59 protein-coding genes (2 of these 59 cut by a window edge) are annotated in these 55,331 nt (G+C 66.4%); 19 read left to right on the top strand and 40 right to left on the bottom strand.

The features are described 5' to 3' along the window. Both JI664_RS08750 and JI664_RS08745 read right to left on the bottom strand, forming a co-directional pair. On the bottom strand, positions 1–634 hold the 5' portion of the coding sequence (locus JI664_RS08750) for an extracellular solute-binding protein (RefSeq protein ID WP_207013326.1). Its footprint begins 1,310 nt before the window's first position; only the first 634 of its 1,944 coding nucleotides appear in the window; it begins with the start codon at positions 632–634; the stop codon falls past the left edge of the window. 235 nt (positions 635–869) lie between these two features. Beyond that, entirely contained in the window at positions 870–1,388 is a 519-nt protein-coding gene (locus tag JI664_RS08745) for a c-type cytochrome (RefSeq protein WP_207013325.1), read from the bottom strand. A gap of 119 nt (positions 1,389–1,507) precedes the next feature. Here JI664_RS08745 and JI664_RS08740 point away from each other — a divergent pair, with 119 nt between their 5' ends. From JI664_RS08740 to JI664_RS08730, 3 genes are all read left to right on the top strand, one after another. Further along, entirely contained in the window at positions 1,508–2,341 is an 834-nt protein-coding gene (locus JI664_RS08740) for a prephenate dehydratase (protein WP_207013324.1), read from the top strand. A gap of 80 nt (positions 2,342–2,421) precedes the next feature. Continuing rightward, a complete protein-coding gene (locus JI664_RS08735) occupies positions 2,422–3,186 on the top strand; it encodes an SDR family NAD(P)-dependent oxidoreductase (protein ID WP_207013323.1) in 765 nt (254 codons plus the stop codon). A 30-nt stretch (positions 3,187–3,216) separates the two neighbouring features. Continuing rightward, the gene (locus tag JI664_RS08730) at positions 3,217–4,293 is read left to right on the top strand and encodes an AbrB family transcriptional regulator (protein WP_207013322.1); all 1,077 of its coding nucleotides are present in this window, start codon (positions 3,217–3,219) and stop codon (positions 4,291–4,293) included. 2 nt (positions 4,294–4,295) lie between these two features. On the opposite strand, the gene hemP is transcribed toward JI664_RS08730, so the two are convergent. Then, positions 4,296–4,490: a hemin uptake protein HemP gene (gene hemP / locus JI664_RS08725; RefSeq protein WP_286173971.1), complete on the bottom strand. Its 195-nt coding sequence runs from the start codon at positions 4,488–4,490 to the stop codon at positions 4,296–4,298. Between the two features lie 195 nt (positions 4,491–4,685). Here hemP and JI664_RS08720 point away from each other — a divergent pair, with 195 nt between their 5' ends. The 3 genes from JI664_RS08720 to JI664_RS08710 all read left to right on the top strand — a co-directional run bounded on the left by JI664_RS08720 (position 4,686) and on the right by JI664_RS08710 (position 8,013). Next, complete coding sequence (locus JI664_RS08720) at positions 4,686–5,669, top strand: type I glyceraldehyde-3-phosphate dehydrogenase (protein WP_207013321.1); 984 nt, start codon at positions 4,686–4,688, stop codon at positions 5,667–5,669. After that, entirely contained in the window at positions 5,666–6,433 is a 768-nt protein-coding gene (locus tag JI664_RS08715) for a 2-keto-4-pentenoate hydratase (RefSeq protein ID WP_207013320.1), read from the top strand. The genes JI664_RS08720 and JI664_RS08715 overlap by 4 nt, the downstream gene beginning before the upstream one ends. Positions 6,434–6,555: 122 nt before the next feature. Continuing rightward, positions 6,556–8,013 (top strand): cobyric acid synthase, encoded by a 1,458-nt coding sequence (locus JI664_RS08710; RefSeq protein ID WP_207013319.1) that lies wholly within the window; start codon positions 6,556–6,558, stop codon positions 8,011–8,013. Positions 8,014–8,064: 51 nt separating this feature from the next. On the opposite strand, the gene lpxK is transcribed toward JI664_RS08710, so the two are convergent. The 15 genes from lpxK to JI664_RS08635 all read right to left on the bottom strand — a co-directional run bounded on the left by lpxK (position 8,065) and on the right by JI664_RS08635 (position 23,552). Continuing rightward, positions 8,065–9,048, bottom strand: coding sequence for a tetraacyldisaccharide 4'-kinase (gene lpxK, locus JI664_RS08705; protein ID WP_207013318.1), 984 nt, complete (start codon positions 9,046–9,048; stop codon positions 8,065–8,067). After that, positions 9,045–10,154 carry a hypothetical protein gene (locus tag JI664_RS08700; RefSeq protein ID WP_207013317.1) on the bottom strand — a complete coding sequence of 370 codons (1,110 nt, stop codon included), beginning with the start codon at positions 10,152–10,154 and terminating at the stop codon, positions 9,045–9,047. Before JI664_RS08700 ends, lpxK begins: the two co-directional genes overlap by 4 nt. Beyond that, the gene (locus tag JI664_RS08695) at positions 10,144–10,965 is read right to left on the bottom strand and encodes an inositol monophosphatase family protein (protein ID WP_286173969.1); all 822 of its coding nucleotides are present in this window, start codon (positions 10,963–10,965) and stop codon (positions 10,144–10,146) included. The genes JI664_RS08700 and JI664_RS08695 overlap by 11 nt, the downstream gene beginning before the upstream one ends. Then, entirely contained in the window at positions 10,952–12,289 is a 1,338-nt protein-coding gene (locus tag JI664_RS08690) for a TldD/PmbA family protein (RefSeq protein WP_207013315.1), read from the bottom strand. Before JI664_RS08690 ends, JI664_RS08695 begins: the two co-directional genes overlap by 14 nt. Before the next feature lie 101 nt (positions 12,290–12,390). After that, the gene (locus JI664_RS08685; protein WP_211201646.1) at positions 12,391–13,587 is read right to left on the bottom strand and encodes a thiolase family protein; all 1,197 of its coding nucleotides are present in this window, start codon (positions 13,585–13,587) and stop codon (positions 12,391–12,393) included. Between the two features lie 3 nt (positions 13,588–13,590). Then, positions 13,591–15,390 carry a feruloyl-CoA synthase gene (locus tag JI664_RS08680; RefSeq protein ID WP_207013314.1) on the bottom strand — a complete coding sequence of 600 codons (1,800 nt, stop codon included), beginning with the start codon at positions 15,388–15,390 and terminating at the stop codon, positions 13,591–13,593. Continuing rightward, positions 15,350–15,886 (bottom strand): MarR family winged helix-turn-helix transcriptional regulator, encoded by a 537-nt coding sequence (locus tag JI664_RS08675; protein WP_207013313.1) that lies wholly within the window; start codon positions 15,884–15,886, stop codon positions 15,350–15,352. Before JI664_RS08675 ends, JI664_RS08680 begins: the two co-directional genes overlap by 41 nt. 4 nt (positions 15,887–15,890) lie before the next feature. Beyond that, entirely contained in the window at positions 15,891–16,655 is a 765-nt protein-coding gene (locus tag JI664_RS08670) for an SDR family NAD(P)-dependent oxidoreductase (protein ID WP_207013312.1), read from the bottom strand. Between the two features lie 130 nt (positions 16,656–16,785). After that, complete coding sequence (locus tag JI664_RS08665; protein ID WP_207013311.1) at positions 16,786–18,099, bottom strand: TRAP transporter large permease; 1,314 nt, start codon at positions 18,097–18,099, stop codon at positions 16,786–16,788. Then, positions 18,096–18,689, bottom strand: a complete 594-nt coding sequence (locus JI664_RS08660) for a TRAP transporter small permease (protein WP_211201645.1) — start codon at positions 18,687–18,689, stop codon at positions 18,096–18,098. The genes JI664_RS08665 and JI664_RS08660 overlap by 4 nt, the downstream gene beginning before the upstream one ends. A 90-nt stretch (positions 18,690–18,779) precedes the next feature. Further along, a complete protein-coding gene (locus JI664_RS08655; protein WP_414707728.1) occupies positions 18,780–19,820 on the bottom strand; it encodes a TRAP transporter substrate-binding protein in 1,041 nt (346 codons plus the stop codon). Positions 19,821–19,912: 92 nt separating this feature from the next. After that, complete coding sequence (locus tag JI664_RS08650) at positions 19,913–20,950, bottom strand: TRAP transporter substrate-binding protein (protein WP_207013310.1); 1,038 nt, start codon at positions 20,948–20,950, stop codon at positions 19,913–19,915. A 237-nt stretch (positions 20,951–21,187) separates the two neighbouring features. Continuing rightward, on the bottom strand, positions 21,188–21,832 hold the full coding sequence (maiA, locus tag JI664_RS08645; protein ID WP_207013309.1) for a maleylacetoacetate isomerase: 645 nt from the start codon (positions 21,830–21,832) through the stop codon (positions 21,188–21,190). Beyond that, entirely contained in the window at positions 21,829–22,524 is a 696-nt protein-coding gene (locus JI664_RS08640; protein WP_207013308.1) for a fumarylacetoacetate hydrolase family protein, read from the bottom strand. The genes maiA and JI664_RS08640 overlap by 4 nt, the downstream gene beginning before the upstream one ends. Further along, a complete protein-coding gene (locus JI664_RS08635; protein WP_207013307.1) occupies positions 22,521–23,552 on the bottom strand; it encodes a cupin domain-containing protein in 1,032 nt (343 codons plus the stop codon). Before JI664_RS08635 ends, JI664_RS08640 begins: the two co-directional genes overlap by 4 nt. A gap of 88 nt (positions 23,553–23,640) precedes the next feature. Between JI664_RS08635 and JI664_RS08630 the strand changes: the two genes are divergently transcribed. After that, on the top strand, positions 23,641–24,102 hold the full coding sequence (locus tag JI664_RS08630; RefSeq protein WP_207013306.1) for a MarR family winged helix-turn-helix transcriptional regulator: 462 nt from the start codon (positions 23,641–23,643) through the stop codon (positions 24,100–24,102). On the opposite strand, the gene JI664_RS08625 is transcribed toward JI664_RS08630, so the two are convergent. Beyond that, the gene (locus tag JI664_RS08625; protein ID WP_207013305.1) at positions 24,099–25,673 is read right to left on the bottom strand and encodes an ABC-F family ATP-binding cassette domain-containing protein; all 1,575 of its coding nucleotides are present in this window, start codon (positions 25,671–25,673) and stop codon (positions 24,099–24,101) included. The genes JI664_RS08630 and JI664_RS08625 overlap by 4 nt on opposite strands. A gap of 271 nt (positions 25,674–25,944) precedes the next feature. On the opposite strand from JI664_RS08625, the gene JI664_RS08620 reads away from it, so the two are divergent. From JI664_RS08620 to JI664_RS08595, 6 genes are all read left to right on the top strand, one after another. Beyond that, the gene (locus JI664_RS08620) at positions 25,945–27,120 is read left to right on the top strand and encodes a substrate-binding domain-containing protein (RefSeq protein ID WP_207013304.1); all 1,176 of its coding nucleotides are present in this window, start codon (positions 25,945–25,947) and stop codon (positions 27,118–27,120) included. Positions 27,121–27,274: 154 nt separating this feature from the next. Then, complete coding sequence (locus JI664_RS08615; protein WP_207013303.1) at positions 27,275–28,039, top strand: ABC transporter ATP-binding protein; 765 nt, start codon at positions 27,275–27,277, stop codon at positions 28,037–28,039. 70 nt (positions 28,040–28,109) lie between these two features. Next, positions 28,110–28,811: an ABC transporter ATP-binding protein gene (locus JI664_RS08610; protein WP_414707727.1), complete on the top strand. Its 702-nt coding sequence runs from the start codon at positions 28,110–28,112 to the stop codon at positions 28,809–28,811. Continuing rightward, positions 28,808–29,842 carry a branched-chain amino acid ABC transporter permease gene (locus JI664_RS08605; protein ID WP_207013301.1) on the top strand — a complete coding sequence of 345 codons (1,035 nt, stop codon included), beginning with the start codon at positions 28,808–28,810 and terminating at the stop codon, positions 29,840–29,842. Before JI664_RS08610 ends, JI664_RS08605 begins: the two co-directional genes overlap by 4 nt. Before the next feature lie 15 nt (positions 29,843–29,857). Further along, positions 29,858–30,907 (top strand): branched-chain amino acid ABC transporter permease, encoded by a 1,050-nt coding sequence (locus tag JI664_RS08600; RefSeq protein WP_207013300.1) that lies wholly within the window; start codon positions 29,858–29,860, stop codon positions 30,905–30,907. Further along, positions 30,904–31,683, top strand: coding sequence for an alpha/beta fold hydrolase (locus tag JI664_RS08595; protein WP_207013299.1), 780 nt, complete (start codon positions 30,904–30,906; stop codon positions 31,681–31,683). The genes JI664_RS08600 and JI664_RS08595 overlap by 4 nt, the downstream gene beginning before the upstream one ends. A gap of 82 nt (positions 31,684–31,765) precedes the next feature. Here the strand turns inward: JI664_RS08595 and JI664_RS08590 are convergent, their stop codons facing one another. The 9 genes from JI664_RS08590 to JI664_RS08550 all read right to left on the bottom strand — a co-directional run bounded on the left by JI664_RS08590 (position 31,766) and on the right by JI664_RS08550 (position 43,357). After that, positions 31,766–32,914, bottom strand: a complete 1,149-nt coding sequence (locus tag JI664_RS08590; protein WP_207013298.1) for a DNA recombination protein RmuC — start codon at positions 32,912–32,914, stop codon at positions 31,766–31,768. Beyond that, positions 32,911–34,809, bottom strand: coding sequence for a DNA mismatch repair endonuclease MutL (gene mutL / locus JI664_RS08585; RefSeq protein ID WP_207013383.1), 1,899 nt, complete (start codon positions 34,807–34,809; stop codon positions 32,911–32,913). Before mutL ends, JI664_RS08590 begins: the two co-directional genes overlap by 4 nt. A gap of 61 nt (positions 34,810–34,870) precedes the next feature. After that, positions 34,871–36,196 carry a M16 family metallopeptidase gene (locus JI664_RS08580; protein ID WP_207013297.1) on the bottom strand — a complete coding sequence of 442 codons (1,326 nt, stop codon included), beginning with the start codon at positions 36,194–36,196 and terminating at the stop codon, positions 34,871–34,873. Beyond that, positions 36,193–37,524, bottom strand: a complete 1,332-nt coding sequence (locus JI664_RS08575; RefSeq protein WP_207013296.1) for a M16 family metallopeptidase — start codon at positions 37,522–37,524, stop codon at positions 36,193–36,195. The genes JI664_RS08580 and JI664_RS08575 overlap by 4 nt, the downstream gene beginning before the upstream one ends. A 129-nt stretch (positions 37,525–37,653) precedes the next feature. Next, the gene (locus JI664_RS08570; RefSeq protein ID WP_207013295.1) at positions 37,654–38,184 is read right to left on the bottom strand and encodes a DUF3035 domain-containing protein; all 531 of its coding nucleotides are present in this window, start codon (positions 38,182–38,184) and stop codon (positions 37,654–37,656) included. Between the two features lie 56 nt (positions 38,185–38,240). Beyond that, a complete protein-coding gene (gene lspA, locus JI664_RS08565) occupies positions 38,241–38,720 on the bottom strand; it encodes a signal peptidase II (RefSeq protein ID WP_207013294.1) in 480 nt (159 codons plus the stop codon). Between the two features lie 4 nt (positions 38,721–38,724). Next, positions 38,725–40,308: a bifunctional phosphoribosylaminoimidazolecarboxamide formyltransferase/IMP cyclohydrolase gene (gene purH, locus JI664_RS08560; protein ID WP_207013293.1), complete on the bottom strand. Its 1,584-nt coding sequence runs from the start codon at positions 40,306–40,308 to the stop codon at positions 38,725–38,727. Positions 40,309–40,322: 14 nt separating this feature from the next. Continuing rightward, positions 40,323–42,077, bottom strand: coding sequence for a heparinase II/III family protein (locus JI664_RS08555; protein WP_207013292.1), 1,755 nt, complete (start codon positions 42,075–42,077; stop codon positions 40,323–40,325). 56 nt (positions 42,078–42,133) lie between these two features. After that, complete coding sequence (locus JI664_RS08550; RefSeq protein ID WP_207013291.1) at positions 42,134–43,357, bottom strand: RsmB/NOP family class I SAM-dependent RNA methyltransferase; 1,224 nt, start codon at positions 43,355–43,357, stop codon at positions 42,134–42,136. Between the two features lie 76 nt (positions 43,358–43,433). On the opposite strand from JI664_RS08550, the gene JI664_RS08545 reads away from it, so the two are divergent. After that, on the top strand, positions 43,434–43,622 hold the full coding sequence (locus JI664_RS08545) for a DUF1674 domain-containing protein (protein WP_207013290.1): 189 nt from the start codon (positions 43,434–43,436) through the stop codon (positions 43,620–43,622). Positions 43,623–43,670: 48 nt separating this feature from the next. Here JI664_RS08545 and JI664_RS08540 read toward each other — a convergent pair whose 3' ends face one another. Then, positions 43,671–44,015 carry a dihydrodipicolinate reductase gene (locus JI664_RS08540; protein WP_207013289.1) on the bottom strand — a complete coding sequence of 115 codons (345 nt, stop codon included), beginning with the start codon at positions 44,013–44,015 and terminating at the stop codon, positions 43,671–43,673. Between the two features lie 189 nt (positions 44,016–44,204). Here JI664_RS08540 and JI664_RS08535 point away from each other — a divergent pair, with 189 nt between their 5' ends. Beyond that, on the top strand, positions 44,205–44,561 hold the full coding sequence (locus JI664_RS08535) for a hypothetical protein (protein ID WP_207013288.1): 357 nt from the start codon (positions 44,205–44,207) through the stop codon (positions 44,559–44,561). On the opposite strand, the gene JI664_RS08530 is transcribed toward JI664_RS08535, so the two are convergent. From JI664_RS08530 to rbfA, 3 genes are read right to left on the bottom strand one after another with little or no spacing between them, the layout of a single operon-like run. Continuing rightward, positions 44,542–45,975 (bottom strand): protein adenylyltransferase SelO, encoded by a 1,434-nt coding sequence (locus JI664_RS08530; protein ID WP_207013382.1) that lies wholly within the window; start codon positions 45,973–45,975, stop codon positions 44,542–44,544. The genes JI664_RS08535 and JI664_RS08530 overlap by 20 nt on opposite strands. Before the next feature lie 54 nt (positions 45,976–46,029). Further along, a complete protein-coding gene (locus JI664_RS08525) occupies positions 46,030–46,803 on the bottom strand; it encodes a phosphodiester glycosidase family protein (protein ID WP_207013287.1) in 774 nt (257 codons plus the stop codon). Beyond that, the gene (gene rbfA / locus JI664_RS08520; RefSeq protein ID WP_207013286.1) at positions 46,793–47,269 is read right to left on the bottom strand and encodes a 30S ribosome-binding factor RbfA; all 477 of its coding nucleotides are present in this window, start codon (positions 47,267–47,269) and stop codon (positions 46,793–46,795) included. Before rbfA ends, JI664_RS08525 begins: the two co-directional genes overlap by 11 nt. Before the next feature lie 90 nt (positions 47,270–47,359). Here rbfA and dapB point away from each other — a divergent pair, with 90 nt between their 5' ends. After that, positions 47,360–48,169, top strand: coding sequence for a 4-hydroxy-tetrahydrodipicolinate reductase (gene dapB, locus JI664_RS08515; protein WP_207013285.1), 810 nt, complete (start codon positions 47,360–47,362; stop codon positions 48,167–48,169). 119 nt (positions 48,170–48,288) lie between these two features. On the opposite strand, the gene smpB is transcribed toward dapB, so the two are convergent. Further along, a complete protein-coding gene (gene smpB / locus JI664_RS08510) occupies positions 48,289–48,765 on the bottom strand; it encodes an SsrA-binding protein SmpB (RefSeq protein WP_207013381.1) in 477 nt (158 codons plus the stop codon). A 79-nt stretch (positions 48,766–48,844) separates the two neighbouring features. Here smpB and JI664_RS08505 point away from each other — a divergent pair, with 79 nt between their 5' ends. The 3 genes from JI664_RS08505 (at position 48,845) to JI664_RS08495 (ending at position 50,567) form a co-directional block, all read left to right on the top strand. After that, entirely contained in the window at positions 48,845–49,243 is a 399-nt protein-coding gene (locus tag JI664_RS08505) for an I78 family peptidase inhibitor (protein ID WP_207013284.1), read from the top strand. A 305-nt stretch (positions 49,244–49,548) separates the two neighbouring features. Continuing rightward, on the top strand, positions 49,549–49,890 hold the full coding sequence (locus JI664_RS08500; protein WP_207013283.1) for a DUF2794 domain-containing protein: 342 nt from the start codon (positions 49,549–49,551) through the stop codon (positions 49,888–49,890). A gap of 26 nt (positions 49,891–49,916) precedes the next feature. Next, positions 49,917–50,567: an RluA family pseudouridine synthase gene (locus tag JI664_RS08495; RefSeq protein WP_207013282.1), complete on the top strand. Its 651-nt coding sequence runs from the start codon at positions 49,917–49,919 to the stop codon at positions 50,565–50,567. Positions 50,568–50,614: 47 nt separating this feature from the next. On the opposite strand, the gene JI664_RS08490 is transcribed toward JI664_RS08495, so the two are convergent. The 7 genes from JI664_RS08490 to JI664_RS08460 all read right to left on the bottom strand — a co-directional run. Then, positions 50,615–51,079, bottom strand: coding sequence for a PTS sugar transporter subunit IIA (locus JI664_RS08490; protein WP_207013281.1), 465 nt, complete (start codon positions 51,077–51,079; stop codon positions 50,615–50,617). A 66-nt stretch (positions 51,080–51,145) separates the two neighbouring features. Continuing rightward, positions 51,146–51,712 (bottom strand): ribosome hibernation-promoting factor, HPF/YfiA family, encoded by a 567-nt coding sequence (gene hpf / locus JI664_RS08485; protein ID WP_207013280.1) that lies wholly within the window; start codon positions 51,710–51,712, stop codon positions 51,146–51,148. 81 nt (positions 51,713–51,793) lie between these two features. Continuing rightward, a complete protein-coding gene (locus tag JI664_RS08480) occupies positions 51,794–53,074 on the bottom strand; it encodes a hypothetical protein (protein WP_207013279.1) in 1,281 nt (426 codons plus the stop codon). Between the two features lie 18 nt (positions 53,075–53,092). Continuing rightward, a complete protein-coding gene (gene lptB / locus JI664_RS08475) occupies positions 53,093–53,833 on the bottom strand; it encodes an LPS export ABC transporter ATP-binding protein (RefSeq protein WP_207013278.1) in 741 nt (246 codons plus the stop codon). Positions 53,834–53,840: 7 nt separating this feature from the next. Beyond that, a complete protein-coding gene (locus JI664_RS08470) occupies positions 53,841–54,362 on the bottom strand; it encodes an LptA/OstA family protein (RefSeq protein ID WP_207013277.1) in 522 nt (173 codons plus the stop codon). 10 nt (positions 54,363–54,372) lie between these two features. Beyond that, on the bottom strand, positions 54,373–54,999 hold the full coding sequence (lptC, locus tag JI664_RS08465; protein ID WP_207013276.1) for an LPS export ABC transporter periplasmic protein LptC: 627 nt from the start codon (positions 54,997–54,999) through the stop codon (positions 54,373–54,375). 1 nt (position 55,000) lies between these two features. Next, positions 55,001–55,331: the 3' portion of a ribonuclease D gene (locus tag JI664_RS08460; protein WP_207013275.1), read on the bottom strand. The gene runs 281 nt beyond the window's last position; only the last 331 of its 612 coding nucleotides appear in the window; the start codon falls outside the window, past its right edge — the gene reads right to left on this strand; its stop codon occupies positions 55,001–55,003.

The following is a 55,331-nucleotide window of genomic DNA, read 5'->3' as shown; positions in this document are numbered from 1 at the left end:
AGATCCCTTCGGCGAAGTCGAACCGCACGGTGTACTCGTCGATCACCTCGGCCGAGACGACGCGCTGGCGCACAGCTTCGGCGTAAGAGGGCAGCCCCTGTTCGAGAAACAGGTTATGCGTGAAGACCACGTCTTCGGCCGTGACCGGCGTGCCGTCGGAAAACCGCGCCTCGGGTCGCAGATGGAAGATCACCCAATCCATCGTCTCGGGATATTCGAGGCTTTCGCACAGCAGGCAGTAATACTCGCCATAGGCATCTGCCGGCGCGCCATCGCCGAACGGGCCGCCGGTTTCCAGCAGGCTTTCGTAGATCGACTGGCTATAGCGCCCCGCCCGACCCCGGCGGCTATAGGGATTCATCGAATCAAACGTGCCCGAGGCGTGTTCGGAATACTCGCCGCCCACCGGCGCATCGGGGTTCACGTAAGAGAAATGCGGGAAATCCGCCGGATAGCTGAGATCGCCGTAAAACGAATAAGCATAGGTCTGGATAAGGTCGGGCTGCCGCGCCTCTTGCCCCCCGGCTTGCCCTGCGACCACCATCCCCCCGAGGGCGAGAACCGCGCCGCCGATCAGGCTGCGGATCAGGGGCATAGGATCAAGATTCCGGGCGCGGGCGGCGGGTCGGGTCATGCGGCTCTCCTGCTTGCGTCTGACTTCTCGTGGGTCAGATAGGCTCTCCCCAGCTAAATCCAGCCAGGGCAGCGGTTGCAAGTGGCGATTGCGTGAGTATCGCGTCGCGGGCCTGCAAAACATCGTGTGCAACCCCCCGCAGGGTCAGAGAAATGCGCAAGGGAAAGGGCCGCGCGCGAATGCGGCGGCCCTGTTGTCCTGGCGCGGTCGGCGCCCCGTCCGGGATCGGCGTGGATCAGGCGGGGTGCTCTTCCAGATACTTGATCAGGTTCACGCGGTCTTCCGGGTCCGGCAGACCACGGAACGACATGCGGGTGCCCGGGGCAGCGCCACGCGGATCGGCGAGGAAGGTGAACAGGGTCTCGACATCCCAGGTCGTGCCCAGCTGTTCCAGAGCGCCCGAATAGTTGAAGCCTTCGACCGCGTCGATCTGGCGACCGACGACGCCGTCCAGATGCGGACCGGTGCCGTTGGCGCCTTCCAGCGAGTGGCAAGAGCGGCAGTTGCGCCACAGGCCTTCACCAGCGCTGGCATCAGCCTCGGCGTAAAGCGCCATGACGTCGATTTCTTCGGCCGGTTCTTCGGTGGCCGGTTCTGCGCCCTCTTCGGGAGGCAGCGGGTAAACCGCATGCGCATGGGCTTCGTCATGGCCCGGCATGTAAACAGTTTCGGCAATCCATTTGCCGACAAGGAAGAACAGGAACGTGGCGCAGATCGCCCCGACCGCCTTCGTAAGAACCATGGTATCGAACATGTCGCATCCCGTTCCTGCAGAGAAGTCGCGCCCTTCTACCCGCTTCCCATCGCCCAATTCAAGCGCTACTTACCGCGACAATTCACTGCAGGGGCCGTATTTTTCGGCAGGAGGCCACGATGACCAAACGTATCGCTTTTCAGGGCGAACCGGGCGCCTATTCGCACGAGGCCTGCGCGGCCTCGCGTCCCGATTTCGAGGCCGTTCCCTGCCGCACCTTCGAAGAGGTCATTGACTCTGTCCGCGACGGCCGCGCCGATCTGGCGATGGTCCCGGTCGAGAACTCGACCTATGGGCGGGTGGCCGATATCCACCGCCTGCTGCCCGAGAGCGGGCTGCATATCGTCGATGAGGCTTTCGTGCGTGTGCGCATCGCGCTGATGGGCCTGCCGGGCACCAAGCTGGAAGACATCCGCCATGTCCGCGCCCATCTGGTGCTGATTCCCCAGGCGCGCGGGTTCCTCAAGCGCCACGGCATCAGCGCCGATGCCGCCGCCGACAGCGCTGGCGCGGCTGCGGAACTGGCCAAAGAGCGCAGCCCGCACGAAGGCGTGCTGGCCAGCGAACTTGCCGCGCAGATCTACGGGCTCGATGTGCTCGCCACAGATATCGAGGACAACCACCACAACACGACCCGCTTCCTTGTGATGTCGCCCGAACCCGATCTGACCCGTCGCGGCGATCACGGCATGGTCACGACCTTCGTGTTTCAGGTCCGCAACATCCCCGCGGCGCTGTACAAGGCGATGGGCGGTTTCGCCACGAACGGCGTCAACATGACCAAGCTGGAAAGCTACATGGTCGACGGCTCGTTCACCGCGACGCAGTTCTACGCCGATATCGAGGGCCATCCCGACGACCCCAATGTCCAGCTCGCACTGGATGAGCTGAAATATTTCACAACGCGTTTGCATATTCTGGGCACCTACCCCGCATCGCAACAGCGCGGCTGAAAGCCGTAACGTCAGACGGCGTGGCACTTTTCCTCTTACCGGGCGCAGTCTAGTCTCGCCGCGATCAGAGGGAGGAAACCATGACCACAGATCTCAAGGGCCGCCACGCGCTCGTCACCGGCGGGGGAACCGGCATCGGGCTGGCCATCGCGCAGATGCTGGCCGCGAACGGCGCGCAGGTCACCATCACCGGTCGCCGCAGCGGCGTTCTGGAAGAGGCTGCCGCCGCAACCAGCGGCCTGCATCCGCTGGTCATGGACGTGGCGCAGGAAGAGAGCGTCGTGCAGGGCATCGCCGATGCCATCGCCGCGCGCGGCCCGATTACCATCTGCGTTGCCAATGCGGGCATCGCCGAGGGCAAGTCGATGGCGAAGATGGACATGACCTTCTGGCGCAACATGATGGCGATCAACCTCGACGGCGCCTATGTCACCGTGCGCGAATGCCTGAGCGGGATGCTGTCCGAGGGCTGGGGCCGCACCCTCTTCATCTCGTCCATTGCGGGTCTCAAGGGGCTGAAGGGCGCGCCTGCCTATACCGCGTCGAAACACGGCATGATCGGCCTCATGCGCGGCCTGTCCGAGGATTATCTGGGCTCGGACCTGACCTTCAACGCGATCTGCCCCGGCTATGTCGACACCGATATCGTCGCGCGCAATACCGAGTCCATCGCCGCCCGCGCCGGGATCGACACCGATCAGGCGCGCGCGATGATGGTCAAGACCAACCGCCACAAGCGCCTGATCTCGCCGGTCGAGGTCGCGGCGGCGGCGGAATGGATGGTCGGCCCCAATTCGGGCAGCATCAACGGCCAGACGCTTGAAATCGCGGGGGGACAGATGTGAACCCCCGCCTCTGCACCTGAACAGGACCGAATGCCCAATCTCAGCCGCCTGCTTTCCGGCATCCCGCTACCCACCATCGTTGTCACCTTTGCCCTCAGCGGTATCGGCGGTCTTCTGGCGAAGTCCTTCGGCCTGCCTCTGGCAATGCTGCTGGGGGCGATGGTCGCGGTGACGGGGGCCACGGCGCTGGGGCTTCAGGTGTCCAATCACACGCTGGCGGTGCCTCAGAAATGGCGCACCGCCTTCGTCCCGATCATCGGCGTGTCGATCGGCGCGGGTTTCCCGCCCGATTTCGCCACGCAGGCGCTGCATTGGTGGATTACGCTGGCGGCGCTGGTGGTGTTCATCCCGGTGGTGCAGCTTCTGGGCTATGCCATCTTCGTCAAGCTGGGCGGGCTGACGCCCCCGACGGCTTATTTCGCGGCGATGCCGGGCGGGTTCATCGAATCGCTCGATATGGGCGAGAAATCGGGCGCCGACATGCAGATGCTGATCATGCTGCAATTCCTGCGCCTGATCCTGTGCATCGTGCTGATCCCCATCGCCTTTTCCATCATCGAAGGCCATGCCGTCGGCTCGTCGACCGGCGTCACGCTGGGCGCCCGTGCGCCTCTGGATACGGTGGATGTGGCGGTTTTGTTCGCACTGGGGCTGGGCGGCTGGGGCATTGCGCATGTGCTGCGCTTCCCCGCCGCGATGCTGTCGGGCCCGCTGCTGCTGAGCGGCATTGCCCATGCCATGGAACTGACGCATGCCGCACCGCCGATCTGGGCGGTGCTGGTCACGCAATGGATCATGGGGACATCGCTGGGCGCGCGCCTTGCCGGGTTCACGCGCGGTCAGGTGGGGCTGGCCCTGCGGCTCTCGCTGGTCCATGTCGGCACGATGCTGCTGATCGCCGCCGGCATCGCCGTTTTGGCCGCGGGCTCGGTCGATGAACCGATCTCGGCGGTGATCCTGGCTTTCGCGCCGGGCGGGGTCACCGAGATGGCCCTTGTCGCCCTGTCGCTGCAGGTCAGCGCCGTCTACGTCACCCTGCACCACCTCGCCCGGATCATTCTGGCCGTGCTGATGGCCAGGCTCGGGCAGCGCTGGGTGAAGCTCTGACCTTACTTGGTCAGGATCAGCTTGCCCGCGCGGGTGATGCGCAGATCATAGACCTTGCCATCCAGTTCGATCTGCGCCTGCGTGCCGCCTTGCGTCAGCGCGCGGGCCGAATGCAGCGGCAGATCGTTGCGGGCAACCGGGGTCGAGCGGGTGAAATCGGGCTGTGAATAAAGCGACATATCGGGCTCCTGTTCCATGCCTTCATTTCCTGACAAAATCACTCAGGCGAGTCAATCCCGATTCTTTTGGTCGGCTTTTCTGACAGCACCGTTTTGCAGGTGAAATCCCGCAGCCCCCCGCGAGCGGTTGAGATTTGATCAAAAGAGGCCTAGCACGGGGTCAGACGATCACCGGACCCGGTGCCAAAGGGCTCAATGTCGCAGGGGGCTTTCATGCGCGTGATGATCAACGGTTTCGGACGCATCGGCCGCACAGTGCTGCGCGCCTGGCTCTCGGGGCGCTGGCCCGGGCTCGAGATCGTGGCGATCAACGATATCGCCCCGCCGGAAACCTGCGCCTATCTGCTGGAATTCGACAGCGTTTTCGGCCCGCTGAGTGGGGTCGAGCTGCAAGATGGCGCGCTGAACGTGCAGGGCCATCGCCTTGCGCTGACGCAGCAGACCGACATCTCGACGCTGGACCTGTCGGGGATCGACCTCGTGCTCGAATGCACCGGCAAGGCCGACAACCGCGATTTCGCCGAGCGGGGCCTTGCGGCGGGGGCGCAAAGGGTGCTGATCTCGGGGCCCTCGGACAGCGCGGATGCGACGCTGGTTCTGGGGGCCAATGACGGGCTTCTGACGCCCGGGATGCGTGTCGTCTCGAATGCCTCCTGCACCACCAACGCGCTCGCTCCGCTGGCGCGCGTGCTCAACGAAGCCTTCGGGATCGAGGCGGGCTGGATGACCACCATCCATTGCTATACCGGCTCGCAACCGACGATCGACGCGCCCCGGTCCTCCGACATGGCGCGCAACCGCGCCGCCGCGCTGTCCATGGTCCCCACCACGACCAGCGCGGGCCGGCTGCTGGACCGGGTTCTGCCCGAACTGGCAGGCGTGATCGAATGCGCGGCGGTCCGCGTCCCCACCGCCAGCGTCTCGGCGGTCGATCTGTGCATCGTCCCCGAGCGCCGCGTGGGCGTCGAGGCGGTGAACGAGGTCCTGCGTCATGCGGGCGGCGTGCTGGGCTGGGTCGAGAAACCCCTCGTGTCCTCGGATCTGCGCGCGCGGCCCGAATCCATCGTCATGGCCCTGCCCGAAACCCGCGTCACCGGCGTCGGGCTGATCCGAGTCTTCGGCTGGTACGACAATGAATGGGGCTTCTCGTGCCGGATGCTGGACATGGCCCTGCGAATGGGCGAGCGTCGCGCATGATCACCATCGCCGACGCCATCCTGCACGCGCTCGACCATCGCCAGCCGATGGCCCCCATCACCGACAGCGACCCGGATTTCGACCTGCCCCGCGCCTATGCCGCACAGGCCGAGCTGACGAAAACCCGCCTGCGCCGGGGCGCTCGGGTGGTCGGTATGAAAACGGGCTTCACCAATACCACGATCTGGGACGCCTATAACGTCCATGCACCGATCCATGGCCCGGTTTTCGACACGACTTGGCGGCAGGGGCCCATCGCCGCCGCGGACTTCGTCGAACCCCGGATCGAGCCCGAGATCGTCCTGCGCCTTTCGGCCGCGCCCGCGCCCGACATGGACGACAGCCAGCTCGCCGCCTGCGTGGACGGGGTCGCGCGCGGGTTCGAGATCGTCGACAGCCCCTTTCCCGGCTGGCGCTTTCGCGCCGCCGATACCGTCGCGGCGGGCGCCCTGCACGGCGCGCTGGTCACCGGCGACTTCGTCCCGGCCACCCCCGACGTTCTGGCCGCGCTCGCGCAGATCAACATCCGGCTGATCCGTGACGACCAAGTAGTGGCACAAGGGCGGGGCGCGAACGTGCTGGGCACCGGCCCGCTCGCCGCCCTGCGCTACCTCGTCGCCCAGCTTGGCGACGACCGGCTGGCGCCGGGCTGGATCGTCTCGACCGGAACCCTGACCGACGCGCTGCCTGTCGCGGGCGGCGAGACATGGACGACCCGGATCGACGGGATCAACCTGCCGCCGCTGACCCTGCGCGTCACCTGACCCATCTTTGTTCCGCGAATATCCTGGGGGGGTGAGGCGCGCAGGCGCCGAGGGGGGCTAGCCCCCCTTCTTTGGCCCGGCTAACACGGGCAAAACCACCGCAAAACCACCGGGGTGACGCGATGACCGCAACAGTGATGATCCAGGGCGCGGGCTCGAATGTCGGCAAGTCGCTGCTCGTCGCGGGCTTCTGCCGGGTCTTTGCGCGGCGTGGCCTGACCGTGCGCCCGTTCAAGCCGCAGAACATGTCCAACAACGCCGCCGTGACCCCCGATGGCGCCGAGATCGGCCGCGCGCAGGCGCTTCAGGCGATGGCCTGCGGGGTCCCGCCATCGGTGCATATGAACCCGATCCTGCTGAAACCCGAATCCGAGACCGGCGCGCAGGTCGTGGTGCAGGGCAAGCGCCTGACCACCGCCAAGGCCCGCGATTACGCCGCGCTGAAGCCGCAGCTCATGGGCGCCGTGCTCGACAGTTTCGCGCGCCTGAAAGCTGAGGCCGATCTGGTGATCGTCGAAGGCGCGGGTTCGCCCGCCGAGGTCAATCTGCGTGCGGGCGACATCGCCAATATGGGCTTCGCGCAGGCCGCGCGGGTGCCCGTGGTGCTGGCAGGCGATATCGACCGGGGCGGGGTGATCGCACAGATCGTCGGCACGCAGGCGGTGCTCGATCCCGAAGACAACGCGCTGATCAAGGGCTTCCTGATCAACAAGTTTCGCGGCGATCCCCGGCTTTTCGACGATGGCTACGACCTGATCGCCGCGCGCACCGGCTGGACCGGGCTGGGCGTGCTGCCATGGTTCACCCAAGCCCACCGCCTGCCCGCCGAGGATGCCGCCGACCTGCGCCGCAAGGGAGGTGCGGGCGCGTTCCGCATCGTCGTGCCGCAACTCAACCGGATCGCCAATTTCGACGATCTCGACCCGCTGATGGCCGAGCCCGGCGTCTCGGTCGAGGTCATCGCACCGGGCCATCCCCTGCCGGTCGAGGCCGATCTGATCCTGATCCCCGGCTCGAAATCCACCATCGCCGATCTGGCCCATCTGCGCGCGCAGGGCTGGGATATCGACATCCGCGCCGCCCTGCGCCGGGGCGCGCGGGTGCTGGGGCTATGCGGCGGCTATCAGATGCTGGGCCGCCGGATTTCCGACCCCGACGGGATCGAAGGACCGGCCAGCAGTGTCGAGGGGCTGGGCCTTCTGGAGGTCGAGACGATCATGCGCGGCGACAAGCGCGTGACGCTCACCGACGCTGTGCACGACGCCTCGGGCGAGGCCGCGCAGGGCTACGAGATCCATATCGGCGTGACCGAGGGCGCCGACCGTGCGCGCCCGCTCTTTCGCGTGGCCGGTCAGCCCGAAGGCGCGATCAGCGCCGACGGTCAGGTGATGGGCAGCTATCTGCACGGCCTGTTCACCGCCGACAGCTTTCGCGCCGCCTTTCTGCGCGGGCTGGGCGCGGCATCCGAGGGCCATGCCTATGGCGCCGGGGTCGAATCCGCGCTCGAGGCGCTGGCCGACCATCTGGAAGAACACGCCGATTGTGACGCGCTGCTGCGGATCGCCCGCGCGCCGCTGTAGGGTGCGTGCTTGCACGCACCACTGCGCAAAGCCGGCGTGTCACGCCCGGCCTTACAACTTCAGCGCCGCCACAAGCCCCGTCTCGTCGGCGATCTGCAACCGCACCGGCAGCGTCAGCACCTTGCGCCGCTGCTCCATCGGCAGGCGCACGGCGTCCTTCTCGGTCGTGACCAACTGCGCCTTCTCGCGCCGCGCCTCGGCTTCCAGCCGCAAGAACAGCGCATGCGTCAGCGGCTGGTGATCGCTCAGCGCCTGCGTGCGCACGACATTCGCGCCCACCTGCCGAAGCGTCTCGAAAAACTTGCCCGGCCGTCCGATCCCGGCAAAGGCGAGAACGCGCAGCCCGGTCCAGTGCATCCCCGTTTGCAGGGGTTCGATCGTCGCGCTGAATAGGGGCGTGCCGGCAAGCTGCGACGCCCAGTCGTGGCGAAACCGCGCGACCGCGCTATCGGAACCGATCGCCAGAACGGCATCGGCGCGGGCCAGCCCCGCCGCGACGGGCTCGCGCAGCGGCCCCGCCGGGATACAGCGCCCGTTGCCGAAGCCCGTCGCCGCATCGACGACGACAAGCGACGCGGTCTTTTCCACCGACGGGTTCTGAAATCCGTCATCGAGCAGGATCACCTCGGCCCCCGCCGCCTGCGCGGCGGCGACGCCAGCGGCGCGGTCCTTGGCCACCCAGACCGGGCCAAAAGCCGCCATCAGGAGAGGCTCGTCCCCGGTCTGCGCCGCGCTGTGCTCGCGCTCGCTGACCCGAACGGGCCCGCTCAGCGTTCCGCCATAGCCGCGCGAGACGATATGCACGTTCTTCCCCTGCGCGCCGAGGCTCTGCATCAGCGCCAGCGTGGTGGGCGTCTTGCCTGTCCCCCCGGCATTGAGGTTGCCGATGCAGATCACCGGAACCGTGGCGCGATGGCCCGGCTGCGTCATGCGCCGGGCCGTGGCATAGGCATAGAGCGCGCCCAGCGGCGCCAGCAGCCGCGCCTGCCAGCCGGGCCGCGCGGGTGGGTTCGACCAGAAGCCCGGAGCCTTCATGCCGTGATCTCCCCTGTCTTGAGACACTCGCAGATCGACGCCACCAGCCGTTCGGTCGCCTCGGCCCCGTCGGTGGCAAGCGACCATGCCCGCAACGCCTGTTCCGCGCCGATATCGGGCGACAAAAGCGCGCTGATCGCGGGGCCCAGATCGGTCATCGCCGGGATCTGCCGCCCGGCTGCAATCGCGCGCAGTTTGCCCAGCAGATCACGTTGCTCGCCCTTGCCCTCCGGGCCGAATACCAGCGCCGATCCCAGCGAGGCGGGCAGCAAAGCGGGCGGGATCGCGGCGTCGCTGCTGAGCGTTCCGCCCAGATAGGTGACCGAGGCCAGCCGCAGGAACAGCCCCGGATCGTCCTCGGCATCGGTGATATAGACCTGCGTCGTCTCGTCGATCTCTTCATCCAGAAGACGCCGCGCGCAGGTGATGCCCACCTCGCCCGCGCGCTGCGCGATGGCCGCTTCGTCGTCGTTGCTGCAGGGCATGACGATCATCAGCAGCCGATGCGCGCGGCGAAGCGCGTGGATCTGCGCCAGAAAGGCACCGTCGAGCTCGGACAGCGGCAGGCCCTGCGCCAGCCAGACGGGACGTGCGCCGATCGTATCGCGCAGCGAATCGAGCTCGGCCATGTTGCAGCCCGGCGTGGCACCGAACCGCGCGGGGCGTCCCGTCGGCAAAACCGTCGAGCGCCCGCGCAGGTCGCGCCCGATCGACGCCGCCGAGGCCGCGTCGCGCGCATGGATCACCTCGAACCGCGCGAGCGTGCTGCGCAACGGCCCGCGCAGCAGCCGCCAGCCGCCTGAGACCATCGGATTGGCCGTATCCACCAGCATCATCCGCACGCCCCGCGCCCGCGCGCGGTCGATGATCGGCATCGGCAGAAGGTCCCCGGCCAGAACCAGTAGCCTCGCGGGGAAATGGTCAAGCACCGCGTCGATGCTGCGAAGATCGTCGCCCGGCCCCGGCGCGCCGGGACCGCCCGTCAGGTGGATACCGTCGCATTCCTTGTGCTCGAGCGTCTGCGCGGCAAGAACCGACAGCGGCTCGAACGACGCGGCTTCGCTGGCGTGGAACCAGACCCCCGATGTCACCGCGCTATCCGCCATCGACCCGGCCTCCTGCGCCCCCGAGACCGGCGATCAGGATGCCGTGCAGCGCCTGACCGGCGGCGACAACGCCCGCGCTGCGGGCTTCGGGCCGGTTGAAGGTCAGCGCGCGGCCATGGCGGTCGGTGACCGTTGCACCCGCCTCGGTCGCGATCAGCGCGGCACCGGCGATGTCCCAGTCCCAGGCATCGCGGATCGTCAGCATCGAATCGAACCGCCCTTCGCCCACCAGCGCCAGCCGCCAGGCCAGCGACGGGCGGAACTGGCGTTTCACCGGCGGCAGACCGCCGGGCCAATGCTCGGGGTCGAGCGCCGGACGCGCGCAAAGGATCGTCGCGCCTTCGGGATCACGCCGGGTGGTGGCGGTGATGGGCTCGCCGTTCAGCGTCGCGCCCGCGCCCTGCGCCGCGCCATAGGTCAGCGACAGCTCGGGCAGATGGACCAGCGCCGCGACGGGCACGCCCGCGCGCACCACGGCCAGTGCATGGGCGAAACCGGGCTGGCCGTCGATAAAGGCGCGGGTGCCGTCGATCGGATCGACGACAAAGGTCGTGTCCCGTTCCAGCCGCGACAGATCGCCCAGCGGATCGCTTTCCTCGCTCAGCCAGCCGTAATCGGGCCGCGCCTTGCGCAGACGGTCGTGCAGATGTGTGTTGACGGCCAGATCGGCCTCGGTCACCGGACCTTGGCCGTCGCCTTTGTCCCAGACCTCGGGCTGCGCGCGGAAATAGCGGTGGGCGATCTCCCCCGCTTCGAGCGCGACCTCGCGCAGAAGTGCCAGATCGGCGAGATCCGCCTCACGCGCCGGCAATCGTGAGCCCTTCGACAAGCAGCGACGGCACCAGAGTGGACAGATGCGGCCGCGCGTCATTGGCGCGGGTCATCCGCATCAGCATGTCGCGCAGGTTGCCCGCGATGGTGCATTCGTTGACCGGATAGGCGATTTCGCCATTCTCGATCCAGAAGCCCGAGGCACCGCGCGAATAATCCCCGGTGGTCGGATTGATGGTCGAGCCGATCAGCGAGGTCACCAGAAGCCCGGTGCCCATATCGCGGATCAGGTCTTCGCGGCTGGCCGTGCCGGGCGTCAGCGCCAGATTCGACAGGCTGGGCGAGGGCGGCGCGGTCGGCCCGCGCGAGGCATTGGCGGTGCTTTCAAGCCCCAGCTTGCGCGCAGTGGCCAGATCCAGCACCCAGCGCTGCAGCACGCCGTCGGTGATCAGCGGGTTGCGCGCGGTCTGCAGTCCCTCGGCATCGAACGGGCGGGTGCCCGGAATGCGCGCGCGCAGCGGGTCCTCGATCAGATCGAAGCCTTCGGGAAGGACCGCCTGCCCCATCGCGTCCATCAGCCAGCTGCTGCCGCGCGTGATGCTGACACCGTTGATCGCGCTGGTCAGATGCCCGATCAGCGACGACGAGACCCGCTCGTCATAAAGCACCGGGAACTGCCCCGAGGGCGGCTTGCGGCTGCCGAAACGCGCGCTGGCGCGGATCCCCGCTTCGGTGCCGATCGTCTCGGCATCGGGCAGATCGGCCTGAAAGATGCGGCTTTCGCTGGCCCAGTCGCGCTCCATCGCCGTGCCTTCGCCGGTGATCGCGACGCAGAACGTGCTGCGCGACGACCGGGCATAGCCGCCTTCGAACCCGTTCGAGGCCGCAAGATGGATCGTACGGCGCGCATAGCTGGCGCCGGCCTGATCGATCTGGCTGATACCCGCGACCGCACGCGCGGCAGCCTCGGCGCGGCAGGCATCGTCGAGCAGGGCTTCGGGATCGGGCTCGGCCGAGGGATCGACAAGCTCCAGCCCCTCGGCATCGCGGCGTGCGCCAAGCTGCGCGGCGTCGGCAAGACCGATATAGGGGTCTTCGGGGGCTTCGCGGGCCATCGCGACGGCGCGCGCGGCCATTTCGGCCAGCGCCTCGGGCTTGGCGTCCGAGGACGACACGCAGGCCTGCCGCTTGCCGATCAGCACGCGCAGGCCCAGATCCAGCCCTTCGGCGCGTTCGGCCTGTTCAAGCCGCCCCTCGCGCACATCGATCGAGACCGCGGTGCCGTCGATCACCATCGCGTCGGCGGCATCGGCACCGGCCTTGCGGGCGGCGTCGAGAAGGGCTTGGGCGATGTCATGCGTCATGGATAAGCCTGTGCAGGAAGAGGTTCGTGCAGGATTACCGTCATGACGGACGAAAGAAAACCCGGCACGCGGTCACAGCGTGCCGAGCCGGGCGGCGGAGCTCAGGAAACCCGGATCACCACCGCCATCGCCGAATCGCCCGCCGCGCAGCCCTGAAACAGGCCGATTCCCCCGCCGCGCATTTCCAGCTCTTCCACCAGTTCCATGATCCCGCGCAGGCCGGTCGGACCCTGCGGATGCCCCCAGATCAGCGACGAGCCGAAATTGTTCATCATCCGCCAGTCCAGCCCGAAAGCCCGCGCGAAGGCGATATCGTTCACGGCAAAGGGGTTATGCGCCTTGATCGCGTCGATATCGCCGATGCTCAGACCCAGCGCATCCAGCGCCCGCTGCGTTGCCTTGATCGGCGCAGCAGGCATAAAGCCCTTGTCCTCGCGCGCCTGAGTGACCGCCAGCACGGCGATGCGCGGACCTCCGGCCTTGCCCAGCTCGGTCGCGCGACCGGCATCGGCGCACAGCACCATGCCCGCATTGCCATCGGCAGGATGCGTCTGCCCGGCAAAGGTGACGCTTCCGCCTTCGCGCACTGGCTTCAGCCGCGCCATCTTTTCGGCATCGACCGGCTGGATGCCCTGATCGCCCGCCGCCATGCCCCGGGTCTTGCGGAAGCTCGCATCGGGGATGTCGAGATCGGCCATGAAGCGCTTCTGGAACGCCCGCTCACCCGCCAGCGCCTGCTGGTACTGGTCGTGACGATAGAGCACCAGCTCATCCTGCTCGGCGGTGTCGATACCGTCGCGCCGGGCGACATTCTCGGCAGTATCGACCATTGCGTTCTTGGCGAAGGGATCATGGTTGAAGCTGTCGAGCACCCAGTCTTCGCTGCTGCCGGTGCCGCCCGGCCCGCCGGGCGCAGGGTAATAGACATGCGCACCGTTCGACAGCCGGTCACCCGCCGCCACCAGCGCCACGCCCGCATTGCCCAAGGCCATCTCGCCCGCCGCCGTGGCGATCAGGCGCGGTCCCGTGGCGCAGGCCTGATTGACGGTCGGTCCGGGCAGGTTTTCGGCGCCGATCAGGGCCGAGAACCACGGCGCGCCGTAGAAGATGTTGGGCTGGATCACGGTGTAGCCATAGGCGCAGTAATCCAGCATGTCCGTCGTCAGCCCGCGCGCGGCCATCGCGTCGCGTGTGACATGGGCCGCGAACTTCACCGAATGCAGATGCGCGAAGGCCCCCTGCCAGCGCGCGAAGGGCGAGCACCAATAGGCGCCATAGGGAATATAGGCGATTGCCATGGTTCAAACCTTGATCGTCGCGGGATCGGAATCGTCGTAAAGCCTGTCGAGCAGCGCCTTGCGGGTCATCAGGATCTTGCGGAAGTTGAGATTGCCCTTCGCCGTGATCTCGCCCTCGGCCATCGAGGGCGGCTCGGCCAGCACCTGCACTCGGCGCACGGCATGGGCCGAACCTTCATTCGGCGCGGGTTTGAGCCGTTCGGCGATCTCGGCGGCCTGCGTGACCGCCAGCGCCCCGTCGTGATCCATGGCACCCGCGCGCAGGGCGTCGGTCGGCACGATCATCACGCCGATCTCGGCCCGGTCGGCGCCCGTCAGCACGACATCGGCGGCCAGCCCCTTGAGCTTGCCCAGAATTTCCAGCCGCAGCCCCGCCGCGCGGACCCATGTACCGGTATTGAGCTTGAACTCTTCAGCGATGCGGCCGTCGAACTTCATGCCCTTGTTCATGTCGGCAGGATCGACGAATTTCATCGCGTCGCCGGTGATGAAATACCCTTCGTCGTCGAAAGCCTCGGCGGTCTTTTCGGGATCGTGCAGATAGCCCGGCGTGATCGTGTCGCCCTTGACGCGGACCTCGAAGCGGTTGTCGTCATCGGCCGGCACCAGCTTGATGGTCACCCCCGGCAACGGCACGCCGATGATGCCCGACTGATCGGTGAATTCGTGCTGGATCAGCGCGGCGGGGGCGGTTTCGGTCAGGCCCCAGCTTGAGTTGAACAGCGGCATGTCGCCCCGGACTTCGTGCGCGATGGCTTCCAGATCGGCCCAGATATCCTGCGGCAGAGAGGCCCCGGCATAGAACAGCATGTCGAGATTGCGGAAATACTGCTGCTTGAGCGCGTCGTCGTTCTTCATCGCATCGCGCAGCACGCCGAAGCCCACGGGCACGTTGAAAGCGATGGTGGGCGAGACCATGCGCAGGTTCTCGATAGTGTGATGCGCCAAGGCGGGCGTGGGCTTGCCGTTGTCGACATACAGCGTGCCGCCATTCGACAGCACCAGATTGAAGTTATGCGAGCCGCCGAAGACATGGTTCCACGGCAGCCAGTCCAGCAGCACAAGCGGCTTCTCGGCCACGAAGGGCAGGCATTCCTTCAGCTGGGCCTGATTCGTGGTCATCATCCGCTGCGTCGTCAGCACCCCCTTGGGATGCGAGGTCGAGCCCGAGGTCAGAAGATATTTCGCCACCGTATCGGGGCCGACCTTGGCGTTGAGCGCGCTCACATCGCCCTGCCCTTTCAGCAACGCGGCGAAATCGGTCATGCCGTCGCCCGCGCTCTGGCTCACCACCTTCTCCACCCCGTCGAAGACCGGCAGCGACAGCGCCTTGCCATAGCGGGCGGCGTCATCGGCAAAGACCATCGCCGGACGGATCATCCCGGCGATGCGCTCGAGTACCGGATGCGCGCCCTCGATCAGCGCATATTGCTCGGCCACCGGGACCGTCGGCACGCCGATATATTGCGCGGCCAGCGTCAGCAGCGCGTGATCCACGCCGTTGCCGCTGACGATCAGGATCGGCGTCTCGGCGTTCAGGCCGCGTTCGGCCAGCGCGGCGGCGATGGCGCGCACCATGTCGAGCGCCTGCGCGTAGCTCACCTCGCGCCAGCCCGGGCCCGAGCGTTCGGCGACAAAGGTGCGCCCGGGCACCCGGGCGGCCCAGTCGACCAGCCAGTCGGTCGCGCAGCGCGCAACCGGGCCAAGGCTCAGGCCGCTGGTCAGCAGGATGGTGCCATCGGCGAGGTCTTCGCGCCGCGCGTTATGGGCGCGGTATTTCCCGCCTTGTGTCTCTTGAGTCATCCGGGCTCCTCCCGTTCGATTCGATCAGACGCAGGGCCTTGTGCAGGGCGGCGCGCTCCTCCGCGCCAAGCCCCCTTGCCATGCGATTGTCATGCTCGGCCACCGCCCTGAAGGCCCGGTCGCACAGGCGCCGCCCCTTCAGCGTGACCGTCAACTCATAGGCGCGCCGGTCATCGGGCGCGCGCGTCCGCGTCACCAGATCGAGCCCCTCAAGCTCGTCAAGGATCAGCACAAGGTTCGGGCGTTCGATCAGCAGGATCTCGGCCAGCCGCGACTGACGCAGGCCGTTATTGTCGCGGATCACCGCCAGCACCGAATAGGTCAGCATCCGCAGCCCGAAAGGCTGCAGCGTGGCGTTCACATCGGCCTGAATCGCGTTGAAGGCGCGCTTCATGTCATAGCCGATATTGTTACGCAGGATCGCATCCGGGCCCGTGCCGCCTTCGTCGTCGGGGGACGAAAGCGGCACGCCCACGGGATCGGCGGGGCCGGTCATCCGCTCAGCGCGGCGGCAGGCGCGTGGCACCGTCCAGACGGATCGTCGTGCCGTTGAGATAGGCGTTCTCGACGATCTGCGCGACCATCAGCCCGTATTCCTCGGGCGCGCCCAGCCGGTCGGGGAACGGGATATTGGCTACGATCTGCCGCGTCGTTTCCTCGGGCAGGCTTTCCATCATCGGCGTGTTGAACAGCCCCGGCGCGATCGCCATCACCCGGATGCCCGAGCGCGCCAGTTCACGTGCGGCCGGCAGGCTCATCGAGGCGATGCCGCCCTTCGAGGCCGAATAGGCCGCCTGACCCACCTGCCCGTCCTGCCACGCCGCCGAAGCGGTGTTGATCACCACGCCCCGCTCGCCGCCGTCCAGCGGATCCTGCGCCTGCATGCCCTTCACGGCATAGGACATCACGATATAGCTGCCGATCAGGTTGACGCGGATCACGCGCTCGAACAGGTCGATGGACATCTTGCCCTCGCGCCCGACGATCCGCGCGGCGACACCGATGCCCGCGCAGTTCACGGCGACCCTCGGCATCGCGCCCAGCCCGTCCTGCACCTTGTCAAAGGCGGCGGCCACGGCGGCCTCGTCGCCGACATCGGCCTGCACGCCCAGCCCGCCGATATCGGCCGCGACCGCATCGGCCTTGGCGCCGTCGTAATCGAGCACCGCAACTTTCGCACCGCGCCTGGCCAGCAGCCGCGCGGTCGCTTCGCCCAGCCCGCTGCCGCCGCCGGTGACAAGGGCGATCTGTCCGTCGATTTGCATGGAAACCCCTCCCAAGATTATCCTGTGTACTGGTTATAGATCATAACGATCTTGGTCAATCCCGCGCAGGGTCCGGCCCATGAAAAACGGGGGCCCGAAGGCCCCCGTCCAAGACTGCATGTCGCCGTGTTCAGGATATGAGGAACAGCGTGATGGCCGGGAAGGCGATCAGGATGCCCACGCGGATCAGGTCCGACAGCACGAACCACGCCACCGCCTTGTAGGTGTGGGTCATCGGCGTCATCCGGTCCATCGCGTTGATGATGAACAGGTTCATCCCCACCGGCGGCGTGATCAGCCCGGTTTCCACGACGATCAGCACAAGGATCCCGAACCAGATCGCCACATGCTCGGACGGCATGCCGAAATCGAGCGCCATGATCATCGGGAAGAAGATCGGGATGGTCAACAGGATCATCGACAGGCTGTCCATGACGCAGCCCAGCAGCAGGTAGATCACAAGGATCAGCACCAGCACCGCGACCGGCGCAAGGCCAAGGCTGACCACCCATTCGCTCAGCGCGTTGGGAACCTGCGTGCGGGCCAGAAAGCCGTTATAGAAGGCCGCGCCGAAGACAATGAAGAAGATCATCGCGGTCGAGCGCGCCGTCGAGGTGAAGCTTTCCAGCAGGGTGCGGAAGTTCAGCCCGCGATTGGCAAGCGCGATCAGACCGGTTCCCAATGCGCCGACAGCCGCGCCTTCGGTGGGCGTGAAGACACCGCCATAGATGCCGCCGACCACGGCGAAAAAGACCAGAAGCACGGGCCACACGCCGAAGAGCCGCTTCATGCGCTCGGCCATCGGCACGCGCTCGGCCGTGCCCGCGCGCTCGGGGTACAGGCGGACATAGATCGAGATGGCGATCATATAGCCGATGGCGGCAAGGATACCCGGCGCGAAGGCGGCCAGAAACAGCTTGGCGATATTCTGTTCCGCAAGGATCGCGTAAATCACCAGCACGACCGAGGGCGGGATCAGGATGCCCAGGGTGCCGCCCGCAGCCAGAAGCGCGGTCGAGATGCCGCCGTCATAGCCGAAGCGCCGCAATTCGGGCAGCGCGACGCGGCCCATCGTCGCCGCCGTGGCCAGCGACGAACCGCAGATCGCGCCGAACCCCGCGCACGAGGCGATGGCGGCGATGCCGACCCCTCCCTTGCGGTGGCCGACAAAGGCCTCGGCCGCCTTGAACAGCGCCTTGGACATGCCGCCGATCGTGGCGAAATACCCCATCAGCAGGAACATCGGCACGATGGCGAGCGATTCGCTGGCAAAGGTCGAATAGGCCGCGTTCTTCAGCTGCGCCAGCGGCACGCGGGTCGAGCCCTCGATCAGCAAATAGCCCCCGAAACCGGTGACGAACATCGACAGACCAATCGGCACGCGCACGAAGATCAGGCCCAGCAGGACAGGGAAGGACAGAAGTCCGATCACGAGGTTGCTCAATGGTCTGCTCCGGCGGTAACGACAAGAGTACGGTTGCCAACGGCTTCGGCAATGCGGACCAGCGCCATGTAGACGGCGATCACGGCCGTGGCGATGGCAGGGGCGAGCGACAGCGCATAGTTCCACCACAGCGGATATTGCAGCAGGAAGGTCGTCGACCGGCGCCGCGCGAGGGTGTTCATGCCGTCGTAGAGCTGGATCGCGATCAGCACCAGCGCGGCAGCGAACAGGATTTCAATCGCCGCCTGAAGCCAGCGACGCGAGCGGTCGCTCAGACCCGAGGTGAAGATATCCACCGTCGCGTGTCCGGCGGTGAGCTGGCACCAGCCAAGGAAACAGAAGATCGAAAACGCCATGCCCGCGACGACCAGTTCGTAATCGCCGTAGATCGGGCCGATACCGGCATCGAGAAGGCTTTGCGCCAGATCGGGCGCGTTGCTCTGCATCCACGCGGAATGCAGGATATCCGATGCCTCGCGACCAAGGATCGACAGGCAAATCATCAGAACCATCAGTGCCAGAACGATGCCGCCGATGACGGCCATCAGCCAGGCGACTGCATGGAAGACCTTGTGTATGGTTGTGAACATCGTTCCGTTCCCGTCAACGGCCGGTTGGTCCGGCGCTTGTCTGGGGCCGCGTCCCGCCCGGACGCACCGGGCGGGACGGGACAGGTGGCGTTACTCGGCCGGCTGGTACGCGTCCATCAGTTCGCGCGCCTCGTCGATCAGCGCCTGACCATCGATGCCCTGGCTTTCCATATCGGCGATCCAGGCTTCATAGACCGGCTGCGCGGCTGCGCGCCACTCGGCGACATCGGCCTCGGGGATCGTGATGATGTTGTTGCCGCGATCGACCGCAAGCTGGCGGGCCGGGATATCCGAATCCGCCTGCGTGCCACCGGCGAAGACCGAGAATTCGAGACCCGAATTCGCGTCGATGATGGCGCGCAGATCCTCGGGCATATCTTCATACACTTCGCGGTTCATCGCCAGCGTGAAGGTCACCGTGTAGGGATACGAGTTTTCGAACTCGGTGTGGTTCTCGACCAGTTCGGGGACGCGCAGCGCCTCGGTCACTTCCCACGGGATCACCGCGCCGTCGATCACGCCGCGCGACAGGCTTTCCGGGATCGCGGTGACCGGCATGCCGATGGGCTCGGCGCCGAGGATCTCCAGCAGCTGACCGACCATCCGCGACGGGGTGCGCAGTTTCAGGCCCTGCATGTCCGAGATCTGCTCGACCGGGGTGTTGGTGTGCAGCACGCCGGGGCCGTGGACCCAGGTGCCGATCAGGTGGACGTCCTGATAATCGGTGTCCGCCATGTGCTCTTCGAACATCTGCCAATAGGCCGCCGAGGCGGCGCGGGCATCCTGCACGAAGAACGGCAGTTCGAACACTTCCGAACGCGGGAAGCGACCCGGCGTGAAGCCGTTCACCGTCCAGGCCAGATCGGTGATGCCGTCAAGCACCTGGTCCATCAGCTCGGGCGGGGTCCCGCCGAGCGCCATGGCCGGGAAGCGTTCGATTTCGATCCGGCCTTCGGATTCTTCCTCGATCCGGTCGGCCCAGACGTCGAGCACAAGCGCGGGGACGTTCGCCTGCGGCGGCAGGAACTGGTGCAGGCGCAGGGTCACTTCCTGCGCCATTGCGCTGCCCGCAACCGTGGTCGACAGCGCAAGGGTAGCCAGAAGGCTAAGAGCGTTGGTCTTCGTGAACATGGGATCCTCTCTCATGTCAGTATGTTTATCCGGGAAATGAGGGCGCGGCTTGCGGCCACGCCCCCGAAAGGAATCGGGCGTCCTGACAGATGTCAGTGCGACGCCTCGTATTCCGCCATCAATTCGCGGGCTTCATCGATCAGCGCCTGACCGTCAATGCCCTGGCTTTCCATGTCGGCAACCCAGTTGGCATAAAGCGGCTCGACCACCTCGCGCCATTCCTGCGCGTCCTCTTCCGAGACGGTGACGATGTTGTTGCCGCGATCGACCGCGATCTGGCGCGCCGGGCCATCGGCATCCGACTGAACGCCGCCCGCGAAGATCGAGAATTCGAGACCCGAATTGTCGTCGATGACCTGCTGCAGGTCCTCGGGCAGCGAATCGTAGACGTCCTGGTTCATCGCGAACGAGAAGGTCAGCACGTACAGCGCCGGGCCCTCGAACTCGGTGTGGTTGTCGACCAGTTCGGACACACGCAGCGCGGTGGTGACTTCCCACGGAATCGTGGTGCCGTCGATGACGCCGCGCGACAGCGCTTCGGGCACGCCCGAGACCGGCAGGCCGACAGCCTCGGCCCCGACCAGCGCCAGCAGGTCGTTCACGCCGCGCGAACCGCCGCGGATCTTCATGCCCTGCAGATCCGAGGGATGCTGAACCGGGGTGTTGGTGTGGAACATGCCGGGGCCGTGGACCCACATGCCCAGCATGTGAACGCCCGCGAAATCGTCGCGCATATGTTCGTCATACATCTGCCACAGGGCCGACGACGCGGCGCGCGCATCTTCGACAAAGAACGGCAGTTCGAACACTTCGGTGCGCGGGAAGCGACCGGGGGTGTAGCCGTTGACGGTCCAGATGATGTCGGCGACGCCGTCCATGGCCTGGTCCATCAGCTCGGGCGGGGTGCCGCCCAGCGCCATCGAGGCGTAGCGTTCGATCTCGATGCGACCGCCCGACGCTTCTTCGACATTGTCCGCCCAGACGTCGAGGACGTCACGCGGCACATTCGCCTGCGGCGGCAGGAACTGGTGCATGCGCAGGGTATATTCCTGCGCCGAGGCGGTCCCGGCGGTCAAAGCCAGAGCCGCCGCCGCACCCAAGAGTCCCAAAGCCGATTTCCGATTGTTCATTGTGTTGCTCCTCCCAAAAAAACACAAAGCTGGCATTATGTTGCAAGTGATGGCACATGTCGCATTATATTGCTAACATTATTTCGTCACAGCCCACACCAACTTTTCGTTGCGGTCGCAAGGTTCCACGCGGGCACTATTTCCGCAAGTAAAATTTATCGACCGTTCGGTCACTCTTTGCCACCACAACCGTTGCGGCGACCACTCATTCGCCACCTAAATTGAAGAACGCGCCCCTCAGGACGCGTCCGGTTGTACCGACGGATGGGCCTGCGCGAAGGCAGCCATCTCTTCGCAGGCCGCATGAATCTCGCAAAGGCGCGGCATGGCCGACAGATCGACCTTGAACCGCTTGGCCGAGAACATCTGCGGCACCAGATAGACCTCGGCCATCCCCGGCTCGTCGCCAAAGGCAAAGCGGGTTTTCGGCCGCTTGGCGAGCAACGCTTCGCAGGTCGAAAGCCCGTCGCCGATCCAGCGCTGGCACCACGCTTCTTTGCCCGCAAGCTGCTGGCCGTAATTCTGCTCAAGGTATTGCAGCGTGCGCAGGTTCTGCAGCGGATGGATCTCGCAGGCGATCACCGCGCAGAAAGCGCGCACCGCCACCCGTTCGGCCGGATCCTGCGGCAAAAGCCGGGGTTCGGGATGGGTCTCGTCCAGCCATTCCAGAATCGCCGGGCTTTGCGTCAGAACCAGGTCGTCCACTTCCAGCGTCGGCACCAGCCCCTGTGGGTTCAGCGCCTTGTAAGCGTCGGACTTCTGTTGACCGCCATCCTTCGTCAGGTGGACCGAGACAAATTCCGTCTCGATCCCCTTGAGGTTAAAGGCAATCCGGCAGCGATAGCTGCTTGAGGACCGGAAATAACCGTGAAAGCGCATCATTCCGGCGCACCAATCGTCAGTTCGATCGGCGCGAGACCGTCGATACCGCCCGTGATGCGATCGCCGGCCACCACCGCGCCGACACCTTCGGGCGTGCCGGTCATGATCACGTCGCCGGGCTGCAGATGGTAGAATTTCGACAGATCCGCCACCACGTCGACACAGCTATGGATCAGCAGGTTCAGCGTCGACGATTGCTTGCTCTCGCCGTTCACTTCCAGATGGATCGCCTGCTCGTCCACGGCGCCGAAATCCTCGGCCTTGGTCAGTTCGGCAAAGACCGCCGATTGCTCGACATCCTTGCCCAGATCCCACGGGCGCTGCTTCGAGCGCGCGACAAGCTGCAGGTCGCGACGCGTCATGTCCAGCGCGCAGCCATAGGCATAGATCGCCGCCGCCGCTTCGTCTTTCGAGGCGCGGAACACCGGCTTGCCGATCACCAGCGCGAGTTCCATTTCGTAATGGTAATTCTCGGTGCTCGGCGGATAGGGAATCGTCTGCCCCGAGGCCAGCGTGTGCAGCGGGTTCTTGGTGAAGTAGAACGGCGCTTCGCGGTCCACCTCGACCCCCATTTCAGCGGCATGGGCGGCATAGTTGCGACCGACGCAGAAGATGCGCATGACGGGATAGCCGGCGGACTCCCCTTTGACCGGAATGGTCGGGAAGTCGGGCGTCGGGAAAAGAGTTGTCATCGGGCGCGTTCCTCGTAGTAACCCAGTTTGTCCTGCAGGGGACGGTCGTGCACGCGAATGAGGAAGGCTTCCTCACCGGCTTCGTGGTCAATCGTGGCAAAGGGCGCCGCGGTGAAGGTATCCTTCGGACCCCAGGCGACTTCCTTTCCGTCGATGACCGACGTCCCGCTGCCTTTCACGACATGGAACGCGGACGAACACGACCGGATCGGCGGATGATCCGCCTGCCCCTTGGCCAGCATCATCGCCGTAAAGCCCATCGTCGGCAACACGTCCATGCCGGTTTCCGGATTGATGAAATCGACCTCGGCCACGCCGCCATCCCCATATTTCGCGATTTCCCGAAGCGCTTCTTCGGTGCGGGCCCAGGGGAAACGGGTCATCGGATATTTGCGGGCGGTGTTGCGCGACCGGCTGGGGACCAGCCCGGCCGAGCGGTATTCGACCAAGGACGCATCGGGCCGGTTGCGCTGTGCCTGAAGCGGGCCTTCTTTGGCGTAGGACCCTTCGAGATAGACGAACAGCGGCAGGTCGAGCGCATCGAGCCAGACCACCGGTTCGGTCCCCTCATGGCCGTGATCGTGCCAGTCGCCGCCCGGCGTCAGCACCAGATCGCCGTCTTCCATCGGCAGTTTCTCACCATCGACAACGGTGTAGCCACCCTTGCCTTCGACAATGATCCGCGTGGCGGAGGGCGTGTGCACATGCGCGGGCGCGGTTTCGCCGGGCAGCAAAAGCTGCATGCCCAGATAGATCGACGCGGTCGCCTGCATTGCGCCGTTGCCCCGGCCCGGATCGGACAGGACCAGAACGCGACGCTCGGCTTTCTCGACCGGCGTCAGCTCACCGGCGCGCAACAGCAACGGGCGAACGTCGTCGTATTTCCAGAAACCCGTCCTCGTCTGAGGCTTGGGCTGTCCATGCGGCAGCACGTTGCGCATCATCGGCCAAAGCGGCGCGACCCCGGCCTCAGCCATGGCATCGCGGTAATCCTGCGGCAATTCCTCCAGCGTCCCCAGTTGGGCCATGCGAGTCGCCTCCCTTTCGCATCGTTAAAGGTAGTATGCTTACAATACGCATACTTGTCAAATCCCGTGTCTCGGATATTCTTTTCCCATGACGATTTTCCACGCGATGCCGGGCCACCTGATCCGGCGGCTCAACCAGATTGCCGTCTCGATCTTCCAGGACCGAATGCAGGGGCTGGGGCTGGATCTGACGCCCGTACAATTCGCGGCGCTCGACGCGCTCAGCGACAATCCCGGCATCGATCAGGCGACGCTGGCGGGGCTGATCGCGCATGACCGCGTGACGATCGGCGGCGTGGTCGATCGCCTGCAATCCAAGGGGCTTGTCACCCGAAGCGTTAACGAAAACGACCGCCGCGCGCGCCGGTTGGTCCTGACCGATGCGGGCGCAGCCCTGCTTGCCCGCATCGTCCCCGTTGTGTCGGACCTGCAGGACGAAATCCTCTGCGGTCTGGCCCCGGACGAGCGCAGCGCCTTCATCGCGCTGGCCTCGAAAGCGACCGAGGCTGCGAATGACCGCAGCCGCGCGCCGCTCAAGGTCAAAGCCTAATCCAGCGCAATCCGCCGTGTCAGGCCCAGCGCATCGAGAAACCGGGCATCGTGGCTGACGACCAGAAGCGCACCGTCGTATCCGGCCAGCGCCGATTCCAGCGCCTGCGTCGCATCGAGATCCAGATGGTTCGTCGGCTCATCGAGGATCAGCAGGCCGGGCGGCGTCGGTCCGCCCAACGTACAGGCCAGCGCCGCGCGCAGCCTTTGTCCGCCGCTCAGCGTGCCGACGAGTTTCAGCGCATCGTCCGCCCGGAACAAAAACCGCGCCAGCGTCGCGCGACATTTCTGGTCATCCGCGCCGGGATTGAGCCGACGAAACGCCTCGACCAGCGTCTCGCCCGGATCGAGCAGGCTGATCGCCTGATCCAGCAAAACCGGCGGCAGGTGTCGTTCGACCCGGCCCGAAAGCGGCGGCAGGGCGCCGGTGATCAGGGCGAGCAGCGTGGATTTGCCGGAACCGTTCGGCCCGGTCAGCGCCACCCTCTCGGGCCCGACAAGGGCAAGGCTGAAATCGCGGATCACCGGATGATCGGAATCATACCCGCCCGTCACGCTCGTCAGTGTCAGCACGCGGCGGTCGCGCGCCAAGCCACTTTGCGGCAGATCCATCCGCACGGGTTCCACCACCTCGATCCGGCTGCTGGCGTCGCTCAGCGCGGCGTCGGCCTGCGCGGCACGGGCCTCGCGCAGCCGGGCATTGGCGCCGCCGCTGGCCTCCGAGCGCTCCTTAGCCTTGTCCATCAACATCTTGCCCTGACTGCCCGACACCCTGAGCCGCCGCCCCGCGCGGTCGCTGCGCGCCTTGCGCTCGGCCGCCTGCTGCGCCTGCCGGGCGATATCGGCCTGCTGCTGCTGCGCCGTCGCCAGATCATGCCGCGCGGCGTCCAGTTCGACCGCCTTGCGCACCGCGTAATCCGAATAGCCACCGCCATAGCGCTGCGCCCCCAAAGTGGTCAGCTCGACGATCTCGTCCATATCCTCGAGCAATTCGCGGTCATGGCTGACGACCAGCGCGCCGCCCTGCCAGTCGCGCAGCATCTGCGCCACCGCCGCGCGCCCGTCGCGATCCAGATTGTTCGTCGGCTCGTCCAGCAACAGGAAATCGGGCCCGTCGAACATCGCCGCCGCCAGCGCCACGCGGGTCGCCTGCCCGCCGCTGAGATGATCCAACGGCGTCTGCGGTGTACAGGCAACGCCCGCCTGTCCCAGCGCGGCATCGATCCGTGCGGCCAGCGTCCAGTCGGCGCGCGACAGCTCGTCAAGCGTCGCCTCTCCGGCATCGGCCCGCGCCAGCACCGCCAGCGCGTCACGCGCGCCGAACAGATCGGCAACGGTTTCACCGGGGTCAAAGACCTGACGCAGCATCGACACGCGCCCGGAGACGCGACGCTCGCCCTGCTGCGGCGTCAGCGCCCCGGCGATCAGCCGTAGCAGCGCGGATTTGCCGGTGCCGTTGCGCCCGACAATGCCGGTGCGGCGCGGCCCGAAGACAAGATTGAGGTCAGAGAAAAGCGGCGTGCCGTCAGGCAGCGTCCAGAACAGGGAGGTCAGCGAAATCGTGGCGGGCATGGGTCATCATCACTCGTTGCGGCGCGAAGGGCGTGCGGGCAGCGGTGGTGAAATCCATGTCAGAGCTCCTTGTTCTCGACCCAGAGATAGGGATCGGGGCGGCCGGGTCAAGTTCTCGGGGCGTTTGGCCGATGGGCGGCGGGCGCTTCCTACGAATAGATCGCAGATGCGGACGCCCACGCAAGAAAGTTGTCTTGACAGACTCACGCCTGACGGGCATCTCTAAATGAAACATGAATCATCGTTCATGTTTAAAAACAGGGAGGGTTCCATGAAACTGCTGTTGAGCGCGGCCTTCGTCGCGCTGGCCACCGCGCCCGCTATGGCCGACGAAATCCGCATCGCGCATATCCACGATTCCACCGGCGCGCTGGAAGCCTATGCCGAGCAAAGCCAGATCGGCCTGATGATGGGCATCGAATACGCCACCGACGGCACGATGCAGATCGACGGCAACGATCTTGTCGTGACCGAATATGACAGCCAGCTGCGCCCCGATCTGGGCCGCGCGCTGCTGGCCCAGGCCTTTGGCGACGACGATGCGGCGATCGCCGTGGGTCCGACCTCGTCGGGTGTGGCGCTGGCCATGCTGCCGGTCGCCGAGGAATACGAACGCATCCTGCTGGTCGAGCCCGCCGTGGCCGATTCGATCACCGGCTCGGACTGGAACCGCTACATCTTCCGCACCGGCCGTAATTCCAGCCAGGACGCCATTTCGAACGCTATCGCTCTGGGTCAGGAAGGCGTCGTGATCGCCACGCTGGCGCAGGATTACGCCTTTGGCCGCGACGGCGTCGCCGCCTTCCGCGAGGCGCTCGCGGGAACGCCCGCCGAGCTGGTACACGAAGAATACGTCCCCACCGACACCACCGATTTCACCGCCGCCGCCGAGCGCATCTTCAACGCGCTGCAAGAACACGAGGGCGACCGCCGCCTGTTCGTGATCTGGGCCGGGGGCGGCAACCCGATGGGCCGCATTCAGGCGATGGACCCGTCGCGCTTCGGGATCCAGATGGCGACCGGCGGCAATATCCTGCCCGCGATGGCCGCCTATCGCGACTTCCCCGGCATGGAAGGCGCGACCTATTACTACTACGAGATCCCGCAGAACCCGGTGAACCAGTGGTTCGTCGAACAGCATATGGAACGCTACGGCACGCCGCCCGACTTCTTCACCGCCGGCGGCATGGCAGCGGGCATCGCGGTGGTGGAAGCCCTGCGCGCGACCGGCGGCTCGACCGATACCGAAGAGCTGATCGCCGCCATGGAAGGCATGCATTTCGAGACGCCCAAGGGCGAGATGTGGTTCCGCCCCGAGGATCATCAGGCGATGCAATCCATGTATCACTTCCGCATCCGCGTCGAAGATGATGTCGACTGGGCGATCCCCGATCTTGTCCGCGAGATCACGCCCGACATGATGGACGTCCCGATCCGGAACCAGTGACCGGACGGAGAAGGCGCCCCGCAGCGCCTTCTCCCTTCCCGCCGACCTCCGCCCCGCCGGGCGCCGCGCCTTCATCTTTATTCCATAAATATCCCGGGGGGTCCGGGGGGCTGGCCCCCCCGGTCCGCCCCCTGCCACCGGGAGCGACATCGCCATGCCTTCCCCCTCCCTCGTCACCCGCGATCTGACCGTCCGCTTCGGCGGCCATGTCGCCGTCGACCATGTGAGCTGCGCCTTCACGCCGGGCGAGCTGACCGCCATCGTCGGGCCGAACGGCGCGGGCAAGACGACCTATTTCAATCTGATCTCGGGCCAGATCCGCGCCACCTCGGGCCGCGTCGAACTGATGGGCCGCGACATGACCCGCCTGCCGGTCGCCGCCCGGACCGAGGCCGGGCTGGGCCGCGCGTTCCAGCTCACCAACCTGTTTCCGCGCCTGACGGTTCTGGAGAATGTGCGCCTCGTCGTGCAGGCGCGCGAGCGGCGCGGGTTCAATCTGTGGACCATGGCGATGGGGCATCGCGATCTGATTGCAGAAGCCGAGCGCGTGCTCGAACAGGTCCGGCTGACTCATCTGGCCGACCAGACCGTCAGCGCGCTCAGCCATGGCGACCAGCGCAAGCTGGAAGTCGCGGCAATGATCGCCCTGAAGCCCAAGGTTTTCATGTTCGACGAGCCGACCGCCGGCATGTCGCTCGAAGAAGCGCCGGTGATCCTCGACCTGATTGCGATGATCAAATCCGACCCGCAGGCCACCGTGCTGCTGGTCGAGCACAAGATGGACGTGATCCGCTCGCTCGCCGACCGGATCATCGTGTTGCACAACGGCGCACTCGTCGCCGATGGCCCGCCGGCCGAGGTAATGGCCTCGGACGTGGTGCAGGAGGCATATCTGGGCAAGGAGCTGACCGATGTCTGACGCAATTTCAGAAAAAGCGGGCACCGGTTTTTCGTCCGGAAATGCGCCTGAAAGCCTTCCGATCCTACAGTTGAAAGACGTCAAGACCGATATTTACCAATACCACATTCTGCACGGCGTCAGTTTCGAGGTGCCGCGCGGTGGCGTGACCATGCTGCTGGGCCGCAACGGCGCGGGCAAGACCACGACGCTGCGCACGATCATGGGCCTGTGGAAACCCCATGCGGGCGAGATCCTGCTGGACGGCGCGCATATCAACGGGCTGACTCCGGCGCAGATCGCCCGGCGCGGCATCGGTTTCGTCCCCGAGGATATGGGCATCTTCTCGGACCTTTCGGTCGAAGAAAATATCCGCCTCGCCGCGCTGTCGGGCCAGCCGATCCCCGAACGGCTTGAGTGGATCTTCGGCGCCTTTCCTGCGCTCAGGACCTTCTGGAAATCGCCCGCGGGCACGCTGTCGGGCGGACAGAAACAGATGCTGTCGGTGGCCCGCGCGGTGGTCGAGGACCGCGAGCTGTACCTGATCGACGAACCGTCCAAGGGGCTGGCCCCCGCCATCGTCGCCACGCTGGCCAAGGCCCTGAAAGACCTCAAGAACCGCGGCGCCACGATCCTGATGGTCGAGCAGAATTTCTCGCTCGCCCGCGCGCTTGGCGATCATGTCGTGGTGATGGATGACGGCCGGATCGTCTGGACCGGCGCGATGGCCGAATTGTCAGCCGATACTGCCCTGCAAGAACGCCTGATGGGCCTGAAGATGGAGCACGCATGAGCGAGTCCGCCCCGACCCACGCCCCGAAGATGGCGACCCTGTCGCTGTCGGACCGGCTGAAACCCTGGCTGCCGCTGCTGCTGGTCCCCGCGTTGATCGTGCTGGGCTATTTCGCCATCGACAGCACCTCGTCCTGGCTGACGCTGACCGTATCGGGGCTGGCTATGGGCATGATGATCTTCGTCATCGCCTCGGGCATGACGCTGGTCTTCGGCCTGATGGACGTGATCAATTTCGGCCACGGCGCCTTCATCTCGTTCGGCGCTTTCGTCGGCACTTCGGTTCTGCTGGCGCTTGGCACGATGACCGGCGCGCCCTCGCTGATGCTGAACCTGCTGGCCATCGCTGCTGCCGTGCTGGCCGCGATGATCGTCACCGGCGTGATGGGCCTCGCCTTCGAGCGCGTCATCGTGCGCCCGGTCTATGGCAGCCACTTGAAACAGATCCTCGTCACGATGGGCGGGCTGATCGTCGCCGAACAGCTGATCTACGTGATCTGGGGCGGGCACGAAATCGTCATAGCCCGGCCCGAAACGCTGAAAGGCGCGATCACTTTCGCCGGCGCCGCGCTCGAAAAATACCGCCTGCTGGCAGTCGGCGTGGGGCTTGTGGTCTTTCTGGCGCTCCGCGCGGTGATGCGCCGGACAAAGATCGGCCTGATCGTCCGCGCGGGTGTCGAAAACCCCGAAATGGTGCAGGCGCTCGGCTACAACATCACCCGCGTCTTCGTCGGCGTCTTCATCGCCGGGTCCGCGCTTGCGGGGCTGGGGGGCGTCATGTGGGCGCTCTATCAGGAGATCATCACCGCCCATATGGGCAACGAGATCATGATCCTCGTCTTCATCGTGGTGATCATCGGCGGGCTGGGCTCGGTCGAGGGCTGTTTCATCGGCGCGCTGACCGTGGGGCTGGTGCAGAATTATGCCGCCTTCCTCGAGCCCAAGCTGGCGCTGATCTCGAATATCGCGCTGATGGTGGCGATCCTGATGTGGCGTCCCATGGGGATGGTCCCCGTCATCAAGGCGAAATGAGCAGGACAGACTGACATGAACCGTCTCCTTTCCGGCGATACCCCGAAAAGCATCGTGCTCTCGGTCCTGCTGGCCGTGATCGTGATCGCGCTGGCCTTCGCCCCCTTCCTGTTTCCCGGCTCGCGGTCGCTGGAAACCGCCGCGCGGATCTGCATCTTCATCGTGCTGGTGGCCAGCTACGACCTGCTACTGGGCTATGGCGGCATCGTCAGCTTCGCGCATACGATGTTCTTCGGCATCGGCGCCTATGGCGTCGCCATCACCATCGACCGGCTCGGCACCGGCTATGGCGCGCTGGCACTGGGCGCGCTGATCGGGCTGGCCGTGTCGGGCGTGATCGCGCTGCTTATCGCGCTACTGTCGCTCAGGGTGCGGGCGATCTTCTTCGCCATGATCACGCTCGCGATCGCCTCGGCCGTGGCGGTGCTGGTCAGCCAGCTGTCGGGCTTCACCGGCGGCGAGGACGGGATGAATATCCGCATACCGCGCGAACTCACCCCCGCCAACCGGCTGGGCGAGGTGTTCGGCACCCGCATCACCGGCAAGACGCTGAACTATTACCTCGTCTTCGGCGGCAGCCTGTTTCTGTTCCTCGTGATGCTGCGGATCGTGAACTCACCCTTCGGGCGCGTCCTGCAATCGATCCGCGAAAACGCCTTCCGCGCCGAGGCGATCGGCTACCGCGTGGTCTATTACCGCGCGCTGGCCACCTGCCTGAGCGCGATGGTCGCGGCGCTTGCCGGTTCGCTCTTCGCCATCTGGCTGCGCTATGTCGGCCCCGCGACCACGCTGGGAATGGAGATTATGCTCGACATCCTGCTGATGGTGGTGATCGGCGGCATGGGCACGATGTACGGCGCGGTGGTCGGCACGGCGATCTTCGTGCTGGCGCAGAATTACCTCAAGGAACTGATGGGCGGCCTGTCCGAAGCCACCGCATCCCTGCCCGTCCTGCCCGAGCTTCTCAGCCCCGACCGCTGGCTTCTGTGGCTGGGCGTGTTGTTCATCCTGTCGGTCTATTTCTTCCCCACCGGCATCGTCGGCAGGCTCCGGGGCACCCGGTGACCATAGCGCTGCACCGCTGGGGCACGGAGCGGACCGGCGCCCCGGTGATCCTGCTGCATGGCTGGACGATGAGCGGCGACATCTGGGCTCCCCTCGCCCGCCATCTTGCCGCGCCCTGCTTTGCCCCCGACCTGCCCGGCCACGGCGCAAGCACCGCCTATCCCGCGACCGTCGAAGGCGGTGCCGCGCAGCTCGGCGCCCTGATCGCCGCGAACGGGCTGCACGACGCCACGCTGGTGGGCTGGTCGCTGGGCGCGCTGATCGGCTGGCAATACCTTGAACAGGGCGGCACCGGGATCGCGCGGATGGTTTCGGTCGATATGTCGCCGCGCCCCCTGCCCGCGCCCGGCTGGGATTTCCCGATGCGCAACCAGTCCGAACCCAAGGCCGCCCGCGCCGCCACCCGGTTCGAACAGGACTGGCCGCGCGCCGCGCGCGCCGTCGCCCAGACGATGTTCGCCCGGCCGCAGGGCTGCGCCGCCATGTCCGCCGCTCAGGCCGAAGCGCGTATCCGCGCCCGGAATCCTGCCACGATGGCGCGGTTCTGGACCTCGCTCACGCAGACCGACCTGCGCGGCGCCGTCGTCCGGCTGCCCGTGCCGCTGCTCGCCCTGCACGGCGCGAAGAGCCGCGTCTACACCCAAGCCACCGGCGACTGGCTCGCCCGCACCGCCCCAGATGGCCGGAACCGGACTCTCGCCGATTGCGGCCATGCGCCGATCCTCGAAGCCTCCGACGCCACGGCCCGGGCCATCACCGAGTTCATCCACGCCTGACCGCGCGCATCTTTAATCCGGAAATATCCTCGGGGGTGAATTTGCCGTCAGGCAAAGAGGGGGCAGACAGCCCCCTTCCCCGCTAGCCGCGCAGAACCGGCGCCGGGTCGACAGAAGGGTCGGCAGACGGCTCCACCGCCAACTCCTCGAAGTCGAAATTGTCGAGCCGCTTGGCGCGCCGCCCCGCCTTCTCGGCAGAAATCCGGATCTCGGCCACGTCCCGCGCCGCCTGTCCGAAATGCCGGTCGAGATTTTCCACCCGCGTCCCCAGCCGGTCGATATCGGCGCACAAAGCCGACAATTCCCCCCGGATCGCGCCCGCCTGTTCGCGCATCCGGGCGTCTTTCAGCACCGCGCGCATCGTGTTCAGCGTGGCCATGCAGGTGGTGGGCGACACGATCCAGACCTTCAGCGCGAAACCCTCGCGCACAAGATCGGGGAAATTCGCGTGCAGCTCGGCATAGACCGCCTCCGAGGGCAGGAACATCAGCGCGCCCTCGGCGGTTTCGCCGTCGAGGATGTATTTCTCGGCAATCGCGCGCATGTGGTGGCGGATCGCCGCGCGCATCTGGCGTTGCGCCTCGGCCTTTTCCCCATCATTCGTGGCGGCGCGCAGGGCCTCGTAGGGTTCGAGCGGGAATTTCGCGTCGATGGCGATCGGGCCGGGCGGCTTGGGCAGGTGTACAAGACAATCCGCGCGCTTGCCGTTCGACAGCGTCGCCTGCATCGTGAACGCGTCCGAAGGCAGCGCGCGCACGACGATGTCGTGCAGCTGGATCTCGCCAAAGGCGCCGCGGGTCTGCTTGTTGGACAGGATATCCTGCAGCGACAGCACATCGCCCGACAGCTTCTCGATATTCGCCTGTGCCTTGTCGATGGCCTCGAGCCGCGCATGCAGATCGCCAAGGCTGCGCGCCGTGCGCACCGACGAGCCTTCCAGAGCGTCGCCCATCAGGTCGGCCACATCGGCCAGCCGCTGCTCCATCAGCTGCACCATCTGCGCCTGCGCCTTGGCCTGCGCATCCGAGACATGGTGCAGACCGCCCGCCAGATGCTGCTGACCGTCCGACAGCGCCTGCACCCGCTGGCCCAGCTGGCTCATCTGCCATTGCAGCGGGGCGGCGACGCGGGCGGCTTTCAGCGTGGCGAACAGCACGATCAGCAGCAAAAGCGCGATCACCCCGGCGGCAAGCGCGCCCAGCACCAGAGGGTCGGACAGGTTCAGAATCATCGGCGACCGAACAGCTTCTCGATGTCGGAGAGCTTCAGCTCGACATAGGTGGGCCGCCCATGGTTGCACTGGCCCGAGAGCGGCGTCGCCTCCATCTCGCGCAGAAGCGCGTTCATCTCTTCGGCGCGCATCTGCCGGCCCGAGCGGATCGAGCCATGGCAGGCCATGCGCGACAGCACCGCGTCGATCCGCGCACCTAGCGCCTGCGACTGGCCCAGATCGGCCAGTTCATCAAGGATATCCAGCACCAGCCCGCGCGCATCGCAATTGCCCAAGGCGGCGGGCGTTTCGCGCACGGCGATGGCGTCACCGCCAAAGGGTTCCAGCACCAGCCCCAGCGTTGCCAAGGTCTCGGCGTGGTCGAGAAGCCGCTGCGCGTCAGACGGCGACAGCGACACGATCTCGGGGATCAAGAGCGCCTGCGCTTTGACGCCATGGGCGTCTTTCTGGGCCTTCAGCCGCTCATAGACCAGCCGCTCATGCGCCGCGTGCTGATCGACGATCACCAGCCCGTCGCGGGTCTGGGCGATGATGTAATTCTCGTGCAACTGGGCCCGCGCGGCCCCGAGCGGCGTATCGGTCGGCCCCTGCTCGGGTTCGATCCGGGCCGAAGTGGCGCCGTCGATATCCCAGCCCGGCGCGGCAGCGGGCTGCCAGGGCGCTGGGGCCTCGCCCAGAAGCGGATCCGTCGGATAAGGGGCGACCGGGGCCTGCGCGGCATAGCTGTCGCGCAGCGCGCCCGTCGAAGGGCGGCTGGCGAAATCCATCTGGTAGATGCGCGGCGCCGGGTTGCCCCCGGCGCTTTCTGGGCGGAAGGCGCCCAGCGTCTCGGTCGCCACGGTGCCCGAGGCGCGATGCCCGGCCGCCGCCAGCGCATGACGCAGCCCGCTGACGACCAGCCCGCGCACGATGCCGGAATCGCGAAACCGCACCTCGGCCTTGGCCGGGTGGACATTAACGTCGACATGATGGGGATCGCAATCGATGAACAGCACCGCCGCCGGGTGCCGGTCGCGCGACAGCACGTCCATATAGGCCGCGCGCAAGGCCCCGATCAGCAGCTTGTCGCGCACCGGGCGTCCGTTGACGAACAGGTGCTGCGCCACGGTCGAGCCGCGCGAAAAGGTCGGCAAGGCGGCAAAACCCGACAGGCGCACGCCGTCGCGCTCGGTATCGATCCTCAGCGCGTTCTCGGTGAATTCGCGCCCCATCAGCCGCGTCAGCCGCGCGCCCAGCGCGTCGAACAACTCGCCCTGCTCGGCATCGACGCGCAGGATCTCGCGCCCGCCATCCACGTCGTACAGCGTGAAGCCCACGAACGGCTCGGCCATGGCGAGCTTGCGCATCACCTCGGCGATGGCCTGCGATTCGGCGCGGTCGGTGCGCAGGAACTTCAGCCGCGCGGGCGTGGCGAAGAACAGATCGCGCAATTCGACCTGCGTGCCCCGGTTCAGCGCCGAGGGACGCACCGCCCCGATGGCGCCGCCATTCACCGTGATCTCGGCGCCGTCATGGCCCTCGGCCCGGCTTGCGATCTTCAGCCGCCCGACCGCGCCGAGCGACGGAAGCGCCTCGCCGCGGAAACCGAAGGTGTGGATGTTCAGAAGGTCGCTGCCATCGATCTTCGAGGTCGCGTGACGGCTCAAAGCCAGCGGCAAGTCCTCGGGCGTCATGCCGTGCCCGTCATCGGTGACCCGGATCAGCGTCTTGCCCCCGGCCGAGTAATCGACCCGGACCCGCGACGCGCCCGCATCAAGCGCGTTTTCCACCAGTTCCTTCACCGCCGAGGCCGGACGTTCGACCACCTCGCCCGCCGCGATGCGATTCGCGGCGCTGTCGTCAAGTTGACGAATAATCGGAAGGGTTTGGCTTATATTGGGGCGGGCTGCATGCATGCTACTAGGCATAGCATGTCCGCCCGCCCCGGAAAAGCGCCGCCGTGGCGGCGTTTCCGCGTTATTCGGCGGGTGCGGCGGCGTCCTGCTCAAGCCCCACGGGCTGCCCCACGACCACGAAATGAAGCTGGTCGGGATGCGCCAGACGCTGTGCCACGCGCTGGATATCCTCAAGCGTCACTGCGCGGACAAGGTCGTTGCGGATGTTGATGTAATCCAGCGGGAAGCCCTGAAACTGCATCGACGCCAGAATCCGCGCGATCGATTCGTTGCCGTCGAAGCGCAGGGCATAGGCGCCGGTCAGATAGGTCTGGATCCGCTCCAGATCGGCCTGCGTGATGCCGCCATCGGCCAGCCACTGGAACTGCTCGCGTACCAGATCGATAGCGGCGGCGGCGTTTTCGTTGCCGGTGGACATACGCCCGACGAAACTGTCGCCGAACTGGTTCGAGGCCAGCGAGGTATAAACGCCATAGGTCAGCCCGCGCTCTTCGCGGATCTCGGACATCAGCCGCGAGGTGAAACCGCCACCGCCGAAGATCTCGTTGAGCAGATAGGCTTCCATGAAATCGTCGTCATCGGCGGGAATGCCGGGCACGCCGAACTGGATCACCGATTGCGGGCCGGGGAACGGCACCACGGTCACGCCGGGTCCAGCATCGAAAGCGCGATATTCGGGCAGCGGGCGATCGGCCTCGGGCAGCGCGCTCAGGACGCGGTCGACAATCGCGCTCAGCTCGGCGGGGGTGATGTCACCGGCAGCGCCGACATAGACCCGGTCCGAGGTGAACGCCGCGCGATGGGCGTCGAGGATGTCGTCGAGCGTAAAGGACCCCACGGTCGCGGGCGTCCCGTCCGTGGGCGTCGCATAGGGATGCCCGGCATAGCCCAGCCGCGCATAGGTCTGCTGGGCGATGGTGTTGGGGTTTTGCGCCGCGCGTTCAAGCGCGGCGATGGTCTGCGCACGGACGCGGTCGAGGCTCATCTGCCCGAATTGCGGTTCGGTCAGCGCCAGCATCGCCAGATCGATCACGTCGTCGCGGTTCTCGCTGAGCGCCTTGATCGTCAGCGACACCGAATCACGCCCGGCTTCAAAGCTGACATTCCCGGCGGTCGCCTCGAGCGCGGCAGCATAACCCTGCGCGTCGTAATCGCCCGCGCCCTCGGACAACAGCGAGGTCATCAGCGACACCGCACCGGCGCGACCGGCGGGGTCCAGCGACGCGCCGCCGGTGAAGATGATCTCGATCGAAACGAAGGGGATCGAATGCTCTTCGACCAGCCACGCGGTATGGCCTTCGGACGAGGTGACTTCCTGCAGGTCGATGGCGCCGGCCGGCATTGCCAGACCCAGCGTCAGCGCGATGGCGGACAGAAAACGTATCACTCTTCGACTCCCCTCAGCCAGCCGGTGACCGACGCATGCCGGTCGAGCCGCCGCGCGGCGGCCATGATTTCCTCGGGCGTGACCTGTTCGAGCAGGTCGAGCCATTCCTCGCTTTGTTCGACGGTGAAACCCAGCGCCAGATCGGCGCCAAGGCTTTGCGCGCGCGCCTGCGTGTCGTCGAGCTGATAGATCGCCTCGGCCCGGATCTGCATCCGCACGCGTTCGAGCTGCTCCATATCGACGCCTTCCTCAAGGAAGTTCGCCAGCACACGGTCCAGCGCGGCCTCGGCATCGTCGAGCGAGACGCCATCCACGGGCATGATGCCCAGCGTGAAGGTCCCGCTATCGAGCCCCGAGCCCGAATACCCGGCCCAGGCGCTGATCGCGATGCCCTCGTCATAGGTCAGCCGCCGCTCAAGGATCGAGGTCTGCGCACTGCCGCCCAGCAGGGCCGCAAGCACCTGATACGCCGCCGCCTGTCGCTGATCGTCGGGCGTGCGCGTCGGAGTCAGGTAGAGCCGGTGCACATAGGGCTGTGCGACGCGGGCGTCCTCCATGATGACCCGGCGTTCGGCCAGTTGCGGCGGTTCCTGCGGGCGGTGCCGCTCGGGCAGATCCTCGACCGCGGGGATGGGCCCGTAATATTCGCGCGCCAGTTCCAGAACGTCCTCGGCCTCGACATCGCCGGCAACGACGAGGATCGCGTTGTTGGGCGAGTAATGCACGCGGTAGAAATCGGTGGCGATCTCGCCGGTAAGCTGCTCCATCTCGTGGCGCCAGCCGATGATCGGACGGCCATAGGGATGGTTCTGGTACAGCGCCGCGCGCAGCTGCTCGCCGAACTGGCGGTCGGGGCTGGATTCCAGCGTCTGGCCGCGTTCGCGCAGGATCACGTCACGCTCGGGCAGCCAGTCGGAGCGGTCCAGCCGCAGGTTCACCATGCGGTCGGCCTCCATCTCCATCATCAGCGCCAGCCGGTCGGCAGCGACGCGCTGGTGATAGGCGGTGTAATCCCAGCTGGTGAAGGCGTTGTGGGTGCCGCCATTGGCCTGCACCACCCGGTCGAATTCGCCTTCTTCCAGATTGTCGGTCGCCTTGAACATCAGGTGTTCGAGGTAATGCGCGATGCCCGACTGACCGGCCGGATCGTCGGCCCCGCCGACGCGATACCAGACCATATGCACGACCACCGGCGCGCGGTGATCTTCGATCACCACGACCTGCATGCCGTTATCCAATGTGAAAAGCTGCGGGTCTTCTGCTGCAGCGGCAAGGGCGGTCACCGCCCAGGCCAACGCGGCAAGGATCAGACGCTTGGCAACGACCATAAAACACGCTCCGTCTCAGTTGCCGCGCAGAATGACGGGGCGGCCCGGACTAAGCAACGGGGTGTACGCGTTTGTGAAGCTGTCGGAGCGGACGGTGACGCAGGCGAAGTGCCCCGCGCCACCCTTATCTCACTCGGGCGGCGGCGGCGCGGCCGGGGTACGCACGCCCGCTTCGCGCCAGCGCAGCAATTCGGCCTGCGGATCGAGGATCTGATCCTCGTACGCGGCGCGGTACATGTTCGAGTTGAACACCCGCTCAAGGATCCGGCCCCGTCCGCCACGGCGCACCTGCTCGTCCTCGGCGGCAAGCGTGGCGCGAATATCGGCCGACAGGCCGTTGCGCCCGGCATATTGCACCAGCCCCGCATCGGCAGCCGGCACGCCCGAGGTCCGCTCGGCCGATACCCGACCGCCCAAGGCCTCGACCGCCGCGGCGCGGGGATCGGGATCGACCAGATTCCCGCCGCCCGGCGTGGGCGTGGGCAGCGCCTGATAATCGGGCGGCGCCTGCAACGGCTGCGTCGGCACGATCGAGAATTCGTCGGGCGAATCCTGATGCGACTGCAGGTTCATCAGGCGCGGAACCTCGCCGTCATTGGAACAGGCGCTCAGCGAAGCGAGGGCAAGGGCCGCGACGGCGGAGATGCGAAGAAACGTCATTGCGGTTCCGGTTGTCTGCGACAGGTCAGAAGTTCAGGCCTTTCTTATCCGAAGCCTCACCCTTCGTCACGGGTCGTTTTGGCGCCCGAGACAAGGATAAGCCCGAAGGCGCCGACAAATATCGCGATATCGGCCACGTTGAACGCCCATGGGTTGCGGATTCCGCAGCAGGTGACGTTCAGGAAATCCGCTACCGCCCCCCAGATCAGCCGGTCGATGGCATTGCCCAGCGCGCCGCCGATCAGGAAACCCGCCGCGATCTGCAGCCCGGTCCGCGCGCCTTCCTTTTTCACCCAGCGCCAGACCCAGACCGACACCACCACCGGCAGGATGATCAGGAACCAGCGCAGCCAGACGGAATCATCGGCGAACAGGCCAAAATTCACGCCCCGGTTCCACGCCATGGTCAGCGTCAGGTAGGGCGGCCAGAGATCGATCAGCAACTGCTCGCGCAGGTTCAGGCCGACGACGACCAGCCATTTCAGCGCCTGATCGACGGCCAGAACGAGGAACGAGGTCCAGAAGGCTGTGCGCATGGGCTCAGTGCCGGAAATGGCGCATGCCGGTAAAGACCATGGCAAGCCCGGCCTCATCCGCAGCTGCGATGACCTCGGCGTCGCGCATCGAGCCACCGGGCTGGATCACGCAAGTCGCACCGGCGGCGGCGGCTTCCATCAGCCCGTCGGGGAAGGGGAAGAACGCGTCCGACGCCACCGCCGAGCCAATCGTCAGCGGCTGGGGCAGGTTCAGCGCCTCGGCCATGCGCTCGGCCTTCTTGGCGGCGATCAGGGCCGAATCGACGCGGCTCATCTGGCCCGCGCCCACGCCCACGGTGGCGCCGTCCTTGACGTAGACGATGGCGTTCGACTTGACGTGCTTGGCGACTTTCCACGCGAACAGCAGGTCGGTCATCTGTTCAGGCGTCGGAGCCTTCTTGGTCACGACCTTGAGGTCCTCCATACCGATGAAGCCCGAATCCTTGTCCTGAACCAGCAGCCCGCCCGCGACCTGCCGGAACGTCTGACCGCCCGCGCGCACGTCGGGCAGCCCGTCGGTGGTCAGCAGGCGCAGGTTCTTCTTGGCGGCGAAGATCTCTTTCGCCTCGTCCGAGGCGCCGGGCGCGATGACCACTTCGGTGAAGATGCCGGTGATCTCCTGCGCGGTTTCGGCGTCGAGCGGCTTGTTCAGCGCCACGATCCCCCCGAAGGCCGAGGTCCGGTCGCAATCGAACGCGGCCTTGTAGGCCTCGAGCAGGGTCTTGCCGCGCGCCACGCCACAGGGATTGGCGTGCTTGATGATGGCGCAGGCGGCGCTGTCGGCGGGATCAAACTCGGCCACCAGCTCGAAAGCGGCGTCGGTGTCGTTGATGTTGTTGTAGCTCAGTTCCTTGCCCTGATGCTGCACGGCGGTGGCAACACCCTGACGACCCGAGCCATCGGTGTAGAAGGCCGCCGACTGATGCGGGTTCTCGCCATAGCGCAGCGTCTGGGCCAGCGTCCCGGCAAAAGCGCGGCGACGGGGGGCTGCAATCCCCAGCGTCTTGGCGAACCACGCGCTGACGGCGGCGTCATAGGCGGCGGTGCGGGCATAGGTATTGGCCGCGCATTCCTGCCGGAAGCGCGCGGTGGTGCCGCCCTGTTCCAGCTGATCGAGCAGCGGCGCGTAGTCTTCGGGGTCGGTGATGACCGTCACATAGGCATGGTTCTTGGCCGCTGCGCGCAGCATGGCCGGACCGCCAATGTCGATATTCTCGACGCAATCGTCGTAAACGCCGCCCTTCGCGACGGTGGCTTCGAACGGGTACAGGTTCACCACCAGCAGATCGATCGGCAGGATACCGTGTTCGTCCATCGACGCCTTGTGCCCGGCATCGTCGCGCAGCGCGAGCAGACCGCCATGCACCATCGGGTGCAGCGTCTTCACGCGGCCGTCCATCATCTCGGGGAAGCCCGTCAGCTCGGCGACGTCCCTGACCGCCAGCCCCGCCTCGCGCAGTGCCTTGGCGGTGCCGCCGGTCGAAACGAGGTCAACGCCCTTTGCGGCCAGCGCCTGACCCAGCTCGATCAGCCCGGATTTGTCGGAGACGGAAAGCAGGGCACGTTTGACGGGGACGAGATCGGTCATGGGGGAAGCTATCCTCAGTCGAGAGCAAACAGGTCCCGCGGCAGGGCCAGATCGTCGTCACGGCCGATGTCACGGATCGCCAGCGGGGTATCCTGTGCCTTTGCCAGTGTCCAGTTTATCTGGCTGCTATCGTCGAGGATCGCGGCCCGAACGACGATCTGCTGGCACGGACGCGGGGCCATACGCCCCTTTTCCAGATAGACCGAGGGCTCAAGCGACAGCCGTCCCGGTCCGTCGAAGCGGAACACCCAGATCTCGCCCGAAGGTAAAGCCGCCGAAATCGCGCTGCCGCCCAGATCGAGCGAGGCATCGACATCGGGGTGCAGATGGAACCGCAAGGCGTAAGAGATTCCACGCATTTTCGTTTTGACCAGCGCGGCCTCGAAGGTCGTCTTGTGCGCGGGTTCAAGCGCGGCCAGCGTATCCTCGCCCAGCAGCACGCGCCCGTCCTCGCCCAGCGACAGCGCGCGCACATGGGTAAGCCCGTGGGTCGCGACATAGCCGTCATGGCTGAGCAGCAGCGACGATCCGTCGCGCTCGTCGGTGCGGTGCAAGGTGACCAGCGAGGGGCCTTCGACCAAGGGCGCGCCGCCTTCCTCGGGGCGCGAGGGGCGACCGAACCGGGCCGAGGACCAGCCGTCGATCGATAACGTGGAATGCGAATTGGTCGCGCGACCCGCTTTTTCCCATTCCGGCCCGAACGGCACGCCCGATCCCGAATTGACGATCAGCGGGCGCCGGTTCGAGGTCAGCTCGAACGCCAGCATCGACGCATGCGCCCGCGTCGCGGCGGCATCGCGCGGGGGCTCGGACGCGTCCACGATGACCGAACAGCGCCCGCCTTCGAGCCGCGCATAGCCCATCGCCCGCGCCCGGTTCGGCCCGATCGGAACCGGCGCGACGGCAAGGGCATTCTCAAGCCGCCCCTCCATCCCGCGTCCGCCGCCATGAAACCGCGCCAGCCCGCCATCGGTATGGCGCAGCGTGCGCAGGCAGGGCGCGATCCGCGCCAACGCGGCATCGAGCGCATCGGGGATCGCGGCCTCGGCCTCGCTCAGCGCGGTCATCGCCCAGCTGAGCAGCGTGAAGACTTCCAGCAGGTCTTCGGGGCAGCGATTCGCCAAACCGCCATCGGCGGCGATATCCTCGCGGCAGGCGCGTTCAAGCGCGGCCAGCGCATCGGCGCGGTGGCGCTCCATCCCCTCCAGCGCGAAGGCCGCGTAGAGAAAGCCGGTGAGCGCCTCGAACCGTGGCAGACCGGGATCGGCATATTGCCAGCGCCGCGCCAGATAGGCCGTCTGCCGCCCCAAAGCGGCGAAGAACGGCGCGCGCTCGGCCTCGTCACGCGCGGCCAGCAGGAACATCGCGTGATTGAGCCAGCGCAGCACGCGACGCCCGGTCAGGTCGGGCTGCCAACCCGGTCCCTGCCCGAGGCCGAAGCGCTGGATCCAGTCGAACACCCAGCCCTGCGCTGCCAGCCGCGCCTCGCGGTCACCGGCAGCGGCAAGATGGTCGAGCCACGCCATGCCATGCAATTCCGCCGCGAATCCCTGACTGGGCGGCTCTTCGTCCCAAGGCTGCAGGGTTTCGACCATATGGCCGTGCAGCAGGAAATTCCCCGCCGCAAGCTGCCGCCCCTTGGCAAAAAAGCCCACGGTGCGGGGTTCGGGGATCGCATGGAAGCCCTTGGCCGCAGGCGCCCGGCGCATGGCACGCAGGGCAAGGCGATTGCCCCACCGGCGTTTGCGCGCTGCCCAGCCCTGCTCCATGCCATGATCCCCGTTGCGAGCGTTCTCTCAGGGCATAGCGCCCCGGCCCGCCGCTGTCATCCCGCCCGGTACAGCCGGGCCATGTAGAAACCGTCGATGCCGTCCGGATGATCGTCGGGCCGCGTGCGCCAGCCGCCCTCGCCCGTCGCCCGGCCCAGGGACAGCGCTGCCGTGTCGATCCGAAGATCCGCGTGACGCTTCAACGCGGCGGCGATCTGCGCCTCGCCCTCGTCGGGTAGCAGCGAGCAGGTGCAGTAGATCAGCCGCCCGCCCGGTTTCAAAAAGCCCAGCGCGCGGTCGATCAGCCGCGCCTGCAACTCGGTCAGCGCCGCGACATCGCCGGGTTTGCGCACGAAGGGCAGATCGGGATGGCGGCGGATCGTGCCGGTGGCCGAACAGGGCGCATCCAGCAGAACGGCATCGACCGGGGCGGGCGGCGTCCAGTCCAGCGCATCGGCGCAGACGATTTCGGCCGCCAGCCCGGTGCGGGCCAGATTGTCGCGCAGCCGTTTGAGCCGCCCGTCGCTCAGATCCAGCGCGGTGACCCGCGCGCCGGTCGCGGCCAGCTGCATCGTCTTGCCGCCGGGCGCCGCGCACAGATCGAGCACCGTCTCGCCCGGCCCGGCATCGAGCAGAAGCGCGGGCAGGGCCGCCGCCGCGTCCTGCACCCACCAATCGCCCGCCTCGAACCCCGGCAGCGCGCTGACCTGAACCCCGGCGGGCAACCGCCACGAGGCCCCGACAGGCTCGGCCCCTTCGGGCGCCGCGCGGCCCGGCTTCAGCGACAGATCCAGCGGCGCGCCCCGGTGATGCGCGGCCTCGATCGCGGCAACGGATTCGGCACCATAGACGGATTTCAACCGCCGCTTCAGCCAGCCCGGCAGCGGCTGCACCGGCAGCTCGGCCCAGCCTTCGAACGCCGCCGCCTTGCGCAGCACGGCGTTCGCCATGCTGGCCGCCTTCACCGCCGCGCGGTCGTGTTTCAGGCTCTCGACGGTCGCGTTGATGACACCGTGCGGCGCTTCGCCGATTTCCAGAAGCTCGACACAGGCCACCCGAAGCGCGGCCATCACCGGCGCCGGGGGCTCGTGACGCAGCATCGGCCCCAGCACGGCCTGCGTGCGCGCGAAGTTGCGAAGCGTGGCCAGTGCCAGCCGCTGCGCGCGGGCGCGGGCGGCGGGTTCGGCGGGCGGCAGGAACACGTCGGGCAGCATCTGGCCCTCGACAACGCCCGCGACCAGCGTAGCGGCCATCCGGCGGGGATCGGCATGTTGCGTCATCGGGTCCTCGGGGTTGCGAAGTGACAGGGGCAGGGCTACCTAGCCCTTACCCCGTTGCCCTGTGCGAGGAAAGCCGATGTCCGAAGCTGATCGCCGCGCCGATCTTCCGCCTGCCGCCCAGCGCGCGCTGGCCGAAGCCGATGAACGCCGCCGTAAGGCCGAAGCCGAGGCGACGCCAATGCCCAAAGAGCTGGGCGGGCGCAAAGGGCCGGAACCCGTGCGCTACGGCGATTGGGAAAAAAAGGGCCTCGCCATCGATTTCTGAGCGGCTGTAGGGTGCGTGCTGTGAACGCACCACCCCTTGGCGGTGTCGTCAGCGGATACGAAAACTGGCGCCGATTCCGGCGCCACGCTCGGTGACGAAACGCAGCCTGTCACCGTCGCGCAGGACAAGCTGGCAATCCGCGCCCAGATCGTCGCCGTCCCAGAACAGCGTGCGGCAGAAATACCCGTCTCGCCATTCCCATTCCCCGTATACCGGCTGCCCCAGCCCGGAGCCGGTGATCCGCCCGTCCGCGCGCACCTGCAGCCGGACGCCCAGCCGGGTCAGGTCATTGCCGAAGACAAGGCGCCGGAATTCGCTACCGTCCGTCAGCGGCTCGAACGCCAGCACGGCCGAAGGAAACACACCCAGAAACACAGCGAGAATACGGGTCATGCGCCGATAACGCGGCCCGGACACAAAGAGTTTCATCCGTTCCTAAGAAAATTTACCGCGCCGCTTTTGGCGATGTGCCAGATTGCCGCCCATGCCACGCGAAATCTCCCGATATGACGCCTTGCGCGGGCTCGCAGCGCTTTGCTGTGCGGGCTGGCGCTTTGGCTTTCCCCGCTTTTTCACGCGTCGATGCTCGATCTGTTAACGCGGGGCGGTGCCGCCGGGCATTTCCTTAAGCTTCACGACCGGTTCAATCCGACATTGCGCCCGCTCGGGCTGTTCATCAGCGACCGGGCGCTTGCGCGGCAGCTGCTGGTGGCCCTCGCCATCCTCGCCTTGCCGCTCCTGATCCGGGCTTTCGGCTATGCCCTGCCGCTGGGGGCAATGACCGTGATGCCGATCCTTGCCGCCGTCACGCGCGGCGGCGGGCTCGACGGGCTTCTGCCCGGTCTTTCCCAACTCGCCGCCGCGCAGCTCTTGCGTCAACCCGCCCTGCGACACCCCCGTCAGAGGCAAGCGGCGGCGATCAGGTTCCGCAGAAGGTAACGTAGCCCTCGGACCCGTCTGCTGCCGGGCTCTCAAGATCTTCGTATCCGTCGCGTTTGGTGAAGGGATCGGCAAATACCGTGAGCAACCGGTGCATCGGCGTCAGATCGTCGTCATTGGCGGCCGCCAGCGCGGCCTCGACCTGATGGTTGCGCGGGATGTAGAGCGGGTTCACGCGGTCCATCTCGTCGCCCGAGGCCGTGCGTTTCGACGCCCATTCCGCAAGCCAGCCCTCGAGCGCATCATCCGCGCCAAGATAGGCCCGCACCGCCCCCTTGCGGCCGCGCGCGGCCTCGCCCAGCGACCGGAAGCTGCCGGTGAAATCCGCACCCTGTCGCGCCATCATGTCAAGGAAGCCGTCGATCAGCGAATCCTCGGCCTCGGCCACGCCCAGCTTCGCGCCGAACAGACGACGCCTGTGGGCCGCATAGATCCCCTCGCCGCCCTCGATGACGACCTGCAATTCCGGCAGGGCCTCGTCAGGATTGTCGGCGATCAGCGGCAACAGCGTCTCGGCCAGCCGCGCAAGGTTCCAACGCGCCAGAAGCGGCTGGTTGCCATAGGCATAACGCCCCTGCGCGTCGATCGAGGAAAACACCGCCGCCGGATCGTAGCGGTCAAGGAAGGCGCACGGCCCGTAATCGATCGTCTCGCCCGAGACCGCCACGTTGTCGGTGTTCATCACGCCGTGCACGAAGCCCACCGCCATCCACTGCGCCACCAGCGCCATCTGCCGCTCGATCACCCGGTGCAGGAAGGAAAGATAGCGGTCGGGCTGACCCGCCAGATCGGGATCGTGGCGGGCAATGGCGTAATCGGCCAGCCGCCGCAGACGCGCGGTTTCCTGACGGGAATAGAAGAACTGGAACGTGCCCACCCGCAGATGGCTCGACGCCACCCGGGCCAGCACCGCGCCCTTTTGCGGGCCTTCGCGCCAGACGGTGTCGCCCGTTGTCGTGGCACTTAGCGCGCGGGTTGTGGGAATGCCCAGCCCGTGCATCGCCTCGCCGATCAGCACTTCGCGCAGCACCGGCCCCAGCACCGCCTTGCCGTCGCCCCCGCGCGAAAACGGCGTCTTGCCGCTGCCCTTCAGGTGAATGTCGCGCCGATGTCCCTGCCGGTCGGTCACTTCGCCCACCAGCAGCGCGCGTCCGTCGCCAAGCTGCGGCGAGAAACCGCCGAACTGATGCCCGGCATAGGCCATTGCCAGCGGCGAGGCACCCTCGGGCATCCCGGTGCCGGTCAGCATGGCCAGCCCTTCCGGCCCGCGCAGCGCCTGCGGATCAAGCCCCAGCTCAAGCGCCAGCGCCTCGTTCAGCCAGACCAAAGCGGGCTCGGGCGCCACCGCGCCCTGCCATGGCAGATACATGCCCTCAAGCTCGCGGGCATAGGAATTGTCGAAATCGATCGTCAGCATGGGCCACCTCTGCCCCAACAGATAGGCAGCGAAAGGCGCGGGAAAACCCCCTCAGCCCGCAGGCGCGACCAGCCCCACCATCGGACCCAGCGGCAGACCCCAATCCGCGCGCTGCAATTCCGGTGCGTAAAGCCGCGACACGCTGCCATCGAAATAGAGCGCGTTATTGGCGCCCAAGGCATCGCGGAAGTAGCGCGCGAAAAGATGGAAGGTCACCGGCTGATCCGAGATCACGAACCAGGCCTCCTGCCCGTCATCGCTGACACCCACGCCGTTGCGCACATACAGCGACTCCGAATCCGGCAGGAAACGCGGATGCAGCGTCCCGTCGATCACCAGCATCGGCCCCGATTGCGTGGCATAGCGGCAGGCAGGCGGCGTTTCGGCGAAAGCGCGGCTCTCGACGACCGAGAATCCGCCCTCAGCGATGCAGAAAACCCCGTTGGGCAGCAGCCCGAAATTGCCCGGCCCTTCGCGCGTGACGATTCCGGCGCGCTCTTCGCCGTCCTCGACATACAGGCCCACGGGCGCGCGGTCGGAATGGAACATGCCGGCATTCATCGCAAAGATCAGCCGGCTGCCCTGCCCTTCCAGCGCTGTCTCCAGCCGGTTGAAGGTGCCGAAGACCTCGCCCGTCTCGTCCGACAGGAACAGGCGCAGATCCTGATCGGCGCTGACCGTGCACAGGGCAAAGCTCTGGCCCTCGAACTCGGTTTCGCGGCAACACGGGTTTTCGGCCGCGTCGGCGGACTCAGGGGCCATGGCCCCCAGCACCGACACCAGCACCAGCGCCGAAAGCGCGGCCAGACCCGGCCTAGCGGCCATCGTCCCCGTCTCCGTCCCGGTCTCCGGCCCGGTCTCCGTCACTGTCGGTGGCGCCGTCCTGCGGGTCATCGCTGTTGGCGACATCGGCCTGAACGCGCGGATCGTTGAAGATCCGCCGCGCGTCGTCCATCCGGTCGAACGTGCCGTCGAGCTCGAATTTCAGATCCGGCGCGAATTTCAGACTCAGTTCGCGCGATACCTGCCGCCGCAGCTCGGCCTTGTTACGCCGCAGCGCCTTCAGCGCATCCTGCTCGCCCTGCCCGCCCAGCGGCATCACATAGGCGGTGGCGTGTTTCAGATCGGGCGAGGTCGTGACCTCGGAGACGGTGATCGAGAAGCGCGACAGCTCCGGATCGTGAACGTCGCCGCGCGCCAACACCTCGGCCAGCTTGTGACGGATGACCTCGGCCACGCGCAGCTGGCGCTGACTGGGTCCCGAACCCTGAGAGAAACGTTTTGCACACATGGCTCTGATCTAGGGCAAGACGGGTCCGGCGAAAAGCGGTTTTCCTGATCCCCGGTGCAGGTTATGCACAGCCCAACACAGGAGTTTGACATGACCGATACCGCCGGAATCGTGGTGAATGGCGTCTCGGGCCGGATGGGCCGGATGCTGCTGCAGGTGATCGCCGCCAGCGAGCGCGCGCATCTCGCCGGTGTCCTGGAACGCCCCGGCCATGCCTGGATCGGCAAGGATCTGGGCGAAATCCTGGGCGGTGCGGCCAATGGTGTCACGGTGTCGGACGATCCGGCGGCGACGCTGAAGGGCGCGCAGGCGGTGATCGACTTCACCGCGCCCGCCGCAACCGTGGCGCTGGCTCCGCAGGCCATGCAGGCGGGCTGCGCGCATGTGATCGGCACGACCGGCATGACCAAGGACGACCTTGCCCATATCGCTGAAGCCGCGCGCGACGGCGTGATCGTGCGGGCGGGGAATATGAGCCTCGGCGTGAACCTGCTGGTCGCGCTGACCAAACAGGTCGCGCAGGCGCTGGACCCCGATTACGACATCGAGGTGATCGAAGCGCATCACCGCCACAAGGTCGATGCCCCCTCGGGGACCGCGCTGATGCTGGGTCAGGCCGCCGCCGAGGGCCGGGGCGTGTCGCTGGACGAGGCCGCGGTGCGCGGTCGCGACGGCATCACCGGCCCGCGCGAACCCGGCACGATCGGCTTCTCGGCCATTCGCGGCGGCGACATCATCGGCGAGCATGACGTGATGTTCGCCGCCGATGGCGAGCGCATCATCCTGCGCCACGTCGCCTCGGACCGCTCGGTCTTCGCGCGCGGCGCGGTCAAAGCGGCGCTCTGGGCGCGGGGCAAACCCGCCGGTGAATACGACATGGCCGCCGTGCTGGGGCTCTGACCCCGCCACAAAGCGAATTCACCCCATCTTTGATCCGAAAATATCCTCGGGGGTGAATTGGCCGCAGGCCAAGAGGGGGGGGGCAGACAGCCCCCCTTCACGGCTTCAGCACAAAGCGCTCAGCCGTGCTCTTTCAGCAGGCGCCGTTTCTGGCGGTCCCAGTCGCGCTTGGCCGAAGTCTCGCGCTTGTCATGCAGCTTCTTGCCCTTGGCGATGCCGATTTTCAGCTTCGCCATCCCGCGGTCGTTGAAATACATCACCAGAGGCACCAGCGTCATGCCGTCCTTGGCGGTCGCCGCCCAGAGCCGCGCCAGTTCCTTCTTGCTGACCAGAAGCTTGCGCTTGCGCCGCTCTTCGTGGCCCCATGTCTTGGCCTGCAGATAGGGGGCGATAGCGCCGTTGATCAGCCACAGCTCGCCATCCTCGACCGAGGCATAGCTCTCGGCGATATTGGCCTGGCCTTCCCGCAGCGACTTGACCTCGGACCCCATCAAGACAAGTCCACATTCGAGATCATCCTCGATGAAGTAGTCGTACCGGGCCCGCCGGTTCTCGGCGATGACTTTGCTGTTGGGATCGTGTTTCTTCTGGGCCATCATGGCCAGATATTGTTTTGATAGCACCCTGTCCAGAGGGCGCCGGTCGGCGCCCTGCAAGACCGAAAGGAAGTTGACCGTGAAATCCATCCTTGCCCTTGGCACCGTCGCGCTGGCCCTGACCGCCTGCAACATGACCCCGATGACGCCCGCGCCCTCGTATCGGACGCCCATCGCGGCCCAGCCGCCGATGGTGGAAGAGCCGATGTCCAGCATACCCTCGTCGCCCGACATCTCCGGCACGGCGCCCGCGCAGCCGCCGCAACAGCAACTTCCCACCAGCGCTTCGGATCCCTGCGGCGCGCAAAGTCTGCAGGGTTTCGTGGGATCGGTCGCGCCACAGCCCTTCCCGGCGCCGGGTCCGGTCCGCGTCTATGCCGAGGGCGATCCGATCACGATGGATCACAACGAGAACCGCGTGAACGTCGTTGTCGATGCCGAGAACCGTCAGCGGGTGGTGTCGATCTCGTGCGGCTGAGCGGGGTTTCGCGCCGGGGCCATGGCACCGGCGCCACCTGAGAATACCGCCTGAACATTCCGCCTGAAAACGTGGGCCGGACGCGAAGCGCCCGGCCTTTTTCGTGCCCGAAGCGGATCCTGTCCGAGTGGGGGCTCGCGCAGCATCCCTATGCGCCGGTCACGCCGAAACGCTACCCCAAGAAAACGGCGATTCGAGGGCAGACGCCGCGCGTTGGCGACGCAGCCCATGGGAAAACCCCTAAAACTGCCACGATTGACGGCCCTGCCCTTGATTTCCCCCCGCACCGGCGCCACGATTTCCTTATGAACGTGCAACGCATTGTCCCGCCCAAGGCGTCCTATCCCGAACAGGTCAGCTTCGACCGTTTCGAACTTGGCGAAATCCTCTCGGTCTACGGGCGCTTCGTCGCCGCCGGTCACTGGCGCGATTACGGCATTTCGCCGTTGCGCGACCGCGCGGTCTTCAGCATCTTCCGCCGCGCCGCCGAGAATCCGATCTATCGCGTCGAAAAGATCCCCGCCTTGCGCAACAAGCAGGGGCTCTACGCGCTGTTCGGCCCAGAAGGTCAGACGCTCAAACGCGGCGCGACCCTGCGCGGGGTGCTGGCGCCGCTGGAACGCAAGCTTTTGCGCACGCTGGACTGATCGCGGCGCGCCCGATAAGCGGGGGCATGACCGAATTCGTCTATGCCCCGCCCCCCGGTGATCCGAAGATCCTGTATCTCGACGACGACCTGCTGGTTGCCGAGAAACCCTCGGGCCTGCTGACGGTGCCCGGCCGGGGCGAGGACAAGGCCGATTGCCTGATCGCGCGGCTCAGGGCGCAGCATCCGCAGGTGCTGTTGGTGCACCGGCTGGATCTGGACACGTCAGGCGTCATCGTCTTCGCGCTGACACCGCAGGCGCAGGCGCATCTGGGCAAGCAGTTCGAAGAGCGGCGCACGCAAAAGCGCTATATCGCCCTGATCGCGGGCCATCCGGACGAGAAGAAAGGCCGCGTCGACCTGCCTCTGTGCGTCGATTGGCCGAACCGCCCCCGGCAAAAGGTCGATCCGGTCGAGGGACGACCGGCGCAGACCGACTGGCGCGTGCTGAAAAGCGAAGGCGACAACAGCCGTGTGGCGCTGAAGCCAATCACCGGGCGCAGTCATCAGCTGAGGGTTCACATGCTGGCGATGGGGCACCCGATTCTGGGCGATCCGCTCTATGCCGAAGGCGCGGCGCGCGACTATCCGCGGCTCATGCTGCATGCCGAGGAATTGCGGCTGCGACAGCCGATGACCGGCGAAGCGCTGACATTCCGCTCGCCGGTTCCGTTCTGAGGTTGGTCTGAAAAAAGCCCCGGCAGCATCGCCGGGAACGGGCCGGTTCAGGCGGCCTTGGTATCCGTGGTCTCGGTCAGGATGCCAAACAGCGCATCCGATTCCTCGTTCGCGCGCAGCTTGGCGCAGACCGCGGGGTCACGCAGCGTGCGCGAGATCAGCGCCAGCGCTTTCAGATGCTCGACCCCGGCATCGACGGGGGCAAACAGGGCAAAGACCAGATCCACCGGCGCACGGTCGACCGAGCCGTAATCGAGCGGCCGGTCAAGACGCACGAACACGCCCCGGACGCGGTCGATCCCATCGATCCGTGCATGCGGCAGCGCAACGCCATGCCCGACGCCGGTCGGGCCCAGGCTTTCACGCTCTTGCAGAGCATCGACAGCAATCGATTCGTCGATCTCGTGTGCAGCGGCGGCGATTTCCGCAAGATCCTGAAACAGGCGCTTCTTGCTCTTCACGGCGTTGCAGACCCGGATCGCTCCGGGGGTCAACAGATCGGCCACTTCCATGCAGTGCTCCTGCCTACGTTCATTTTGGGCACGGCCCCCGGGTTATCCCCGGAGGCCGGACCGAAATCACTGCGGGTCAATCCACCCGATATTTCCGTCTTCACGCCGGTAGACCACGTTCAGGCCTCCGTGGCGCTCATTCCGGAACACCAGAACCGGGGCATGCTGAAGCTCCATCTGCATCACCGCCTCACCGGCCGAGAACGACGGAATACGCGCTTCCATCTCGGCGATGATCATCGGCTGCAGGGAGTCCGGCTCTTCCCCGTCCGACCCGTCGTCACCGGCGAGGATATACGAGGAAGCCCCGTTGAATTCAACCGGGCCCGTCCGCTCGCGGTGATGGTCCTTCAGACGGCGTTTGTAGCGGCGCAATTGCTTGTCCATGCGCTCCAAACACGCATCAAATGCAGCGTAGATTTCCGTCGCCTGACCCTTGGCCTGAGCGGTCAGGCCCGAGCTCAGATGCACCGTCGATTCGCAGACATACATGTGGGCATCGCGGGAAAAGACGATGTTGGCGTCGGTGGGGCGCTGGGAATACTTCTCCATCACATTCCCCAGCTCGCTGTCGACATGTGTCTGCAGCGCTTCGCCGACATCGATTTGTTTGCCGCTGATCTGGTACCGCATGGACCTCTCCTTCTTGCGGCGGGTGACCGGAAGCCGACATGACGCCCGGCCGATCCGCCTTCTCAACCTGTCGTTTCGCGGTCATTCCCTGCGCCGGTCGGCAGCCAGTCGCCGCCGCATGGCAGACGAGGGAATGTGCAGGCCTTGTCTGTATTTGGCGACAGTTCGCCGGGCGATGTCAACGCCTTGCGCGCGCAACAAACCGGCCACTCGCTCATCCGAGAGCGGTCGGCTCTCGGGTTCGGCGGCGATCATCTCGGCGACCCGGCGCTGCACGGCACGGGCCGACAGCAATCCGTCCTTGCCCGGCAGTGCAGCCGAGAAAAATGTCGAAAGCGGCCACAACCGGCCATCCACGTCGATCGCCTTGCCCGCCAGAGCGCGGCTGATGGTCGACGGATGCAGCCCCAGATCGGCGGCCAGATCCAGCCGCGTCGCAGGCGCCAGCGCGTCCAGTCCCCGCTCGAAGAACCCGGCCTGTTTTTCCAGCAACCATTCGCCGATCCGAGCCAGTGTCAGCCCCCGCTGATCTATGGCCGCCAGCATCGCCCGCGCTCGCGCCAGAAGTTCGGGCGCGAAGCCTTCGGCCTCGGCCTTGTGAACCAGCGTCTCATCCAGCCCGACGGAATGGCGGGCGGTATGCGCGGGCACGACGGCGATCCGCCCCGAATCATCGCGCGACACATGCAGATCGGCAACCAGAGGCGCGGCGCGGGCGGTTTCGCCATTGGCCAGCGGGCGCGGCGACAGCGTGCGAAGAAGGGCGGCGCGCGCCCGCGCTTCGGCCAGACCGATCCCCAAAGCCGACTGAATAGCCGGCCAGTTCAGCCGCGCGAAATCGGACAGCAGGGCCACCGTCGCCTGCGCGTCCGTCCGGGCCATGCCCTTGGCGGCAAGCTGCAGCGCAAGGCTTTCGCTGACCGAGCGCGCGCCGATCCCCACAGGCTCGCAGCTTTGCAGGACCTCAAGCGCGCGGACGAGCGGATCGGCGGACAGATCCAGCTCTGCCGCCAGCTCATCGAGATCGACCTCGAGAAACCCGTCCGCATCCAGTTCGGTGATCAGGTAAAGCGCCATCGCCCGCACCTGAGGGTTCAGTGCCTTGCGCTCGATCTGGCGGCGCAGATCGTCCTGAAACGGTGCCTCCCGCGCGGCGATCCAGTCCAGCGGGCCAAGCCCGGTGGCGGGGCCGACGGTGCTTGTCGCGTTGCGCTTGAGAAACGGATTTCGCGCGGCTTCGGCGGCAAGCGCCTCGTCAAGCTCGGCGGGGGTCATCCGCAACACGCTGAGCCGCGTGCGAAGCTCGGGGGTCAGCGCGAGACGCTGCTGTGTCCGCAGTTCCAGCCGGGAGTTCAGGGCCATAGCGGCATCCCGCAGGGCTCAGCGGAAAGTGTCACCAAGGTAGACGCGGCGTACATCGTCATTCGCCACAACCTCGTCCGGGGTGCCGCTCATCAGCACCTTTCCATCATGAAGGATATAGGCTCGGTCGACGATCTCAAGGGTTTCACGCACGTTGTGATCGGTGATCAGCACGCCGATCCCGCGCGCGGTCAGGTCCGAGACCAGCGAGCGGATGTCGCCCACGGCGATCGGATCGACCCCGGCAAAGGGTTCGTCGAGCAGAACGAAGGACGGGTTCGAGGCAAGGCAGCGCGCGATCTCGGCGCGCCGCCGCTCGCCGCCCGACAGGGCCAGAGCGGGCGATTTACGCAGCCGGGCGATGTTGAATTCGCTGAGCAATTCTTCCAGCCGGGCGGCGCGCGTCGCGCGGTCGGGGACCGAGATTTCAAGAATCGCGGCGATATTGTCCTCGACCGAGAGGCCCCGGAAGATCGACATTTCCTGCGGCAGATAGCCGATGCCGAGCCGCGCGCGGCGATACATCGGCCAGCCCGAGACATCGCGCCCGTCGATCGACACCCGGCCCCCGTCCGACGGAACAAGCCCGGCCACGCAATAGAAACACGTGGTCTTGCCCGAGCCGTTCGGACCCAGAAGCGCCACGACCTCGCCCCGGCGAAGATCCAGATCGATCCCCTTCAGGATCGGCCGTCGCTTGTAGCTTTTCTTCAGGTCGCGGATCTGCAATCCGGCAGCCGCGTCGGGACCGTCATCCATGGCGGGGTCATTCCATCCGGATGACGGTACGCACGCGACCGATCATGCGTCCGGTTCCGGCCCTCAGATCGGCGACGAAACGTTCGCCCGACAGCATGTTCGGCCCCTGCACCAGCAGCACATCGCCCTGCATTTCCAGCGATTGGGCATCCAGCGAATAGGTCGCCATGCGCGCTTCGAGCGCCTCGTTCGGGGTGGTCATCGTTACTCCGCCCGAAGCGATCAGCCGCGAGATCCGCTGCGTGCCGCTTTGCGCGCCGGTGGAATATTCCAGCCGGATCGCCCCGGCGGCGATGCGCATTTCGCCCTGCACCGCCATCACGTTGCCGGTGAACTCGGTCGAACCGCTGGTCTGATCGACGCTGAGCTGATCGGCCGTGACCTCGATCTCGGCCCCGGACAGGCGCAGGGATTCCCCGAACGTGATCTGCACCCCGTCCTGGGCCAGCGCCGTACCGGCACCCCCCGTCGCAGCGAGCGAAAGCGCTACGAGAAACGCATGGATCAGGCGAAGATGACGACGCGGCATGAAAGCCCCCTCAGTTTTCTGGCTGATAGTTCAACCGCACCCCGCCCCCGAAAACAAGCACATAACCCGTGCCGTCCCCGGAATCGCCGCGCAACTCCATACGTCCGGCGGTGATCGTGCCCGCCGGAGCGGTGCCCGAAACCTCGGACGGGGCGCGGATCAGCGTGGTGTCCAGAAGCCCGCTCAGCCTTTGGGTCTGCAAGGTGTAACCCGGCGTGACGCTCAGCTCCAGCCCGCCGCGCATGACGAAGGTGCCGTTGCCGCGATCGATGACGCCGGCCTCGGCCTGAGCCTCCATCCGCTCGCCATCGGCGCCCTCGATCAACAGCGACAGGCCCGTCACCTCGAAGCGGACGGTCGCATCCTGATCGGTGCGCGCGGTCTCGGCGCGGATGGTCAGCGCGGCGCCATCATCGGTCACCCCAGCGAAATGCGCACCCGACAGACGGGGATCGCGCGCGCGCTCTTCGACATCAATCTCGGCGTTGGAAATCGCTTCGGTCGGGTCGACGGTGCGCGCCAGCATGAAGACCAGCGACAGCAGGATCAGCGCGGCAAGCGGCAGCACGACCTTCAGGATGCTGACCAGCTTGCTGTAGCGCGCAGGAGCTTTGCTGTCGGGATCCGTTATCGCCATATCAATGCGAGAAAATGTCGATATCCGGCCAACCGGCAAGGTCAAGCTTCGCGCGGGTCGGCAAGAAATCGAAACAGGCCTGCGCCACCTCGCTGCGGCCTTCGCGCGCCAGCATCCCTTCGAGCACCGCTTTCAGGCGGTGCAGATGCAGCACGTCCGAGGCGGCATAGTCGCGCTGCGCCTGCGTGATCTCGGGCGCGCCCCAATCCGAGGATTGCTGCATCTTCGAGATATCGACGCCCACCAGTTCCGACAGCAGGTTCTTCAGCCCGTGCCGGTCGGTATAGGTGCGCACCAGTCTCGAGGCGATCTTGGTGCACCAGACGGGCGCG

The organism is Rhodobacter sp. NTK016B (assembly GCF_017303295.1).
In the GTDB taxonomy this organism is placed as follows: domain Bacteria; phylum Pseudomonadota; class Alphaproteobacteria; order Rhodobacterales; family Rhodobacteraceae; genus Pararhodobacter.
This window is presented reverse-complemented; position numbering and strand designations above follow the sequence as displayed.

Excerpts from the sequence above, each read along its gene's own strand:
- JI664_RS08745 (WP_207013325.1), bottom strand. The coding sequence starts at position 1,388 with ATGTTCGATACCATGGTTCTTACGAAGGCGGTCGGGGCGATCTGCGCC.
- JI664_RS08740 (WP_207013324.1), top strand. The coding sequence starts at position 1,508 with ATGACCAAACGTATCGCTTTTCAGGGCGAACCGGGCGCCTATTCGCAC.
- JI664_RS08735 (WP_207013323.1), top strand. The coding sequence starts at position 2,422 with ATGACCACAGATCTCAAGGGCCGCCACGCGCTCGTCACCGGCGGGGGA.
- JI664_RS08730 (WP_207013322.1), top strand. The coding sequence starts at position 3,217 with ATGCCCAATCTCAGCCGCCTGCTTTCCGGCATCCCGCTACCCACCATC.
- hemP (WP_286173971.1), bottom strand. The coding sequence starts at position 4,490 with ATGGAACAGGAGCCCGATATGTCGCTTTATTCACAGCCCGATTTCACC.
- JI664_RS08720 (WP_207013321.1), top strand. The coding sequence starts at position 4,686 with ATGCGCGTGATGATCAACGGTTTCGGACGCATCGGCCGCACAGTGCTG.
- JI664_RS08715 (WP_207013320.1), top strand. The coding sequence starts at position 5,666 with ATGATCACCATCGCCGACGCCATCCTGCACGCGCTCGACCATCGCCAG.
- JI664_RS08710 (WP_207013319.1), top strand. The coding sequence starts at position 6,556 with ATGACCGCAACAGTGATGATCCAGGGCGCGGGCTCGAATGTCGGCAAG.
- lpxK (WP_207013318.1), bottom strand. The coding sequence starts at position 9,048 with ATGAAGGCTCCGGGCTTCTGGTCGAACCCACCCGCGCGGCCCGGCTGG.
- JI664_RS08700 (WP_207013317.1), bottom strand. The coding sequence starts at position 10,154 with ATGGCGGATAGCGCGGTGACATCGGGGGTCTGGTTCCACGCCAGCGAA.
- JI664_RS08690 (WP_207013315.1), bottom strand. The coding sequence starts at position 12,289 with ATGACGCATGACATCGCCCAAGCCCTTCTCGACGCCGCCCGCAAGGCC.
- JI664_RS08685 (WP_211201646.1), bottom strand. The coding sequence starts at position 13,587 with ATGGCAATCGCCTATATTCCCTATGGCGCCTATTGGTGCTCGCCCTTC.
- JI664_RS08680 (WP_207013314.1), bottom strand. The coding sequence starts at position 15,390 with ATGACTCAAGAGACACAAGGCGGGAAATACCGCGCCCATAACGCGCGG.
- JI664_RS08675 (WP_207013313.1), bottom strand. The coding sequence starts at position 15,886 with ATGACCGGCCCCGCCGATCCCGTGGGCGTGCCGCTTTCGTCCCCCGAC.
- JI664_RS08670 (WP_207013312.1), bottom strand. The coding sequence starts at position 16,655 with ATGCAAATCGACGGACAGATCGCCCTTGTCACCGGCGGCGGCAGCGGG.
- JI664_RS08660 (WP_211201645.1), bottom strand. The coding sequence starts at position 18,689 with ATGTTCACAACCATACACAAGGTCTTCCATGCAGTCGCCTGGCTGATG.
- JI664_RS08655 (WP_414707728.1), bottom strand. The coding sequence starts at position 19,820 with ATGTTCACGAAGACCAACGCTCTTAGCCTTCTGGCTACCCTTGCGCTG.
- JI664_RS08650 (WP_207013310.1), bottom strand. The coding sequence starts at position 20,950 with ATGAACAATCGGAAATCGGCTTTGGGACTCTTGGGTGCGGCGGCGGCT.
- maiA (WP_207013309.1), bottom strand. The coding sequence starts at position 21,832 with ATGATGCGCTTTCACGGTTATTTCCGGTCCTCAAGCAGCTATCGCTGC.
- JI664_RS08640 (WP_207013308.1), bottom strand. The coding sequence starts at position 22,524 with ATGACAACTCTTTTCCCGACGCCCGACTTCCCGACCATTCCGGTCAAA.
- JI664_RS08635 (WP_207013307.1), bottom strand. The coding sequence starts at position 23,552 with ATGGCCCAACTGGGGACGCTGGAGGAATTGCCGCAGGATTACCGCGAT.
- JI664_RS08630 (WP_207013306.1), top strand. The coding sequence starts at position 23,641 with ATGACGATTTTCCACGCGATGCCGGGCCACCTGATCCGGCGGCTCAAC.
- JI664_RS08625 (WP_207013305.1), bottom strand. The coding sequence starts at position 25,673 with ATGCCCGCCACGATTTCGCTGACCTCCCTGTTCTGGACGCTGCCTGAC.
- JI664_RS08620 (WP_207013304.1), top strand. The coding sequence starts at position 25,945 with ATGAAACTGCTGTTGAGCGCGGCCTTCGTCGCGCTGGCCACCGCGCCC.
- JI664_RS08615 (WP_207013303.1), top strand. The coding sequence starts at position 27,275 with ATGCCTTCCCCCTCCCTCGTCACCCGCGATCTGACCGTCCGCTTCGGC.
- JI664_RS08605 (WP_207013301.1), top strand. The coding sequence starts at position 28,808 with ATGAGCGAGTCCGCCCCGACCCACGCCCCGAAGATGGCGACCCTGTCG.
- JI664_RS08600 (WP_207013300.1), top strand. The coding sequence starts at position 29,858 with ATGAACCGTCTCCTTTCCGGCGATACCCCGAAAAGCATCGTGCTCTCG.
- JI664_RS08590 (WP_207013298.1), bottom strand. The coding sequence starts at position 32,914 with ATGATTCTGAACCTGTCCGACCCTCTGGTGCTGGGCGCGCTTGCCGCC.
- mutL (WP_207013383.1), bottom strand. The coding sequence starts at position 34,809 with ATGCATGCAGCCCGCCCCAATATAAGCCAAACCCTTCCGATTATTCGT.
- JI664_RS08575 (WP_207013296.1), bottom strand. The coding sequence starts at position 37,524 with ATGGTCGTTGCCAAGCGTCTGATCCTTGCCGCGTTGGCCTGGGCGGTG.
- JI664_RS08570 (WP_207013295.1), bottom strand. The coding sequence starts at position 38,184 with ATGACGTTTCTTCGCATCTCCGCCGTCGCGGCCCTTGCCCTCGCTTCG.
- lspA (WP_207013294.1), bottom strand. The coding sequence starts at position 38,720 with ATGCGCACAGCCTTCTGGACCTCGTTCCTCGTTCTGGCCGTCGATCAG.
- purH (WP_207013293.1), bottom strand. The coding sequence starts at position 40,308 with ATGACCGATCTCGTCCCCGTCAAACGTGCCCTGCTTTCCGTCTCCGAC.
- JI664_RS08555 (WP_207013292.1), bottom strand. The coding sequence starts at position 42,077 with ATGGAGCAGGGCTGGGCAGCGCGCAAACGCCGGTGGGGCAATCGCCTT.
- JI664_RS08550 (WP_207013291.1), bottom strand. The coding sequence starts at position 43,357 with ATGACGCAACATGCCGATCCCCGCCGGATGGCCGCTACGCTGGTCGCG.
- JI664_RS08545 (WP_207013290.1), top strand. The coding sequence starts at position 43,434 with ATGTCCGAAGCTGATCGCCGCGCCGATCTTCCGCCTGCCGCCCAGCGC.
- JI664_RS08540 (WP_207013289.1), bottom strand. The coding sequence starts at position 44,015 with ATGACCCGTATTCTCGCTGTGTTTCTGGGTGTGTTTCCTTCGGCCGTG.
- JI664_RS08535 (WP_207013288.1), top strand. The coding sequence starts at position 44,205 with ATGCTCGATCTGTTAACGCGGGGCGGTGCCGCCGGGCATTTCCTTAAG.
- JI664_RS08525 (WP_207013287.1), bottom strand. The coding sequence starts at position 46,803 with ATGGCCGCTAGGCCGGGTCTGGCCGCGCTTTCGGCGCTGGTGCTGGTG.
- rbfA (WP_207013286.1), bottom strand. The coding sequence starts at position 47,269 with ATGTGTGCAAAACGTTTCTCTCAGGGTTCGGGACCCAGTCAGCGCCAG.
- dapB (WP_207013285.1), top strand. The coding sequence starts at position 47,360 with ATGACCGATACCGCCGGAATCGTGGTGAATGGCGTCTCGGGCCGGATG.
- smpB (WP_207013381.1), bottom strand. The coding sequence starts at position 48,765 with ATGGCCCAGAAGAAACACGATCCCAACAGCAAAGTCATCGCCGAGAAC.
- JI664_RS08500 (WP_207013283.1), top strand. The coding sequence starts at position 49,549 with ATGAACGTGCAACGCATTGTCCCGCCCAAGGCGTCCTATCCCGAACAG.
- JI664_RS08495 (WP_207013282.1), top strand. The coding sequence starts at position 49,917 with ATGACCGAATTCGTCTATGCCCCGCCCCCCGGTGATCCGAAGATCCTG.
- JI664_RS08490 (WP_207013281.1), bottom strand. The coding sequence starts at position 51,079 with ATGGAAGTGGCCGATCTGTTGACCCCCGGAGCGATCCGGGTCTGCAAC.
- hpf (WP_207013280.1), bottom strand. The coding sequence starts at position 51,712 with ATGCGGTACCAGATCAGCGGCAAACAAATCGATGTCGGCGAAGCGCTG.
- JI664_RS08480 (WP_207013279.1), bottom strand. The coding sequence starts at position 53,074 with ATGGCCCTGAACTCCCGGCTGGAACTGCGGACACAGCAGCGTCTCGCG.
- lptB (WP_207013278.1), bottom strand. The coding sequence starts at position 53,833 with ATGGATGACGGTCCCGACGCGGCTGCCGGATTGCAGATCCGCGACCTG.
- JI664_RS08470 (WP_207013277.1), bottom strand. The coding sequence starts at position 54,362 with ATGCCGCGTCGTCATCTTCGCCTGATCCATGCGTTTCTCGTAGCGCTT.
- lptC (WP_207013276.1), bottom strand. The coding sequence starts at position 54,999 with ATGGCGATAACGGATCCCGACAGCAAAGCTCCTGCGCGCTACAGCAAG.